The 56208-nt window shown below is 37.2% G+C and carries 70 protein-coding genes and 1 riboswitch (1 of these 71 only partly in view); of the genes, 16 read left to right on the top strand and 54 right to left on the bottom strand.

Annotation, left to right across the window (positions count from 1 at the left end; genetic code table 11):
• From ACFSY7_RS18030 to ACFSY7_RS17975, 12 genes are all read right to left on the bottom strand, one after another.
• Positions 1 to 745 carry the 5' portion of a hypothetical protein gene (locus ACFSY7_RS18030; RefSeq protein ID WP_380149020.1) on the bottom strand. It extends 4988 nt beyond the left edge of the window, so 745 of the gene's 5733 nt are visible here — the first part of the coding sequence; the start codon lies at positions 743 to 745; its stop codon lies beyond the left edge, outside the window.
• Between the two features lie 39 nt (positions 746 to 784).
• Positions 785 to 910, bottom strand: a complete 126-nt coding sequence (locus ACFSY7_RS18025; RefSeq protein WP_380149018.1) for a hypothetical protein — start codon at positions 908 to 910, stop codon at positions 785 to 787.
• A gap of 68 nt (positions 911 to 978) precedes the next feature.
• Entirely contained in the window at positions 979 to 1335 is a 357-nt protein-coding gene (locus ACFSY7_RS18020; RefSeq protein WP_380149016.1) for a hypothetical protein, read from the bottom strand.
• Between the two features lie 18 nt (positions 1336 to 1353).
• On the bottom strand, positions 1354 to 1926 hold the full coding sequence (locus ACFSY7_RS18015; protein ID WP_380149014.1) for a major tail protein: 573 nt from the start codon (positions 1924 to 1926) through the stop codon (positions 1354 to 1356).
• A gap of 11 nt (positions 1927 to 1937) precedes the next feature.
• On the bottom strand, positions 1938 to 2252 hold the full coding sequence (locus ACFSY7_RS18010; RefSeq protein ID WP_380149012.1) for a hypothetical protein: 315 nt from the start codon (positions 2250 to 2252) through the stop codon (positions 1938 to 1940).
• Positions 2249 to 2569 (bottom strand): HK97 gp10 family phage protein, encoded by a 321-nt coding sequence (locus ACFSY7_RS18005; protein ID WP_380149010.1) that lies wholly within the window; start codon positions 2567 to 2569, stop codon positions 2249 to 2251. Before ACFSY7_RS18005 ends, ACFSY7_RS18010 begins: the two co-directional genes overlap by 4 nt.
• Positions 2570 to 2576: 7 nt before the next feature.
• Positions 2577 to 2894, bottom strand: a complete 318-nt coding sequence (locus ACFSY7_RS18000) for a phage head closure protein (RefSeq protein WP_380149008.1) — start codon at positions 2892 to 2894, stop codon at positions 2577 to 2579.
• Positions 2881 to 3159 (bottom strand): head-tail connector protein, encoded by a 279-nt coding sequence (locus ACFSY7_RS17995; protein WP_126990574.1) that lies wholly within the window; start codon positions 3157 to 3159, stop codon positions 2881 to 2883. Before ACFSY7_RS17995 ends, ACFSY7_RS18000 begins: the two co-directional genes overlap by 14 nt.
• Positions 3134 to 3406 carry a Rho termination factor N-terminal domain-containing protein gene (locus ACFSY7_RS17990; protein WP_380149007.1) on the bottom strand — a complete coding sequence of 91 codons (273 nt, stop codon included), beginning with the start codon at positions 3404 to 3406 and terminating at the stop codon, positions 3134 to 3136. Before ACFSY7_RS17990 ends, ACFSY7_RS17995 begins: the two co-directional genes overlap by 26 nt.
• 12 nt (positions 3407 to 3418) lie before the next feature.
• Positions 3419 to 4594, bottom strand: a complete 1176-nt coding sequence (locus ACFSY7_RS17985) for a phage major capsid protein (RefSeq protein WP_380149006.1) — start codon at positions 4592 to 4594, stop codon at positions 3419 to 3421.
• Between the two features lie 10 nt (positions 4595 to 4604).
• Positions 4605 to 5189, bottom strand: a complete 585-nt coding sequence (locus tag ACFSY7_RS17980) for an HK97 family phage prohead protease (protein ID WP_380149005.1) — start codon at positions 5187 to 5189, stop codon at positions 4605 to 4607.
• Positions 5137 to 6360 carry a phage portal protein gene (locus tag ACFSY7_RS17975; protein WP_380149004.1) on the bottom strand — a complete coding sequence of 408 codons (1224 nt, stop codon included), beginning with the start codon at positions 6358 to 6360 and terminating at the stop codon, positions 5137 to 5139. Before ACFSY7_RS17975 ends, ACFSY7_RS17980 begins: the two co-directional genes overlap by 53 nt.
• Positions 6361 to 6425: 65 nt before the next feature.
• On the opposite strand from ACFSY7_RS17975, the gene ACFSY7_RS17970 reads away from it, so the two are divergent.
• Entirely contained in the window at positions 6426 to 7223 is a 798-nt protein-coding gene (locus ACFSY7_RS17970) for a hypothetical protein (RefSeq protein ID WP_380149003.1), read from the top strand.
• Positions 7220 to 7774, top strand: coding sequence for a hypothetical protein (locus ACFSY7_RS17965; protein WP_380149002.1), 555 nt, complete (start codon positions 7220 to 7222; stop codon positions 7772 to 7774). The genes ACFSY7_RS17970 and ACFSY7_RS17965 overlap by 4 nt, the downstream gene beginning before the upstream one ends.
• A gap of 38 nt (positions 7775 to 7812) precedes the next feature.
• Here the strand turns inward: ACFSY7_RS17965 and ACFSY7_RS17960 are convergent, their stop codons facing one another.
• The 17 genes from ACFSY7_RS17960 to ACFSY7_RS17880 form a co-directional block, all read right to left on the bottom strand.
• Positions 7813 to 9501, bottom strand: a complete 1689-nt coding sequence (locus ACFSY7_RS17960; RefSeq protein WP_380149001.1) for a terminase large subunit — start codon at positions 9499 to 9501, stop codon at positions 7813 to 7815.
• Positions 9494 to 9862: a hypothetical protein gene (locus ACFSY7_RS17955; protein ID WP_380149000.1), complete on the bottom strand. Its 369-nt coding sequence runs from the start codon at positions 9860 to 9862 to the stop codon at positions 9494 to 9496. The genes ACFSY7_RS17960 and ACFSY7_RS17955 overlap by 8 nt, the downstream gene beginning before the upstream one ends.
• Before the next feature lie 98 nt (positions 9863 to 9960).
• The gene (locus ACFSY7_RS17950) at positions 9961 to 10167 is read right to left on the bottom strand and encodes a hypothetical protein (RefSeq protein WP_380148999.1); all 207 of its coding nucleotides are present in this window, start codon (positions 10165 to 10167) and stop codon (positions 9961 to 9963) included.
• 16 nt (positions 10168 to 10183) lie between these two features.
• Positions 10184 to 10504, bottom strand: coding sequence for an HNH endonuclease (locus tag ACFSY7_RS17945; protein WP_380148998.1), 321 nt, complete (start codon positions 10502 to 10504; stop codon positions 10184 to 10186).
• Between the two features lie 335 nt (positions 10505 to 10839).
• Positions 10840 to 11403, bottom strand: a complete 564-nt coding sequence (locus tag ACFSY7_RS17940; RefSeq protein WP_380148996.1) for a site-specific integrase — start codon at positions 11401 to 11403, stop codon at positions 10840 to 10842.
• A complete protein-coding gene (locus tag ACFSY7_RS17935) occupies positions 11400 to 11924 on the bottom strand; it encodes a sigma factor-like helix-turn-helix DNA-binding protein (protein ID WP_380148995.1) in 525 nt (174 codons plus the stop codon). The genes ACFSY7_RS17940 and ACFSY7_RS17935 overlap by 4 nt, the downstream gene beginning before the upstream one ends.
• Positions 11925 to 12031: 107 nt before the next feature.
• The gene (locus ACFSY7_RS17930) at positions 12032 to 12823 is read right to left on the bottom strand and encodes a hypothetical protein (RefSeq protein ID WP_380148994.1); all 792 of its coding nucleotides are present in this window, start codon (positions 12821 to 12823) and stop codon (positions 12032 to 12034) included.
• Positions 12820 to 13017 (bottom strand): XtrA/YqaO family protein, encoded by a 198-nt coding sequence (locus ACFSY7_RS17925; RefSeq protein ID WP_380148993.1) that lies wholly within the window; start codon positions 13015 to 13017, stop codon positions 12820 to 12822. The genes ACFSY7_RS17930 and ACFSY7_RS17925 overlap by 4 nt, the downstream gene beginning before the upstream one ends.
• Before the next feature lie 66 nt (positions 13018 to 13083).
• Positions 13084 to 13365: a hypothetical protein gene (locus ACFSY7_RS17920; protein WP_380148992.1), complete on the bottom strand. Its 282-nt coding sequence runs from the start codon at positions 13363 to 13365 to the stop codon at positions 13084 to 13086.
• Positions 13366 to 13368: 3 nt separating this feature from the next.
• A complete protein-coding gene (locus ACFSY7_RS17915; protein WP_126990589.1) occupies positions 13369 to 13647 on the bottom strand; it encodes a hypothetical protein in 279 nt (92 codons plus the stop codon).
• Positions 13648 to 13650: 3 nt separating this feature from the next.
• A complete protein-coding gene (locus ACFSY7_RS17910; RefSeq protein ID WP_380148991.1) occupies positions 13651 to 14019 on the bottom strand; it encodes a hypothetical protein in 369 nt (122 codons plus the stop codon).
• A 156-nt stretch (positions 14020 to 14175) separates the two neighbouring features.
• Entirely contained in the window at positions 14176 to 15078 is a 903-nt protein-coding gene (locus ACFSY7_RS17905; RefSeq protein WP_380148990.1) for a DnaA ATPase domain-containing protein, read from the bottom strand.
• Positions 15002 to 15844, bottom strand: a complete 843-nt coding sequence (locus tag ACFSY7_RS17900) for a phage replisome organizer N-terminal domain-containing protein (RefSeq protein ID WP_380148989.1) — start codon at positions 15842 to 15844, stop codon at positions 15002 to 15004. The genes ACFSY7_RS17905 and ACFSY7_RS17900 overlap by 77 nt, the downstream gene beginning before the upstream one ends.
• Before the next feature lie 48 nt (positions 15845 to 15892).
• The gene (locus ACFSY7_RS17895) at positions 15893 to 16120 is read right to left on the bottom strand and encodes a hypothetical protein (protein ID WP_380148988.1); all 228 of its coding nucleotides are present in this window, start codon (positions 16118 to 16120) and stop codon (positions 15893 to 15895) included.
• Positions 16092 to 16373, bottom strand: a complete 282-nt coding sequence (locus ACFSY7_RS17890; RefSeq protein ID WP_380148987.1) for a hypothetical protein — start codon at positions 16371 to 16373, stop codon at positions 16092 to 16094. The genes ACFSY7_RS17895 and ACFSY7_RS17890 overlap by 29 nt, the downstream gene beginning before the upstream one ends.
• Before the next feature lie 4 nt (positions 16374 to 16377).
• On the bottom strand, positions 16378 to 16857 hold the full coding sequence (locus ACFSY7_RS17885; RefSeq protein WP_380148986.1) for a helix-turn-helix domain-containing protein: 480 nt from the start codon (positions 16855 to 16857) through the stop codon (positions 16378 to 16380).
• Positions 16858 to 16975: 118 nt separating this feature from the next.
• Positions 16976 to 17275, bottom strand: a complete 300-nt coding sequence (locus ACFSY7_RS17880; RefSeq protein WP_380148985.1) for a hypothetical protein — start codon at positions 17273 to 17275, stop codon at positions 16976 to 16978.
• Positions 17276 to 17364: 89 nt separating this feature from the next.
• On the opposite strand from ACFSY7_RS17880, the gene ACFSY7_RS17875 reads away from it, so the two are divergent.
• A complete protein-coding gene (locus tag ACFSY7_RS17875) occupies positions 17365 to 17571 on the top strand; it encodes a KTSC domain-containing protein (protein ID WP_380148984.1) in 207 nt (68 codons plus the stop codon).
• On the opposite strand, the gene ACFSY7_RS17870 is transcribed toward ACFSY7_RS17875, so the two are convergent.
• Positions 17540 to 18328 (bottom strand): phage antirepressor, encoded by a 789-nt coding sequence (locus ACFSY7_RS17870; protein WP_380148982.1) that lies wholly within the window; start codon positions 18326 to 18328, stop codon positions 17540 to 17542. The two genes, ACFSY7_RS17875 and ACFSY7_RS17870, sit on opposite strands and share 32 nt — an antisense overlap.
• A gap of 23 nt (positions 18329 to 18351) precedes the next feature.
• Entirely contained in the window at positions 18352 to 18564 is a 213-nt protein-coding gene (locus ACFSY7_RS17865; RefSeq protein WP_380148981.1) for a helix-turn-helix domain-containing protein, read from the bottom strand.
• A gap of 162 nt (positions 18565 to 18726) precedes the next feature.
• Here ACFSY7_RS17865 and ACFSY7_RS17860 point away from each other — a divergent pair, with 162 nt between their 5' ends.
• A complete protein-coding gene (locus ACFSY7_RS17860) occupies positions 18727 to 19080 on the top strand; it encodes a helix-turn-helix domain-containing protein (protein WP_380148980.1) in 354 nt (117 codons plus the stop codon).
• Between the two features lie 86 nt (positions 19081 to 19166).
• Positions 19167 to 20384 carry a type I restriction endonuclease gene (locus tag ACFSY7_RS17855; protein ID WP_380148979.1) on the top strand — a complete coding sequence of 406 codons (1218 nt, stop codon included), beginning with the start codon at positions 19167 to 19169 and terminating at the stop codon, positions 20382 to 20384.
• Between the two features lie 206 nt (positions 20385 to 20590).
• Here the strand turns inward: ACFSY7_RS17855 and ACFSY7_RS17850 are convergent, their stop codons facing one another.
• The gene (locus tag ACFSY7_RS17850) at positions 20591 to 21229 is read right to left on the bottom strand and encodes a hypothetical protein (protein WP_380148978.1); all 639 of its coding nucleotides are present in this window, start codon (positions 21227 to 21229) and stop codon (positions 20591 to 20593) included.
• 180 nt (positions 21230 to 21409) lie between these two features.
• Here ACFSY7_RS17850 and ACFSY7_RS17845 point away from each other — a divergent pair, with 180 nt between their 5' ends.
• Both ACFSY7_RS17845 and ACFSY7_RS17840 read left to right on the top strand, forming a co-directional pair.
• Entirely contained in the window at positions 21410 to 21916 is a 507-nt protein-coding gene (locus tag ACFSY7_RS17845; protein WP_380148977.1) for an ImmA/IrrE family metallo-endopeptidase, read from the top strand.
• Between the two features lie 45 nt (positions 21917 to 21961).
• Complete coding sequence (locus ACFSY7_RS17840) at positions 21962 to 23155, top strand: tyrosine-type recombinase/integrase (protein WP_380148975.1); 1194 nt, start codon at positions 21962 to 21964, stop codon at positions 23153 to 23155.
• 92 nt (positions 23156 to 23247) lie between these two features.
• On the opposite strand, the gene odhB is transcribed toward ACFSY7_RS17840, so the two are convergent.
• The 6 genes from odhB to dapF all read right to left on the bottom strand — a co-directional run bounded on the left by odhB (position 23248) and on the right by dapF (position 32691).
• On the bottom strand, positions 23248 to 24516 hold the full coding sequence (gene odhB / locus ACFSY7_RS17835) for a 2-oxoglutarate dehydrogenase complex dihydrolipoyllysine-residue succinyltransferase (protein ID WP_380148974.1): 1269 nt from the start codon (positions 24514 to 24516) through the stop codon (positions 23248 to 23250).
• A 31-nt stretch (positions 24517 to 24547) separates the two neighbouring features.
• A complete protein-coding gene (locus ACFSY7_RS17830; RefSeq protein WP_380148973.1) occupies positions 24548 to 27343 on the bottom strand; it encodes a 2-oxoglutarate dehydrogenase E1 component in 2796 nt (931 codons plus the stop codon).
• 219 nt (positions 27344 to 27562) lie between these two features.
• A complete protein-coding gene (locus ACFSY7_RS17825; RefSeq protein ID WP_380148971.1) occupies positions 27563 to 28987 on the bottom strand; it encodes a sensor histidine kinase in 1425 nt (474 codons plus the stop codon).
• Positions 28984 to 29646, bottom strand: coding sequence for a response regulator transcription factor (locus tag ACFSY7_RS17820; protein WP_126990610.1), 663 nt, complete (start codon positions 29644 to 29646; stop codon positions 28984 to 28986). The genes ACFSY7_RS17825 and ACFSY7_RS17820 overlap by 4 nt, the downstream gene beginning before the upstream one ends.
• Before the next feature lie 20 nt (positions 29647 to 29666).
• Positions 29667 to 31697, bottom strand: a complete 2031-nt coding sequence (locus ACFSY7_RS17815; protein WP_380148970.1) for a diguanylate cyclase domain-containing protein — start codon at positions 31695 to 31697, stop codon at positions 29667 to 29669.
• A 31-nt stretch (positions 31698 to 31728) separates the two neighbouring features.
• Positions 31729 to 32691 carry a diaminopimelate epimerase gene (gene dapF / locus ACFSY7_RS17810; protein ID WP_380148968.1) on the bottom strand — a complete coding sequence of 321 codons (963 nt, stop codon included), beginning with the start codon at positions 32689 to 32691 and terminating at the stop codon, positions 31729 to 31731.
• A gap of 563 nt (positions 32692 to 33254) precedes the next feature.
• Here dapF and ACFSY7_RS17805 point away from each other — a divergent pair.
• A complete protein-coding gene (locus tag ACFSY7_RS17805) occupies positions 33255 to 33800 on the top strand; it encodes a GNAT family N-acetyltransferase (RefSeq protein WP_020189755.1) in 546 nt (181 codons plus the stop codon).
• 123 nt (positions 33801 to 33923) lie between these two features.
• On the opposite strand, the gene ACFSY7_RS17800 is transcribed toward ACFSY7_RS17805, so the two are convergent.
• The 5 genes from ACFSY7_RS17800 to ACFSY7_RS17780 form a co-directional block, all read right to left on the bottom strand.
• Complete coding sequence (locus tag ACFSY7_RS17800; protein ID WP_044527218.1) at positions 33924 to 35006, bottom strand: undecaprenyldiphospho-muramoylpentapeptide beta-N-acetylglucosaminyltransferase; 1083 nt, start codon at positions 35004 to 35006, stop codon at positions 33924 to 33926.
• A gap of 167 nt (positions 35007 to 35173) precedes the next feature.
• Positions 35174 to 36076 carry a CobW family GTP-binding protein gene (locus tag ACFSY7_RS17795; RefSeq protein WP_380148966.1) on the bottom strand — a complete coding sequence of 301 codons (903 nt, stop codon included), beginning with the start codon at positions 36074 to 36076 and terminating at the stop codon, positions 35174 to 35176.
• A gap of 51 nt (positions 36077 to 36127) precedes the next feature.
• Positions 36128 to 37612 (bottom strand): lmo1851 family serine protease, encoded by a 1485-nt coding sequence (locus ACFSY7_RS17790; protein WP_380148965.1) that lies wholly within the window; start codon positions 37610 to 37612, stop codon positions 36128 to 36130.
• Between the two features lie 207 nt (positions 37613 to 37819).
• Complete coding sequence (gene deoD, locus ACFSY7_RS17785) at positions 37820 to 38524, bottom strand: purine-nucleoside phosphorylase (protein WP_020189751.1); 705 nt, start codon at positions 38522 to 38524, stop codon at positions 37820 to 37822.
• An 88-nt stretch (positions 38525 to 38612) separates the two neighbouring features.
• Complete coding sequence (locus ACFSY7_RS17780) at positions 38613 to 38858, bottom strand: YozE family protein (protein WP_380148964.1); 246 nt, start codon at positions 38856 to 38858, stop codon at positions 38613 to 38615.
• 75 nt (positions 38859 to 38933) lie between these two features.
• Between ACFSY7_RS17780 and ACFSY7_RS17775 the strand changes: the two genes are divergently transcribed.
• From ACFSY7_RS17775 to ACFSY7_RS17760, 4 genes are all read left to right on the top strand, one after another.
• The gene (locus ACFSY7_RS17775; RefSeq protein WP_380148963.1) at positions 38934 to 40712 is read left to right on the top strand and encodes a methyl-accepting chemotaxis protein; all 1779 of its coding nucleotides are present in this window, start codon (positions 38934 to 38936) and stop codon (positions 40710 to 40712) included.
• Positions 40713 to 40831: 119 nt separating this feature from the next.
• Positions 40832 to 41821, top strand: coding sequence for an SH3 domain-containing protein (locus ACFSY7_RS17770; RefSeq protein WP_380148962.1), 990 nt, complete (start codon positions 40832 to 40834; stop codon positions 41819 to 41821).
• 183 nt (positions 41822 to 42004) lie between these two features.
• Positions 42005 to 42103: riboswitch (SAM riboswitch) on the top strand.
• Positions 42104 to 42179: 76 nt separating this feature from the next.
• Positions 42180 to 43295, top strand: coding sequence for a methionine biosynthesis PLP-dependent protein (locus tag ACFSY7_RS17765; RefSeq protein ID WP_380148961.1), 1116 nt, complete (start codon positions 42180 to 42182; stop codon positions 43293 to 43295).
• On the top strand, positions 43288 to 44469 hold the full coding sequence (locus ACFSY7_RS17760) for a PLP-dependent transferase (protein ID WP_380148960.1): 1182 nt from the start codon (positions 43288 to 43290) through the stop codon (positions 44467 to 44469). The genes ACFSY7_RS17765 and ACFSY7_RS17760 overlap by 8 nt, the downstream gene beginning before the upstream one ends.
• Before the next feature lie 60 nt (positions 44470 to 44529).
• On the opposite strand, the gene msrB is transcribed toward ACFSY7_RS17760, so the two are convergent.
• The 5 genes from msrB to ACFSY7_RS17735 all read right to left on the bottom strand — a co-directional run bounded on the left by msrB (position 44530) and on the right by ACFSY7_RS17735 (position 47820).
• A complete protein-coding gene (msrB, locus tag ACFSY7_RS17755; RefSeq protein ID WP_380148959.1) occupies positions 44530 to 44955 on the bottom strand; it encodes a peptide-methionine (R)-S-oxide reductase MsrB in 426 nt (141 codons plus the stop codon).
• Positions 44945 to 45481 (bottom strand): peptide-methionine (S)-S-oxide reductase MsrA, encoded by a 537-nt coding sequence (msrA, locus tag ACFSY7_RS17750; protein ID WP_380148958.1) that lies wholly within the window; start codon positions 45479 to 45481, stop codon positions 44945 to 44947. Before msrA ends, msrB begins: the two co-directional genes overlap by 11 nt.
• A gap of 6 nt (positions 45482 to 45487) precedes the next feature.
• Complete coding sequence (locus ACFSY7_RS17745) at positions 45488 to 46081, bottom strand: YpmS family protein (RefSeq protein ID WP_380148957.1); 594 nt, start codon at positions 46079 to 46081, stop codon at positions 45488 to 45490.
• On the bottom strand, positions 46068 to 46892 hold the full coding sequence (locus tag ACFSY7_RS17740; RefSeq protein ID WP_380148956.1) for an SGNH/GDSL hydrolase family protein: 825 nt from the start codon (positions 46890 to 46892) through the stop codon (positions 46068 to 46070). Before ACFSY7_RS17740 ends, ACFSY7_RS17745 begins: the two co-directional genes overlap by 14 nt.
• A gap of 85 nt (positions 46893 to 46977) precedes the next feature.
• Positions 46978 to 47820: a DegV family protein gene (locus tag ACFSY7_RS17735; RefSeq protein WP_380148955.1), complete on the bottom strand. Its 843-nt coding sequence runs from the start codon at positions 47818 to 47820 to the stop codon at positions 46978 to 46980.
• 197 nt (positions 47821 to 48017) lie between these two features.
• Between ACFSY7_RS17735 and trhA the strand changes: the two genes are divergently transcribed.
• The 3 genes from trhA to ACFSY7_RS17720 all read left to right on the top strand — a co-directional run bounded on the left by trhA (position 48018) and on the right by ACFSY7_RS17720 (position 50204).
• Entirely contained in the window at positions 48018 to 48659 is a 642-nt protein-coding gene (gene trhA / locus ACFSY7_RS17730; RefSeq protein ID WP_380148954.1) for a PAQR family membrane homeostasis protein TrhA, read from the top strand.
• Positions 48660 to 48773: 114 nt separating this feature from the next.
• Positions 48774 to 49718, top strand: a complete 945-nt coding sequence (locus ACFSY7_RS17725; RefSeq protein WP_380148953.1) for a thymidylate synthase — start codon at positions 48774 to 48776, stop codon at positions 49716 to 49718.
• A gap of 15 nt (positions 49719 to 49733) precedes the next feature.
• A complete protein-coding gene (locus tag ACFSY7_RS17720; RefSeq protein WP_020189738.1) occupies positions 49734 to 50204 on the top strand; it encodes a dihydrofolate reductase in 471 nt (156 codons plus the stop codon).
• A 73-nt stretch (positions 50205 to 50277) separates the two neighbouring features.
• On the opposite strand, the gene ACFSY7_RS17715 is transcribed toward ACFSY7_RS17720, so the two are convergent.
• The 5 genes from ACFSY7_RS17715 to ACFSY7_RS17695 form a co-directional block, all read right to left on the bottom strand.
• A complete protein-coding gene (locus tag ACFSY7_RS17715; protein WP_380148952.1) occupies positions 50278 to 50727 on the bottom strand; it encodes an Asp23/Gls24 family envelope stress response protein in 450 nt (149 codons plus the stop codon).
• Positions 50728 to 50739: 12 nt separating this feature from the next.
• Complete coding sequence (locus ACFSY7_RS17710; protein ID WP_380148951.1) at positions 50740 to 50952, bottom strand: DUF2273 domain-containing protein; 213 nt, start codon at positions 50950 to 50952, stop codon at positions 50740 to 50742.
• Between the two features lie 15 nt (positions 50953 to 50967).
• Entirely contained in the window at positions 50968 to 51504 is a 537-nt protein-coding gene (amaP, locus tag ACFSY7_RS17705; RefSeq protein WP_126990625.1) for an alkaline shock response membrane anchor protein AmaP, read from the bottom strand.
• Between the two features lie 159 nt (positions 51505 to 51663).
• A complete protein-coding gene (locus tag ACFSY7_RS17700) occupies positions 51664 to 52539 on the bottom strand; it encodes an SMP-30/gluconolactonase/LRE family protein (protein WP_380148949.1) in 876 nt (291 codons plus the stop codon).
• 63 nt (positions 52540 to 52602) lie between these two features.
• Positions 52603 to 53994, bottom strand: a complete 1392-nt coding sequence (locus ACFSY7_RS17695; RefSeq protein WP_380148948.1) for a protein adenylyltransferase SelO — start codon at positions 53992 to 53994, stop codon at positions 52603 to 52605.
• 212 nt (positions 53995 to 54206) lie between these two features.
• Between ACFSY7_RS17695 and ACFSY7_RS17690 the strand changes: the two genes are divergently transcribed.
• Positions 54207 to 55346 carry a hypothetical protein gene (locus ACFSY7_RS17690; protein WP_380148946.1) on the top strand — a complete coding sequence of 380 codons (1140 nt, stop codon included), beginning with the start codon at positions 54207 to 54209 and terminating at the stop codon, positions 55344 to 55346.
• A 77-nt stretch (positions 55347 to 55423) separates the two neighbouring features.
• Here the strand turns inward: ACFSY7_RS17690 and ACFSY7_RS17685 are convergent, their stop codons facing one another.
• Positions 55424 to 55969: a hypothetical protein gene (locus ACFSY7_RS17685; protein ID WP_020189731.1), complete on the bottom strand. Its 546-nt coding sequence runs from the start codon at positions 55967 to 55969 to the stop codon at positions 55424 to 55426.
• Positions 55970 to 56208: the final 239 nt, after the last annotated feature.

The raw sequence follows: 56208 nt of genomic DNA, 5'->3' as shown, positions 1-56208 counted from the left end.
CTTGTTTTAATTCGGCGGTTAATCCACTTGAAGCCGCTTCGACACTTTGCAGCGATGCACGTACATTATCTACAACCGATGGCACAGGCGTAAGCTCATTGCGCATCTGTTGAATGTCATCCGCTACTTGGGCAATCGAGCCACCTTCTCCTACTTGCTGTAGTGCAGTACGAAAACGTTCGACATCAACATCGGCTCCTACAGCAGCTTGGCCAATTTTCGTAATCGCTTGGTCAATTTGTGCGGCAGAGGCCGTTCCATTTTGTATAGCTGTCGTTAATTTATTCCCTAATACATCCGCAAAGTCTGCTACAGTAGTGCCCGTTGCATTGAAATAAGTTTCTAAATCTTGCGTGTTACGAGCCAAGTCTTGCATAGTTTGTTGAGATTGTTGCAACTGTGTTCGTAGCCCATTTAATTGACCTTCTGTTGATTGTAATTCACGTTGGAATGCTCGATACTGTTCGACACCTAATTGGCCAGATTGAAACTGCTGCTCTACTTGTGACTGTACACTTTTTAATTGCTGTAGCTTTTGCGATGTTGCAGCAATACGTTCACCTAAAATTTGTTGTTGCTGTGCGATAAGCGTCGTATTACCAGGGTCAAACTTTAAAGCGCGCTGTACTTCCTTTAATTCATTTTGCAGACTTTTTGATTGTCTATTTACATCACTTAAAGCTGTTTCAAGACCTGTTGTGTCGCCGCCAATCTCTACCGTAATCCCTTTGATTCTGCCAGCCATTCTCCCACCATCCTTTCGACAAATAAAAAAAGAGCGTTATTAACGCCCTTTGAGTTTTTCAATATCAGCCTGTGTCGCCTTGCGTGACTGATTTTCTTTGTCTGATGGATGATGAAGATCTTGATATGCATCAATGTAATCGAGTGCCATTCCAACGGTCATCATCTCCATATCAGCATATTGCAGCTTAGCAGTTCGACACAAAGCTAAATAAACTTCGGTATTAAATTCAGTTATTTTTTGTTCTTCTTGCCCTGCTTCACCGGTTTGTTTTTTTTAGCGCCTGCATTTAATGAATCTACTAATAAATTAACGACTTGTGGCATCACTTCAAACACATCAAATTCATCAAATTGTAGCAGCCATTCATCGCGTTCTGGAATTGTACGGTCCGCAAACCAAGCGAGCACATACACAATGTCATATAAAATATCGATATTTAAATCCTCAAATGACTTAGCATGTTGCATATTTTCAACTACTTTTAAATCTTTAAAAATGTCGCGCTTTGTTAATTGTTTATATTTAACAGGAAAAAGAGCATTCGCTTCAAAGCGAACACTCTCCTTCCCAATTTTAATTTTTGTCATGTCAATAGCCTCCTAATGCTAGATTTCTGGAATTTCCACTGGCTCTGTTACTTTGGTATAGAATGCGTCATATACAGCTTGTGGGGTTTCTGGACCCGTTACCCACTTAATCGCACCATCAGCGCGTGGAGTCGCTTTAAACGGCAATTCAACCGTATTTACTTCTGTAGAATCTTCTTTTGTTTTAGAAGATGTACCAGGGCGATTTGCGCTCACGTTGTAGTAAACAAAACGGTCTGCTTGTTGGTCGCCATCAATTTCGAATAAAAGCGCAAATGGTTTAATTTTTGCATTCGCATTTTCGTATAAACCACCGTTTACAAGCGTGTAACCTAAAATATCTGTGTAAAATGAAATTGGTAATTTCGCAAAGTTAAAGTTACCTTCATAACCTTGATTGGCAATTGCTTCATAAAAGTTAATATCATCCGCAAAGAAGCTTGATGATTCACCTGCTGGATCTGTAGACATTTCTGTAGCACCCGGAATGCGTACCGGCGTACCATAAGTAACTTTATCTTCTACTGTTTCAGTGATTGGCGCATAGTGTACGTTTTTCAAGCCAAACGTGACTTTGTTTTCTTTTTTCATTATTGTTCCTCCTAAATTGTTAAATAGTACGTGCGTTTAAACACGCCTTCTTCCTCAATAAAAATTTCATCTGGGTCCTCATAAAAGATTTCATGATTATCCAGTAGTGTTTCTAGTTGAATTTCTAATGCTTCATCTTTTTCAGCCATATAAAGCTCAACATCTACATGCTTTTCTTTGTAGAATACTTTGTTGTCAGCACCTACCGTACTGTCGGAATCATTCAAGTAAACAATGAAAGGCAATGGTTGCCGACTTTCAAAATGATGATAAGCCACCGGTAAATTTAGCGTTTGAAGAATGTTATAAAGCTGTTGTAACGTCATCCTCCCAGCACCTCATTTAGACCATTTACAAACCGCTCAATAGCTGCCTGTTCAACAGGTCGGATATGTGGAATGGCTGCAACACGTCCACCATTAACTTTTGCATGACCTTTTTCAAGTAAATGTGTCAGCTGATATTTAGTGTTATAAATAACAAAACTTGTCCCTACTTTTTTCACACGCCAGCTCTTTGCATATTTACCGCTCCGCTGTGGGCTTGTACTTTTCAAAGTGGTAGCACCTTCATTAGCTGTTCTTTCCGCTAATTCTTCTACATTTTCTCTAGCAAGTTGAGCATAGCGATTGAGTTCTTGCATAATTGCATTATTTAGTTGACTGATTTGCACCGCTTCTCACCTCACAATAAAGTTCAATAAAATCACCATTTTCAAACGTCCGATAAATACTGTAAATCTTTTGATCATAACGGATATAGAGTTCTTCATCATAGTCCAATAAATGTACTTTAAACATTGCAGACGGACGCAAACCCGATTGACCAGCCGTAAAATATTCCGTTCGAGTAATACTTTTCTTCTTACAAAATACTTCATTAGCAACAAACGTCTTTCTTTCCTGTCCTAATGAAGTTTTAACGATTTGCTCTTGCAACAATTCCGCTACGTCATTAAGTGTATCCATTGTAATCACCTGCTAACGCTAGACTGACTTTCAACATGTCATACGAAGCTTGATATTTATCGCTTGCTTCTCCTGCCATACCATATGAAGCTTTACAATATAGCTGTATAGCTCGATAAATTAAAGCATCATCCACATCTAGTTTATGAATGCCTCCAAGCTTCAAATCGATTAATGCAGCTTCAATTGTTGCTAACAATTCATCGTCTAGCTTGTCATGTTTAATACGCAGACTCGTTTTAATTTTCTGAAGTAGTTGGTCCATGTCGCTGTACCGCTTCTAACAAAGCTTCTTTCTTCATTTTGTTATAACCTTCGATACCTAAGTCTTTAGCCATTTGTTTTAACTCGATATAATCCAATTCCTCAACAGATGGCTTTTCATCGACCAAGAAACCTTTTTCAATCAAAAAAGCAACACGTTCTGAATCACTTGATTCATACGTATTGCCTTCGTTATAGCCAATAAAAGTTTTCTTATCAATAAATGCTTTTAATACGCGATATTTCATCATTCACACCTCCTAAATAGCAGCTGCTTTACTTAATACAACTAATGAGCCATTATCAACCGATTTTCCGTCTGCAATCATAATTGCTTTTGTCACAAGATCGTCCGTTTCGTTATCCTCATACTTTTTAACGCCCATTTGGTAGTTCGTATTTAAAATATAGTCTTTGAAGTTGTATAAGAATGCAAATGGACTGCCTGTTTCAGCTGAATCGAATGAGTCTAAGTAATTGCATAGCACTACGCTACGACCAAGTAAAGAGCGCTCAATCGCTCCTGCAATACCATAGTTTACACGTCCAATTGGTTGGCCATTTTCATCTTTAATGCTTGCCATCTTCATGAACGTTTTCTTTGTCATCACATAGACTGCATTTGTTTCGTATTCTAATGGTAATGCTGCCTCTGCATCGACTAATGTTTGATATTCCATTTTGGCCACATCTAACGCCTGTCCTTCATTCGGTGTTTCAGCTAAAATGCCTTTCGGTTTGCCAATACCGTCGCCTGAAATAATAGCCTGTTCAAGTGCAATCGTCATCGCTTCAACGATATTGTTTACTAATACTTGTTCAAAAACAGCTAGTGCCATCGTTTCGACTTCTAATGTTACTGCTACAGCGCAACGTAATTTATGATAGTTAAATGTAATTGAGCCTGTTGTTTTCTTCTGCTTCGCCGAGCCGCTACCTTCTGCTACCCATGTTGCTACTGGCTTAACAGTGGATGTCGGAATTGTAAGGCCACCTTTAAACGCTGTATTCGTAATAAGCGGTAAGATCATACCTGATGCATCTAGCTTTTCAATAATGCGATTTAGCACCGTTTGCGGAATGACCGAGCCAATGTCACCAGTACTTGTTGTTTCACGTAATTCAGTTGGAATAGGTGCATCACGTAATACAAAATCCATGAATGCATTTCGATACGCTAATTCTGCTTCTTCTGGCGAACGTTTTTCTTGTTGCCCTGTCATGTTAAACGTACTGATCGTACGAGATTCTAACTCGCCGTTGTTAATTTGCTCTGCTTGATGCATTAACTTCTCACGTTTTTCAATCGTTTCGTATTCTTCATCTAGCTCACGTAATTCTTTTTCAAAAGCGTCTAAATCAACGTTATCATTGCTTTCTAATGCAGAACGAATTTCTGTCTTGCGCTGTAAAATTTCTTTTAATCGTTTATTCATGCCTTCACCTCTATAGGAATGTTTTTAATAATAATTTTTGTCGGCGCTCTTGTCGCTCCTTCAATTCCATATGCTCTTGATACGGATCATGTGAACGCGCCGCCACTTGTGAATCTGGATAAGCTGGGAATGCTACTGGCGAAATTTCGAGTAACTTTGCTTTCGTAACAGTCCGAACAACATTATCTGGGTCTGATTCGTCCCATTCTTGCTTTAACATACTAAACCCGAATGAAACCCCATCAACATCGCCACGCTTAATTGATTTATAAGCATCGTCACCTAATGTTGTATCCGGTAAATCAAGCTCAAAACGTAATCCTAAATCATCTTCAAACAAACGTAGCGTTCCGTTTTTAGTACGTCCTAACACTTTAGATGTATCATGGGACCACAACGCCTTTTGGTCATCATTCGTTAATGATTCCGTAAAAGCTCCACGTTTAAATTGCTCTTTAAATCGTTGAAAATAGCCCATTGGTACGGACTTCATTTCCCATTTAACCGCATAGCCTGTTAATACACGTTGACCACCTTCATCCTCACGAATCTCCACCTGATTCGTCGTCAAATTGCGTTTCTCCGTTGCTTCCATCCTTCTCACCTCCCTTCTTGGCATTAATTTCAGCTGTATCTAATCGGCGAATTGCTTTATCTCCACCTTCAATTGGTCCTAATGATAAAATTGAGCGCCATTCATTTGGTGTAAGCGCTCCTCTATCTACCATTTGTACAAGGTTCATTTTTGTACTCATAGAAGCATATTGTAGACTTGCTGCTTCAAAAATAATTCTGTTGCCAAATCCGCGCTCTTTTCTCGTAAAGAGTCGTCGTGTATACTCATTGGCAAATTGCATCGCATCAGGCTCAATTTGTGCCTCGTAGTAAGCGTTCCATTCATCTTCGGTATAATTCGACTGTACAATTTTCTCATTTGTGTTAAAAAATGAATAAATACGTTTTGTCGTATTATCCACTTGCTTTTCATTAGGCACATACGCGTCATTTTTCACTTGTTGAAGATCATAACGAGTATCTGCAGCTGCGGCCCCTCCACTATTTCTATCAATCGATAAATAGTTTTCAGTGAACCGCTTCACTTCGTTCTCCATATCTTTCGGCTGTAAAATCGTTTTAAACTTCATTAGCCATTTGATAGAAGCACTATTTTTAATTGCTTTTACAATCCCTTGATCAGCAGTTGAAACAATTTCTAATGAATCTTTCAACGCTTCTCCAGGATGTGTACCGAAAAAGTCATCTTCGTTAAAATCATTTCTTAAATGGATAATGTCAGCATAAGGAACTGTCATTCGCTGGCCATTTAAAAATAAAAAGCGTAGAAATATTTCTCCGCTCGGCCCTTCTTTCAATTCGATACTTGCAGCAGGAATCGGATAAATTTCAAGTGGCCATCCTCGCTCATCTCGCTTAATATATGCAAATGCATTATTGTTAAGCGCTAACTGAGTAGCCATCTTTTCTTGAAATACTTGTCCTGTCATTAATGGGTTAGGTTCCTCCAATAGGAATCGAATATTTACATTTGGATTTACTTTAAATTCCTTGTCGTTTTGCCTAATATGTTTCGCCGTAAGCTTCCCAATTGCTTTTACTTTTGGTCGAATAGCTGAACGAATAATATCAGACCTATAAAGCTTTCCATCCCATTGAAAAAAGCCATCACCAGCATCCTGAATCAATTTAAATTGATTGCTCAAATGCGATTCTGACTTTTTACCAAACATTTTTTCAAATAGCCCCATGATTCACCTCCTGAAAAGGTATAATATTTATGGTAATAATTAGTATGAAAGGAGTATTTTTATCTATGCTTATTGGCGAATTAAAAAGAAAAATACCTTCTAAATTGACTCATTCAGAAGATTTCTTAACATCATCTATATTTGGTACATTACAGTATCTTTCTTCCCCTTTCTTCATTCAACAAATATTAAGCGAAGCCATCAATATTCAAAATGAGCCATTCGTGTTGCCTCCGCTCATTAGGAAATGTGAATATACATTTTGGCCTCGTCTTGAAAAAAGTGAACCCGATTTACTTCTAAAGCTAACAGATGATGACAATTTTATTTATCTAGTCTGTATTGAAGCCAAGTATCACTCTGGTAAGTCTAGTTCAGAAGATACTAGTGTAGAAATATCAGAGCGTATGAACCATCAAAGAGACCAACTTGCTAAAGAGGTAGAAGATTTAACAAGTGACTATTGTTTAAATTTACTAGGAGTAAATCGTAATTCATTAAAAAGCGCCAAGTTATTTTACTTAACAAAAGATACTCACTTTCCTACAGACAGTATTGAAACTAGCGCAAAATTTGTGAATTCCCCGTCATACGGATTAAATGATTTTTATTGGCTATCTTGGAGTACTATTTATCACGCACTCGCTCAAATTAATCTAACGGACAGCATTTGCACATATCAAGATCAATTATTAATAACCGACTTGAAAGCCTTGCTAGTTCATAAAAATCTGCAATGCTTTAATGGATTTCTAAAGCAAATTACTTTTGTTGAGAAAAGTTTGTATCCAAGCAACCTACTTTTAAACAAATTTAAATCAGTTTCAAAATCTAATTGGAGATATGGAGACTCATTAACATGAATGAAAATGATATTTTAGCAATCTCAATTGAAAATGTGATTAATTTAATTAACAATTCTATTTTATTAATTAGAGAATTCGATAAAGAGCTTAAAAAGCTAGGATACTCACCTTATGACGAAAACAATTTAGGGAATATGACATCAAATTTTATTCATCAAAATCCATCAGATGAAGTAACCATATTTCCAAAATATATTTCTCGCACTTATACAGAAAATTATAGAAAAAAAAGCAAAAAAATAATTCAAATTAGTATCCAATTTTACCATGAAAAACAGCATAATCTGGCCCCTCAAATAATTAGTTCTGTCATCGTTATACCACTATCTCATTCTTCAAAATACGAATCTTATTGGATAGCAGACATTGCTTTTAAATTCAATAATTATGATGATTTATTAAAGAATGGAGAAATTAATCGTTTTAAAGATTCCAGTAATTTCTTAAACATTTTTTGGTTCAATGATCTTATTAAATTTAACAATCCTACAGACGTTAAAAATGAATGTCTTAAGATCCAAAAAGAATTTGAAAACGCATCTATTTAATTTCTTTAAGCCGTACAGATTATTGCTGTACGGCTTTTTTAAATCATCTGCAAATACTCAGCGTTTTTATCTTGCAAAATCGTATAAGCATTTAATAGCGCTGCGGTACCGTCAATACGTCGACGTTGATTCTTTGTCTTCGTCGGTTGGATATTTAAATTCTTATCCATTTCGATAGCTGTATTCGACAAACACCATTTATCTATCGGATTGTTGTTGTAAACGATCGTATTGGCTTTTAAATCGGCTTTCAGGTTGTACATCGGTCCTGATAAGGTCTTTTTCCCTTGGTGAACAGGAATCATTGCCTCAGAGCCAAAATGACCTTTCATATCTTCCACCCAATATTCTGCTGACCATGCATCATAGCCAATCCAAGGTAAATAAATGCCATGCTCATTACGTTGCTCTAAATACCATTGCGTCACAAACTTTGGATGTACTTTATTGCCAGGTGTAACGCGCAACAAACCGCGCTCATGCCATAAATCATATGGAATACGGTCTTCTTTTGCTCTCGCCTCAAGCAATTCCTCTGGTAACCAATACATTTGATTCACATAAATGTGCGGATCACCTTTCACCATAAAAATAACTTTAGCGGCAGTTAAATCTGTCGTCTTCGATAAGTCTGTACCGCCGATGCCGTATTTAGGCTTCAACTGCTGTACATCAAACATAGCTGTATTATTGAGTTCCTCAAATGTTAGCCACGCTTCGCTTGTCGTTTCAGGTACGTTAAAGTCTTTCGTGACAAGATTCTTTACTAGCATTGGATTAGACTTTGCTTTATTGACTTTAGTACGCAGCGTATCGCGACGTTTAATCGTATCAAGGCCGGGATTCGCTTTTTGCCAGGCGTTCTCGTCCATCCATTCTTCACGCTTATCCAATTCATAAATGATTGGTAAGAAACGTTCATCCTTATAACCGTCTGGATCTGCTAAACCATTCAACAGCATAACTGCTTCATCGTATTTCATATCATAAACAGATTCTCGAATGGTGCCAGCCGTTGTAATCATAAAAATAAGTGGCTGCTCTCTCGCTGAAGTACCATCGACGATAACGTCATACAAATTTTTATCTTTCCAAGCGTGAATTTCATCCATCAACGCGCCATGAACGTTCAAGCCATCAAGTGTTTCACTATCGGAGCCAAGCGGTTTAAAAGTGGAATCATTAAAATCTGCTCTCAATTCTGAAACTAACGGCTTAATTCGTTTTCTAAGCGCTGGAGATTTATTTACCATTCGTTTAGCATCAGCCCAAACTAACTTTGCTTGGTCCTTCTTAGTAGCCACAGCATAAACTTCTGCGCCCGGTTCACCATCAGCTGTTTGTAAATACAACCCTAACCCAGATGCAATAGTTGACTTGCCATTTTTACGAGCAACGACTAACAATACTTCTCGGTACTGCCTCGTTCCATCGATTTTATGAACAAACCCAAAAGAAGCCGCAATAAAAGCTTGTTGCCATAGTTCAAGTTCAATTGGCCGACCTCCCCATTTACCTTTACTGTGCTTACAGAAGTTTTCAATAAACTCAATGGCATGGTTTGCTCGTTCAGCTCGGTACTCAAACTCACCAATTGGCTCATAAATTTTTTGTACTAAGTGTTTATAAATTTGCTTAACCTTTGTCCCTGCAACAATCTCGCCCGTTTCGATTTTGTTGTAGTAATCAATAATAGGGTTATAAGCAACTGGATAACGTTTAAGCACGTCGATTCACAAAATCATCAAAGCCATCACTTTCAGCTTTCTTCGCCACTTCTTTTGGAAGCAAGTCTGTGAGCTGCTTAATGATAGATTGATAGTTTTTGTTCATTTGCTGATACTGGCGAGCAACGGGACGCTCTCTTTCATATGGCTCTTGATCACCTTGCCTAAACATTTCTACAAAACCATTGGCATCCAAATCTACTTCCATATCTTCAAGGCTCGCTCTCATAAAAGCAGCACGTCGAATAAGACCATCCGCTACTGCTAATTTATCTTTTTGAATATCCTTATAATTCCGCTTCAATCGACGTTCCTCTTTGATAATTCGTTCTGCTTTTGTTAATTCTTTTTTCTTCGGCACAAAATCACCTTCTTTCTTGGGGAGGGGGGTCACGCGCGAAACCTATGTATCACGTGAGCCTCCCCTCTCGGTCCCATGTTTACGGGCTTTTTAATCATTTATAGGGGGGCTTCCTCGTTAGAAAAATCCTCAATAAATTTAGTAAATACTTTTTTAGATAAAGAAATTGTCGCTTCACGCATTTGTTTCGGTGAAAATTCATCTTGGATCTTGTCAAAACAATTATGCAGATAGCACACCTGCTGCTGCGTCAATCCCCATTGCTTCTCCAACTCTGGCAACGATGCGACTAATAAGCTGGCCATTATTGCGCTTTGTAGACTATCGAGTTCCATCAGACTCACCTACCCTAATCAAGTTTCCTAGCTCATCAAATGCCACGCCCTGACGCACCGGACTATATTTCTCATGGTGCTCTTGGTTGTGACACGTTTGGCATAAATACTCTAAGTTCATATGGTTCAACGTAATCTCTGGGTCATGTATGTTGCTGCTGTTGATGTGTACCTTGTGATGCACAATCTTTCCCGGCTCTTTGCAGCGTTCGCATAAGCCATGCACCTGTACGATGTATGCTGCACGACACTTACGCCATGCCGCACTCTTATATAGCTTCTTAGCTTCATGTGTATGCTCTAGCATACGCACCATCCTTTATATGTTTGTTCATTATTCATCAATACAAAACAGCTACTAAGCCTTGCTAACATACTTAATAGCCGTTTAATTAGGGAGAAAATTCTAGTCGAAAGGATTGCTCCTTTCACTATATACGTGTTCTTGCATACCTATACCGCGTGAATGTAACATATCTAGCAGAGTGTTGTATTCACTAACATGGCTACAAACCTTGATGTATCAACATTCCTAAAAAAAGTTTTATTTGAATGTAACAAGCACCCTCGTTATGTTGTATTAGAATAAGCACAAAAGATAACGGTTGCTGTTATATCAACAACGAACCGCACTCAATACTTTTATTTATGTAGATGCATAATGATATTATCTACTTGCTCTTGTTCAATCCCTATATATCGTAATGTAATCGTCTGGTCATCATGGTTAAAGATACGCATCAGTGCACCCACATCTTGATTAGACTTTTGATAAAAGCGATAGCCGAATGTCTTGCGTAATGAATGCGTTCCAATGTCGCCTGTATAACCAATTGCTTTCGCTGCTTGCTTCAATATACGATATGCTTGCACACGATCTATTGGCTGCTGCTTACCAGTCTTAGTACGCTTTCGACTCTTTATCAAATACTCATTGTCTTTCATCCCTTTAATATAATGCTCCAATGCTTTTTTTAATTCATAATTAATGACTACTTGATTAAACTTACCGGTCTTTTCCTCAAATACTTTCACACTATCTTTATTACGCACATCTCTTACTCTCAATGGCAGAATATCTGAAACACGTAATCCAAGGTTCACACCAAGCATAAACATAATATAGTCGCGCTCATTCTTAGCGTATAAATAATCCGCGAACTCTTGTAACTGCTCTTTATCTTTAATTGGCTGTACAAATCTCATAGCATTACCCAACCTTCTGCTTGTATTTTTTCCTTACAGCGCGCCAAAGCTTTCTGTACAGTTGAACGATTCATATTTAATGTTTGCGCAATTTCTCGATGTGTATATTGATTGGCTGCCAATACAAATACAGCACGTTCCTTTTTGTTGAGTACCTTCAATATCATTTTCACAATGCGTTCCTTATGCTGCTCTCGTTCCACTTCTTGCTCTGTTGATTCATGCTCAAACACTAAAGTGCCATCTTCAATTACTTGCTGAAGAATCGACGGATCTACACTAACCTCTCGCTCATACCCTGCACGATTCTCTACACCACGCGTTGTACCCGGTTGTCGACATGTTGTCATCCACTCAATCGCATACTTCAAATTGCTAATCCAACTACGAATTGTAACCATTTCACCTTTTAAAAGATTTTGTTGCTCTTCATTTTCTGTATTCCCTAACTTAATCTGCGTTTGTTGCAGTAGCTGCTGCGTTTCTTTTAACGTCATTTTGTATTCGATTAACAAATTCATTCTGTCATCTCCTTTTGGACAAATAAAAAAGAGGACAACAAATGAAAGCAGCGTTTTGCTACTAACATTTGTTATCCTCCAGAGGGCTGGTGGGATATTCCGTACTATTATTTCTCTTGAATCTGTTTAACTTCTAGTATAGGTCTTATACTTAAGGATTCTTCACCATCTAAATCTTTGCCTACCTGCCAACTTTTCATTGTGACTGTATACTTATAACTATATTCTTTATTATTAATGTCATTGCACTTAATATTAACATCCAATATAGGTGCAACAAAATTTTCATTTCCTCTAAACATCCCTACGCAATGAAGATATAAAAAATAAAGATAGCTACTTGGTAAAGAAACTACATGTTTTTTATTATTAAAATCCATAAATAAAATTTCTTCTTTTTTTGTAATATCTAAGTAATTTTCGTGTTTTTCATCATCATATTCAAATGTGTATAGTAAAAAATCATCACCATTTTCATTTTTAATCTTCTTGATTGATGATTCATCATACTCTACATAGGCAAAGCCGTTAATTTCCACGCCAATATAGTTTTCAACATTTCTTGTTGTTGCAATTACTTCGATATCTTTCGCTATACCTTTATGAATATTAATTATAGGGAAAGATAATTCTTGAAAAGATGCTAATGCTCCTTCATAAAAATCAAGTTCTTGGTTATTCACTACAATTTCTTTATGAGGCTCACTAATTTCATCCTCAATTAGAGAAAATTCTATCGGTGTAGTATCTAATAATAGATAAGGTTTTCTTTCCATTTCCCACTCAGCTTTTTGTAAATCCAAATTTTTCTTAACTAATTTCACATTTCTAAAAGTTACTATTGCTGTACCTATAGTTGCAACTGCACCTACAACTGCAATCCATTCTTCTACATTCAAAATTCTTCTCCCTCATTCCATCTGATTCTTTTCACCTTTCCTCCATGTGTCACAATATTGGTCTCCGCAAAAGCTGGCAATTCACTTAACTTTGCTTTGCCATCACTGATGACAATCACACATGTTGGTGGTAGCTCCATTATATCCAACTTTAGGTTATTTGCACTATCTAATTGTACTTCTTTTAGTCTCACATTTTCTTCCCCTATGCTATAATAGTTGTGGGTATATAGCATAGTAACGCACAAAAGAAGTGGCGGCTACCACTTCTTAGACCTGGCATCAGACTTTATTGTTTGATGCCTTTTTATATATTCTGGTCCATTTTCGAAATAATTTTTGATATACATTAACGCTGCTGCTCCCGTTTTAAATGTTTCCTCAAATTCTTTGGCGCGAACTGTAAGCATTTTTTCATTTCGTTCAATATCACAAGTGACTGTAATGATTGAATCACCAATTTGTAATTTCTCAATGTTACGCATAATCAGCTCAATATCTGTAATTTGTTGTAGCACCGAAAATATGGATAGCTGCTGCATTTATTATTCCTCCACAAATTCAGCTTTTTCAGCCCACTTTAAAAACTCTGGAATATTCAAAGCTGTTACTTTTCTTTTTGAACGCTTGGTCATGTATGCGATGAACATATGATCTGCACCATATAAAATACGTTCCGTTTTACCTTTACGTAAAATTTGGCCACGCTTGCATTTATAAATCTTTACCAGTAACTCTTTTTGTTGTTCATTCAGCTCTTCTCGTGCATTCGCAAATTCGATAAGCACTTCTAGCATCGTTTTTTGTTCCTGTAATTCATCCATTCCCTATCCCTCCAATCGAACCGCCACTTGATAATTTTTCTTGCGAATCTTCGGCGGCTCTCCGTAAAATAAATTTTTTAGCTTCTCAACATCAATTCCTGTCTGCTGTACGAGCTGTTTGAGGTTTCCCTCACCAATTAGCCTATTATCGTCAAAAACCTTGTATACGCCCCGTTTTACACGTTTAGCATGCAATTTATGCGATACTGACGCTTTCTGTTCCTCCATACGCGCAATATGCCCTGGCATAGAGTAGTTGTAAATGGTGCGCGGCTTTACACCTCTTTCAGCAGCGATTTCCTCTAGCGTACCGATGGCCAATAACGCCTCGCCCTTATACAATGCGTATTCACCTGTCTCCACAAAAATCACCTGCCCCGTTGAAATTCCATTAACACCGCAAAGGCTCCGTAATAAAAGCCTTCACACTTCATTTCGCCTATTTGGAGCCAACCTCGCTGCTCTCTGTCTTTCACTTTCAGCTGTAGCGCATAACGTGTACTGGCTCTAACAATTTGTCTTAATGGCTTATGCATGATACACCTTACGCAAACGATGATTTAAAAATGGATCTTCTGCTATCGTCACTAAGTAGCTGCTACACATTTCAAATAAGCGTGAGCCAATCGCATCGTTAATTTGTAGCAACATTTCAAAGTCCAATTCGCAAGATAATAAAATCGACTTTTTGTTGAGGTAGCGATAGTTAATGATTTCGTACATTCGTTCTTGCGCCCACTCACTGGCACGCGGAACTTTTGTCGTTTTACCATTTACCATTTTTGTTACTGGCTTGAATAGATCATCTAAAAACCATACATCTGCTTGCTGCGCCTGATGAATAATCTTATCTTTTAACGCAAATTCATTTTCGCGCATCTTTTCCATCACTTCTGCGAACGGAAAGTACATTACCGAAATATTTTGTTGTAAGAGACCATTTGCAATAGCAGAAAGTAAATGCGTTTTACCAGAGCCAACTTGACCTACAAGTGCAATGCTGTTTTCCATTTCATTACGAATTTCAGCAAAGTTGTTATAGTATTTCAGCGCTTCATTTCGCATTTTGCTAATAATTGGTGCATGGCCTTCTATATCAAAGTTTTTAAAGCCTTTCTTTTGAAATTCACTTGTAATTTGTGAATTAGCGATAAGACGTTCAATTTGCTTTTGCTGCTGGCAACTACATGAAACCCAATTTTCATTTTTCATTGGCTGACGTTTATAAACTGGCTTGTTAAATTCATCTAGGACAGCTTTGCCATCTGCATCTTTTTCGATTGTTGAATAAAACGTAACTGGCTCACATTCTTCAATCCAGCCACCTTCGTCTTTGCAAACGTTGCACTTATACTCAATTTGAGCAGAATCCTCGGAGACTTGGTGCGCTTTCTCCTGTAGCGCTACCATTACTTCCTCGAATGTTTTCATTGCCTTTCACCCTTTCGTTTAAATAGCCTTCGAATTTTGTACCGAATAAAGTTTGTGGTCGTAAATATTTAGCAAACTCATTGTTTAACCACGTAGACACTTTGTTATCGATGACTTTATAAAAATCCTGTTCTGTAAAGCCTTCGTTAAAACGAGCTTTGATTAATTGCTGTGTGGCTTTTGAAGTGGCTCGATAAGATGTTTGAGCCTGTTGATTTAAATACGCGAGAATAGATTGATAAGGTATCGTGTCGGACTTGTCCGGCACAATATCTTTCTTTTCTTTATATCTTTCTTTTTCTTTATCTTTATCTATATCTAATTCTTTATCTATATCTGTTGCGTGACTGTCACGTGACGGAACGGGACCCAATTTAATTAGTTTTTCTTTCTCACGTTGCCTTCTTTTCCGCTCACGATTTTGTAATCTTACTCGGTCCATTCCATCAATATTCTGATGGATTTCCCAATTTTTAATGCGCATTGCATCGCCGTCCAACTCAATCATTCCGTAGCGTTGGAACGTTTGTAGCGCTAGGCGGACCGTATTAATATCGCGGTTGAAAATGGTCGCCATTTCTTCGGCGTTCATTGGTATATTTTCTGTTAGCATGATAAATCCATTTTGATTGGCCTTACCTGCAGCAGCGATTAACTTCACCCAAATAACGATGATTGTATCGGCTGCCGGCAAAGCTTCAATAAGCTTAATTTTGTCATTCTCAAACATATCTGTTTTGAGTTTGACCCATGTTATCTCTGACATTTTTAAATCTCCCTACTTCGTGCTATAATGAGTGTGTGTGTTAGACATTTAACTTTTTTTAAGTTGAGTGTCTTCTTTTTTTGCCTTTTTTCCAATGACCCATACGGCGATGAACAATAATACGAGACAGATGAGCGTTAATTTCATCATGTCCGGTGACACAATAGACAATGTGCCAAGCCCGACTGCAGCCATTAAAACAACCTCGCCATAAAACTGCACCATTTCCCCTACCGTTGATTCTTCATCAAAGAATAGCGCGTGTACGTGTTTCACGAATTATCACCTCCATTTCAATGCCTAGCTCACTCATACGCTTCACAATCGCGATTAAGCGTTTATGTTGCTGATATACTTTTTGAAGGCGTACAAGCTCTGCAATCGCTTCATTTTGCTGTACCATAATTTCTTGCGATGTTGCCATATCACTTCGATGTACAGCGACAAGTAACTTTTCTTGCAATTGTTCAATGTGCTGCATCAGTTCTAAAGCTTCTGGCGCATCTTCTGTGCGATAATATTGAGTCATATGCTTAAACCTCCACGTAGCCGGAGCTTTGCAGAGAGCGATAATGCTGCGCCCATACATCGGTATAGCTAATGCCTGTTTCCATACATATAACCGCTACCAAATGTGCCATCGCGGTTTGCGCCTCCACCAGTTCTTCCAAGGCTTCTCGCACCGACTGTAGTTCATACGGTGTTAAGTTGACTAATGGCTTCGCTAGGCTTGTATTGCGCAGCTTATGAATCGCTTCTTCCAATTCCTCTAACGTTTTTTCCTTCACGCTAGATCGATGCAAGTCCACATTTGGACCATCCAACCAAATAGGTCCGGTCCCCGTATATTCGTGACCTAATGTAATAGCAAATTCCGGATTATTGAATTTTTGCATGAACCCATTGCTTACATCTACTGGCAACTTCGTTCGGTCATTTTCATATTTTGAAATACTTTCTCGTGATACATTCAATTCTTCTGCTAAATTCTGTTGATGTGTGGTGCCACGCATTTCGCGTATCAATTTATTTACTTTTTTCACAATAAACTCCCCTTTCAAATTAAAAATTCCCATAAAACTATATTTTCACCAGTAGGTGTACCATCACTAGCACACCTAGCAGTTATACTTAACGTAATGCATCAATAATGACTGTATTTTCTTCAATCCATTTAAATACAGCTTCACGTGGATAACGCGCCTGCACATCCTTTAAACGAGGAAATGAGGTGTTACTTGTTAAGCGATCTACTGTAGGTAAACTAATTGATAAAATTTCCGCTAAGTGTTCGCGACGTAATACCATTGGATAACCTAGCGTTTTTTGACCATCCTCTACTCCTTTTTCATAAGCTTCTTTAATAAGAAGCTGAAATTTTTGAAGTACGAATTGCTCATTTAACACTTGTAATTCTTTTGTAGCATCCATAAAATCACTTCTTTCTTATATTTAATAAAAATTTATCAAAGGATTCCTTACTCTAATGTTGAATATAGCTAAAGGAAGGAGGTGTTAATATGACTATGACTCCATTAACATCTAGTAATTTAGTTGCTGCCGGATATGAAGCTAGTTCACAAATCTTAAGAATCCAATTTAAAAATGCAACTTATGATTACTTTGGTGTTCCAGAATTTATTTTTCAAAATCTTTTAACTGCTGACTCGCATGGTAAATATCATGCTGCACACATTAAGAATTCCTATCATTATCAACGTGTTTAACTTTTGTTAAAAGTTTGTTAAGAAAATAAATTTGCCCTTTGCCAGTAATTTTAGTCGTGCGTGTAATACGCACACTGCCATCTGGCTTTGGTATGGTGCGCTCTACAACCTCAAACCAACCTCTTTCGACTGCGTATTGAGTTGGTTCGTTGTAGTGCGCGCCTTTTTTGCCTAAATAACCATGATCACGCAACCATTTAAATAAATTATTTTGCCCGATGTGTAAGCCATTCTGTGTAATTACTTTTGCAAGCTGACCAATCAAAATCGACGAATTACTTGCTTCGACTGCATCTGCAAAGAAAATTTTTGGCTTTTGCTGCTCAATAACGACCTCTGCTTGCATACGCTTCGCACGTTCCTCTTTCAACTGCGTAGCAATTTGAATGATTGTGTCTGGATCAGTGAGTACTTTTTCGATTGTGTCAGGAGTTAGATGTGCTCCCGTTTTACGAATATTAGGTAAGACTTCACTTGTCACCCAGCGTTTAAATACTTTGGCTGTTGGAAGTTTGGAACCAAATATTAACGCATATATTCCTGATTCATTGATAACTGTGAATGTTTGCTTACCGCCAAGGGTGTCACATTTCGTTACTCCCTTATCTTCTTCATCTACATGGTCTTGCACTGCTTTACGTGAATTTGTATAACCCAGTGTTTCAGCAACATCTTTTGCCACAAAAAATGGTTCATCATTAATCAATACAGTTCTTACTTGATTATTTTCAAATTCATAAATTTCTAATTGATTCATAAAATACCTCCAAAATTTCTATTTTAGCAATCTTTTTCTGAAAAAAAGTCCATAATTGAACAGTTTAAAACGAACGCTAACATAGGCAGTTGATTTGCTTTAAAAGCATGATCACCTTTTTCATGCTTCATATATGTTGATGCGCTCTTATAATCTAACGCATCCGCAAGGTCCTGTAATGTTTTTTTCTGTTCGATTCTTTGTTTTTTTATAGATTTCAAATTTAATTCTAACAATCTTCCCACCTCTCTACGTTGCTGTTTTAGCAACTCATTAGATTCATATTATCATTGCTAAAATAGAAATTCAAGCATTATTTTTTCTATTTTAGCAATTTACATATTTCCAAAATAGAAAAATGGTAAACTAAAACTAATGAAATAAGGAGTGATGATCACATGAATATTGGTGACAACATCATTTACTTACGCGAGCGCAAAGGCTGGACACAACGCGAACTAGCTAAAAGAGTCGGCTTAAATACTAGTGTAATGAATCGTATAGAATCTGGAGAACGTCCTGCAAAGGATGAAGAAATTGTAAAACTAGCTAACGTTCTCGACACCACCACAGATTTTCTACTAGGTCGTTCGGCAAAACTAGATTCACAAAATAAACAAAAAGAATTTGAAGCTTTTGCTAATGATCCAACTTTAGAAAAATGGTATAAAGAACTTCCAGAATCTAAAGAAGAAGATTTGCGTAAGCTGCGTAAGATGTGGGAAATTTTGAAAGATAATGAGGAAATTTAAAGCAGCACAATTAAGTGCTTCTTTTTTCAAATAAGATATAGGTAAAAATAATTATTAAATTTATATTGTTTTAGGGGGATTTGAATATGAACTTAAAAGAAACTTTGGAAGTGCTAAATAAAGTAGTATCAGAAAACAGTGAGCTTATTAAAAATGAAGAATCAACAAAACAATTTTTAATCTTACCTTTCCTTAATGGTCTAGGTTTTGATACATATAGCCCAAAAGAAGTAACACCTGAATTCACAGCAGACTTCCATAAGAAAAACGAAAAAGTAGATTATGCAATTACACTAAATGGCCAACCACGAATTTTTGTAGAAGCCAAATCAATCCACACTAAAATCGTTAAAAATGCGCCTCAATTAAGTCGCTATTTCAGTACATTCCCTAGCGTTAAATTAGGGATTTTAACGAATGGTATTGAGTATCATTTCTTCACTGACTTAAACAACGCCAATATTATGGACAACAAACCGTTCTTTATTTTTAATATTACGAGCTATACCGAGGAAGATTTCGAGCACCTTATTAAATTCTCGAAAAACTTATATGACGAAGAAACAATTAAAACATTGGCAGAATCACTGATTTACTTCCACTCGTTCAAATCGGTTATTAAAGAAATTTTTGATACGCCAAGCGATGATTTTATTAAATTTGTCATTAAAGAGCGCTTTAAATTTAAAGTGACGCAGCAGTTCATTAATACGTCACGCCCTATCATCCAAAAGAGTATTCATGAGGCGATTTCCGAGGTTATCAGTGAGAAGTTCAATATTGATGTGACACAACCTACTGCGGAGCCTGTTGCAGCTGGAGTAGCTACTGCTGTTGTAGAAGAAAAGAAAATTTACTACACACAAGAAGAAATTAATTCACTTAATACATTTGAAGATTTTGAAGGTGTAACAGTAGTGTTCCCACAAGCAGCAGCTTACAAGACCTTAATGAAAACATCAGAAGAAAACTATTCGGTGGAAAAAGGAAACCCATTAAGTGATTTCTTCATTTCATCAGTCGTGGCACAAGGATCTACAACATTCGGTTATTTAGTTGGACAGTACGTCAATCAAAGCGAGGACATTAAATTGTACACTGTAAAATCAAATGAAATCGCTAAATTCTTAGACGAAAACCCTGTCGTAAAAGAAACAGGATTTATCAATGCGCGCCTAAGTTCACGTGCAAACCGCACTAGCAATGAGCCAACTTACTTCTTAAAGAGCAGCTTGTACAACCTGTCATTCAAGGATGTGCCAAACTTGATGTCAACATTTGAGGAAGCTGGGAAGTTCTTTTAAGTTTTAAATCTAGGAAATAAAAAAAGGACATATATTATGCCCATTTTTATTTTGATAAATATTAAATTTTAAAATTAGTAGAAAGGAGAATTGGAAATGTCTAAACAGCCAACTTCAAAGACTTCAACGAGCAGCAATAATGAAACTCGTAGTACGACAACTAGCGTTCCTAACAGAAGTGAAGCAAAACCACCTATTCGAAAATCTTAATTATGTCTGAAAATAAAAATTTTTATTTTTTTATCTACATCTAATAATAATTCATTCGCTTCAGGTATTGGGTCAGTATTGAACTTATTAAGAATTTCGTTAAAAGTTGGCTTTTCATCATTGTAAAATGTTTCTGTAGCTAATGATATTTGAAAACCTGTTGTCTCTTCACCAGAGTATCTTTTCAAATAACCGCTTTCTATAAAATTATTATCAAAATCAAATATGTAAACAGCTTTAAACTTATACTCTGTACTATCTATGATTTTTTCAATAACTGTTTGATTAGATTTTATACTGATATTATTTTTTCCTTGATATGTTTCAATTGTCTTTTTCATTTTTTTTAACACATATGGATATAAAGTTAATGTGAGTATGGCACTTATAATTAGAGTAACTATAAACAATTTAATTACTGCTGAAAATGGCATATTCTTAGAAGGTTCTATGCTGGTTAGCCAATAGAATACACAGAAAGACAAACCTATATTTAAAAATGAGAAAATAGACAATACAATAACCTTATCATCTTTTTCATTTTTACTAAAAATAATAATACCCAATTGACTAAGATACGCGTATGACAGGAACCCTGGTATACCTGTCGCAACAACTACCAATAATAAATTCAATTTTTCATCACCTACTTTTAGGATTTATATAAAATTTCATTATATACTAAATTGTGAAATTTTAACATAATATAAATAAATTATTAAGATAAATTCTAGCTCCTACAAACCCTACTTCACATTAGTGGGGTTTTCTTATATACTCATAAAGAACATACGTTTGCTTAGGAGATGTAACAATTGAATCATTTAGAAGACTACATTAGTAATTTATATCAAACTATAGGTATACGCATACCAGAGGAATTAGTGTGTGAAAATCTTTCTTCAAAACTTAATATCGGCCTTTATTACTGGGATGAAAAAAGCCAGGCGGCCACAATACATAACAAATCATTCATTTTTTTAAATCTACATATGCTACCAAATTTTAGATGGCAAATTTTCTGTCACGAGCTTTGCCACATTCTTTTTCATGCTGGTGATCAGATGCAGCTGCCTTCCAGTTTCGTTGAATATCAGGAACGGAAGGCCAATAATTTTGCGCTCCATGCAGCTGTACCCACATTCATGCTAAAAGAAATGGACTTACCTAATGATTATTTTGCCGCTGTAAGAGTGCTGCAAGATACATTTAGTATTAGCCTGACATTCGCTTGTAAGCGATTAGACCACTACATAAACAATCACATCATTCCTCTTCACAAAACCGCACTAGACGAGCCTAAATTGGCACATCACGACTGATTCTAGTTGGTACGATATACGTAATAACAAAAAGGAGGACCTTTTATGGCATCATTTTCAAAATATAAAACGACTAAAGGTGAGTTTTGGATGATTCGTCTTTATTTAACGGATCCCGTCACTTTTGAAAAAAAGCTCACAACTAGACGTGGCTTTCATAAACTAAGTGAGGCAAAATTAGCAGCGAAAGAATTAGAGGCAGAGGATTCAAAAGTGAAATTGAATTCAAAAGCGCACTATACGTACCGACAAATGTTTAAAGAGTATGAAGCAGAATATTCTACGCATCTAAAATCATCTACTGTTTATCGTAAATCCGTTGATTTCAACAAATGGATATTGCCGACTTTTGGCGACAAACGATTAAAGGACATTACGAAAAAAGAATGCCAAAACTATATACATCATATGTCTACACAATTAAAATCGTATAAACCGATTGTCATTCAAGCGAGAAATGTATTCGATTTCGCCGTTCGAAACAATTATATTGAGGCTTCCCCTTTTGATAATACAGTCTATCCTAAAAATACTTTTTTCGAGGAAGAAGAAGCTTTAGAGAAATTTTGGACGAAAGAACAATCATTGTATTTTTTAGAGCAAGTCAAAGCACACGAAAGCTTAAAGCGTTATGCGATGTTCCGTACATTGTTGCTTACCGGAATGCGTAAAGGTGAGTTGTTGGCGCTTCAAGATAAGGATATTGATGATGCTACTCAAAATATCACGATCAATAAAACACTCTTTTATAACAAAGATGGCTCGTATCAATTGCTGAAGCCTAAAACGAAAACATCGATACGGGAGCTACATTTAGACGATGAAACATATGCGGTATTGAAAGATTTAATCCGACAAAATAAAAAACTGCGGCTCCAATTTGGTGAGCGAACCGAGCACTCATTCATTTTTATTAAAGAAACATCGTTTGATCCGTTTCGCAATTCATATGTCAATGAAGTGTTAACGAAGCTTTGTAAAAAATATAAGCTGCCACGTATCACTGTACATGGTCTTCGTCACTCTTGCGCTTCCCTACTATTTGCTGCAGGTGTAGATGTTAAAGTAGTCCAAAAACTGCTCGGCCATGCGCATATTGAAACGACGATGAACATCTATACACACGTGACTACAGAACAAGTCGAAAAAACGACAGATTTGCTTATAAACTTCTTAAATGAACCGAAAAATATAAGCTCATATAGTCAAAATATAGTCACGAGCAAAAAAAAGCCTTAAAACAGCACAAAAAAAGCCCCCGATTTCTCGGAGGCTTTCTTTATATCTTCATTTTCAGAAGTGCTTCAAACGCTTGCTACGCAAGGGTTTGATTAAGCTTCTAATAATAAATCTTCTGGGTTTTCGATTAATTCTTTAACCATTTTTAAGAAACCAACAGATTCTTTACCGTTGATGATACGGTGGTCGTAAGAAAGAGCCACGTACATCATTGGACGAACTTCAACTTCACCGTTTACAGCGATTGGACGTTGTACGATGTTGTGCATACCAAGAATTGCAGCTTGGTCACCGTTGATGATTGGTGTAGACATTAATGAACCGAATACACCACCGTTAGTGATTGTGAATGAACCACCTTCAAGGTCAGATAAAGCTAATTTTTTGTTACGTGCTTTAACAGCTAAATCAGCAATGTCGCCTTCGATTTCAGCGAAGTTTTTACGATCTGTGTCGCGTACGTTTGGTACTACTAAACCATCTGGAGTTGATACAGCGATACCAACATCAAAGAATTTATTGTAGTGAATTTCTTCGCCAACGATTTTAGCATTTACAGCTGGGTATGCTTTAAGAGCAGCAGTTACAGCTTTTGTGAAGAATGACATGAAGCCTAGTTTAGTACCATCATGTTTTTCCATGAATGCATCTTTTTTGCGTTTACGAAGTGCCATAACGTTTGTCATGTCAATTTCATTGAATGTTGTTAACATTGCAGTACCTTGAGATACTTCAAGTAAACGGTTAGCAGCTGTTTTTTGACGACGAGTCATTTTAACAACTTCTACACGAGATTCATCTGCAGCTGGTGTAGCTTTTGGTGTTGGTGCTGCAGCTTGTGTTTGAGCTGGAGCTTGTTGTGCAGCTGGGTTATGAGCAGCTACGTCTTGTACGCGTACGCGGCCTTGAGGATCAACTGGGTTGATTGCGCCAAGATCGATACCTTTTTCACGAGCTAATTTACGAGCAGCTGGAGAAGCGATTACGCGACCGTTAGCAGTAGTTTCTTCTACTACTGGTGCAGCTGGTGCAGCTTTTGGCGCTTCTTCTTTTGCTGGTGCTGGTGTTGCTTCTTTAACAGGAGCTTCCTCTTTTGCTGGTGCTGCAGCTGGTGCTGAAGCTGTACCGTTTGGATCTACTTTCGCGATTACAGCGCCTACTTCTACAACGTCGCCTTCTTGCGCAAGGATTTCAACTAATACGCCTGCTTCTTCTGAGATGATTTCAGCGTTTACTTTATCTGTTTCTAGTTCAACGATGAATTCACCTTTCTCAACTGTGTCACCTACGTTTTTAACCCAACGTACGATTTCACCTTCTGTGATAGATTCTGCTAATTCTGGTACGATAATGTCTGCCACTTTAATTTCCTCCTATTCGGTATATCCGAAATTATTTAGATAATGAATCTTCAATTACGATTGCTTGTGCTTCTTTATATGCATCTGCATCGCCTTCTGCTGGAGAAGATAATGCTGGACGACCAATATATTTCACTTCTTGAGCATCTGTAGCTAACTCGCGTAGGTACGGATCTGCAAGGAACCATGAACCCATGTTTTTCGGTTCTTCTTGAGCCCATTTGATTGTTTTTGCATTCGGGAATTTCGCGAATACATCTGCAATTTCTTTTTCTGGGAATGGGTAAAGTTGTTCAACACGTACAAGATGTAAGTGATCGAATCCTTCGCCTTCACCGATTTTTTCTGCAAGATCGATTGCCATTTTACCAGAAGCAAGTACGATATTTTCTACTGCATCAACGTTTTTACCTGTAGTTGGGTGTTCGATGATTGTTTGGAATTTACCAGAAGTTAATTCTTCTACATCAGCAGCTACGATTTGGTTACGTAGAAGTGATTTAGGAGACATCATAACTAATGGACGAACTTCGTCTGTGCCTAAGATAGCAGCTTGTTGACGTAATAAGTGGAAGTAGTTGGCAGCGCTTGAAAGCATAACAACTGTCCAGTTATTTTCAGCTGATAATTGTAAGAAACGTTCTAAACGTGCAGATGTATGTTCTGAACCTTGACCCTCTGCAGAGTGTGGTAATGATAATACTAGGCCTGAGCGTACGCCCCATTTAGAGCGAGTAGCTGACACGAAGTTATCAAACATCATTTGCGCCATGTTTGCGAAGTCACCATATTGTGCTTCCCAAATTGTAAGAGCGTCTTCATTTTGTAAGTTGTAACCATATTCGTAACCTACGATTGATGCTTCAGATAATGGGCTGTTAATCGCTGTGAATGAAGCATTTGAGCCTGAAATACCGTGAAGTGGTGTGTACTCGTTACCGTTTTGTTCGTCATGTAGAACAAGGTGACGTTGTGAGAATGTACCACGTTGCGCATCTTGACCAGTAATACGGATTGGGTTGCCATCTTGTAAAATTGTACCGAATGCTAATGTTTCAGCGTGGCCCCAGTCGATTTTACCTTTACCTTGGAATGGATCGCGACGACGGTTTAAGATTTTGTTTAATTTTTTGAATACGTGGAAGTCTTCTGGGAAAGTAAGAAGTTCTTCATTCATTTTTTCAAGACGAGCTTTTTCAACACCTGTTTCAACAAGTTCGTAGCCGTTTGCAACAGCTTCTGGCATTGTTAATTCTGAATGTTTACCTGCGCCTTGTTCTTTAATGAAATCAAGGTCAGCTTGTAATTCAGCTTTGATGTCTTTTTGTAATTGTTCAACTTCTGCTTCCGTTACAACGCCTTCTGCAGCTAATTGTTTACCGTATAGCGCACGAACTGTGTCATGTTTATGAACAAGATTGTACATTGCAGGGTTTGTAATCATTGGTTCATCCATTTCATTGTGACCATAACGGCGGTAACCGATTAAGTCTACTAAAATGTCTTTACCGAATTTTTCACGGTATTCAACTGCGAAACGTGCAACTTGTACAACAGCTTCTGGTTCGTCAGCGTTTACGTGGATTACTGGCACTTCGTAACCTTTTGCAGGATCTGAAGAGTAAACAGTAGAACGAGAGTCGAAACGTTCAGTTGTGAAACCAATCATGTTGTTTGCGATGATGTGTACTGAACCGCCTGTACCAAAGCCTTTTGTACGAGAGTAGTTCATTGTTTCTGTTACAACACCTTGACCAGCGAATGCTGCGTCACCATGCACTAAAATAGCTAATGCTTTAGAAGCGTCTTGTACTGGCGCACCAGCTTTAGAAGTATCATCTTGAGCTGCACGAGTTTGACCAGTAACAACTGGGCTAACTACTTCTAAGTGTGATGGATTGTATGCAAGACCGATTGTCGTACCATTCGGCGCTTTGTAAGTAGCACCTAAGTGATATTTCGCATCGTTTGACCAACCTTTTGTCACTTTAAGAGAACCATCTTCAGGAACGAATAATTCTGATGGTACATGAGCAAAGTCAGCAAGCATCATTTTATATGGTTTGTGAACGTTGTGGGTTAACACGTTTAAGCGACCACGGTGAGCCATACCAATTTGGATGTTTTTAACGCCACTCGCTTCAGAACCTTTAATAATTTCTTCGATTAAAACAACTAATGCATCAACGCCTTCAATAGAGAAACGTTTTACACCAACGAATGTTTTGTGAAGGAATTGTTCGAAACCTTCAACTTTGTTTAACATGTTTAAAACAGCTTTTTTATCATCATTTGATAGTGGAGCATTTAATGCACCGCTTTCAATTTTAGATTGAATCCATTCACGTTCGTCTTTACCAACAACTTGATTGAATTCGTAAGCGATTTTGTTTGTGTAAATTTCTTTTAAGTAGTTGATTGCATCTAGACCATTGTTAACGTTTGCAGGAACGTTGTTTAATAGTACTGATGCAGGTACTTCACGTAAGTCAGCGTCTGTTAAGTTGTATGCGCTTGTTTCAATACGCGTTGTATCAAGATTTTGGTTGTGTAGAGGGTAAATGTCAGCTGCTAAATGACCGTGTTGACGGATTGCATCTGCTAATTGTACCGCTGCTAATACTTTTTGAATATCGCCTGTATTTGCTGCGCCTGTAGTTGCTACTGCTGCTTGAGCTGTTGTATCAACTGGTGCACCGTATTGTTCAAATAAAGCGACAAGTTCTGCGTCTACTTCTTCTGGGGAAGTTAAGTAAAGATCGTACATATCCATTACATAACCTAGGTTAGGACCTGAAAAAGCAGCCCATGGATTACTGTTTGTCATGAGATTACCTCCAACTATTTTGCCTAAGTGGCACTTCGATTAACAATTTTAAAAATCAAAAAATCCACTATATATTATTACTATTTGTGAACATAGACATAATTTGTCCTATGTTTTACAAACGCTTTCACCATTCAATCTTACTACTCTTCACAAAAAATTCAATAATTTAATTCAAAACTAGCATATTTCATCTTTAACGACTTATTTCGCTAAGAATTAAATGGATTCTTGCACTAAAAAAAGTGGTAGATGAATCGTAAAAGTTGTTCCTTCATTTAATGCGCTCGATACTTCAAGTGTTCCATCGTATTTATCAATAAGCATTTTGACGATACTTAGGCCAAGACCTGTCCCACCATGCTCTCTCGAACGCGCTTTATCAACACGATAAAAGCGTTCAAATATATGCTCTAAAGATTCTGGCGACATCCCTATCCCATTGTCTTCGATTACGATTGTGCAATTGTTCAAATCAAATGTCAAGTAAATGTTAATGCTAGGTATAGAAGAAGTGTATCGAACAGCATTTTGCAATATATTATGCAAAATTTGGCGATATGCATTTTCTGAAATCATAACGCGAACATTATGAAAATCTTCATTATAATGAAGATTTATTTCAGCATTTGGTGCAATTGTTTTCATTTCTTTCATAACTATCTCTGTTTGTTCAGCAACAATGGCTCCCTGCGAAATATCCTTTGCCTCATGCCGTGCTAGTTCTAATAATTCTTCTATTAATTGTTTCATCCGTCTTACTTCATCAATCGATGTCATAAGTGATTCATTTAATACTTCCAGGTCGTCTTTTCCCCAGCGTTGAATCATTGACAAATGCCCTTCTAATACTTGAATCGGTGTACGCAATTCATGACTAGCGTCTGAAATAAACCGTTGCTGCTGTAAAAAAGCACTTTCTAATTCTGTCATCATTTGTTTATAAACTTTTACTAAGTCCCCAATCTCATCCTGACTATCGACAGTGACTTGAATAGGCGCTTCAAAACGATGTGCTGCTACACGCTTCATATCTGAAGACAATCGTTTTAATGGTTGTAATAAAAGCGTTGCGAGCGCCGAACTAATAAACCACGAAGCAATTAATGCAATCAGGCCCATCAACAACATCGACGTCAAAATATACTTCATTAGCGAAGCAAGTGATGTTAATGGGTGTGTTAATTGTAAATAGCCATCAAAATTTCCTAGTCGTAAATATCCTATCGCCACAAAGCTGTCTGCGCCATCAACTTTCACTTGTTGTATCGTATACCCTTTTAGCGGGATATTTTGCGGTAAATCTGGAATTTCCTCACTTGTATTATTTAAACGAAGGATTTCAATTCCGTCAGTATTTAAAATACGGACCGTTTGATCCTTATCTACAATCGAATTCATCAAGCCCGTATTATGTTGCATCTCATTAATCGTCAGATGACTTCCTCTCGTTTCAAAAAATGCTGTTAAATCATCCATAGAGCGTGTCACAGAAGTTTTTTCTTCATTTAGAAGCCAACTATTAATCGCGATGTATAAAATGACACACACGAGCGCAAAACTAATAAATAGTACGCTCGCAGATGTAAGTGCCCATTTGTGTTTTAATGTCAGTCGATGCCAATATGCGGTTAGTTTTTTCATTCGCGCATCACATATCCTACACCACGTACAGTTTCAATCGTATTAGCGGGTAATTTCGCACGTAAATGCCGAATATAAACATCAACTACATTTGTTTCTACATCTGTATCGTAGCCCCAAACATTTTCTAAAATAATTTCTCGTGTACATACTTTATTTTTTGAACGCATTAATAAATGTAATAAATCAAATTCTGTTTTCGTTAAACGAATTGGCTCTCCATTAACAGTTGCCGTATAGGCGGTTTCATCTAAAATAATATTTTTAAGCGCTAATGTATCATGCTCGGTACTAGTCGTTGTACGACGTAGTGCAGAACGAATACGTGCTAATAACTCCTCTATCGCAAATGGTTTAACCAAATAATCATCTGCTCCTGCGTCAAGCCCTGCTACTCGGTCCATTACAGCATCTCTCGCTGTAATCAAAAGAATAGGGACTGAAGACTGCGCTCGCACACGGCGGCACACTTCAATCCCATTCAGTTCGGGTAGCATAACATCTAGTAAAAGCACATCAAATTCTTTCTCTAATGCCGCTTCTAAGCCACTTCGTCCATCATAGCAAACCGTTACATCATATCCCTCATGTTTCAGCTCTAACTCGACAAAGCGCGCGATGCTCTTCTCATCTTCGACTAATAAAATCGACTTTTCCATTACGCTACCTCCCTATTCAATTAATTCGATGCAAAACGGTAGGAATCTTTTCCACTCACATTTTTCGCCAAATACAATGCACTATCTGCTTTTTCTAATAATAACTCAACCGATGTTCCGTGCTGTGGATAAACGGCAATGCCAATTGATGATGTCGGCGCAAAATGGTTTCCCGCAATATCCCAACCTTTTCGTAACACCTGTTGAATGCGTTCAATTGTTGCTAAAATCTGTTGCTCACATACCGCTTCCTCTAACGACATATGCGTTAATAGGACGACAAACTCATCTCCGCCAATGCGACAAACAAAATCTGAATCTCGTAAACTTCGCTTCAGTGCGCGTCCAAATTCGCGGATAAATTCATCCCCAACATCATGACCGTACACATCATTTATCGCCTTAAAATTGTCGCCATCAATATACATTGCGACAATCGACTGTTGTCTTTCCTTCGCTTCTTGTTCAAGCTTTTCACATTGCAAGGATAAATAGCGTCTATTAGGTAAAAGCGTCAGCGTATCATGGTATGCTAAAAAGCGTAATTCTTCTTCTTTTTGTTTACGCTGTGTGATTTCACGAGCGATTGTCACGTATTGATACACTTCCTCACGAACCGGGTCTTGTACGCCTGTAATGTAAGCTTCGGTCCATAGTGTCTCCCCAGATTTAGAAACCATTTCTAATTCCACATTTGCCTCTTCTTCATTATTCAACGTTTGGACAATTTCGCGTTTTAATACTTCTGAACTTTCAGCCGTTAAAATATCTGAATAAAATTTACCGATGAGCTTTTCTTTGTCATACCCTAGACGCTCTTTATGATTCGGTGAGGCATATAGAATAATACCGTCTTCATTTGTTATTGTAATAAAATCATTTGTATTCTCAGTAATTAAATTAAATGTTTTTTCGATATTTTGTAAGCTCGACATTAAAGCTCTCCGCTCGGTCACATCAATGCAAACCGACACAAAGTTTTTAATCTCTGCATTTTTATCAAATACTGGCACAATCGTTGTATGTGCCCAGTAATATGTTCCTCGTTTTGTACGATTACAGATTTCTCCTTGCCAAATTGCACCACGTTTAATGGTTGTCCACATATCTTCATAAAATTCGCTTGTATGTCGACGCGAATTTAATATAGCATTTGTTTGGCCAAGAAGTTCTTCACAGCTATATCCTGATAATTGTTGATAGCCTTCACTAACATATTCAATAATGCCTTCTGTATCTGTAATACAAAAATTTGAGGCTGCAGCTAATGCTTGTTTATAACCTTCTAATAAAAAATTTGTCTCTTTTAACGTAGCTTCTAAATGTTGCGCATCATTTTGTTCAATCCATTCTAAAGATACTGCTACTATCTCATCTTCCATTACAATAGGTGTCATTAAAATCGTGTAATTGATACGGGTATTATAAAGCCAATTCATTGACACCGCTTCTTGGTGACTTCCTTCAAAAAGCGGTTGAAGGTGTTCTTTACACAATTTAATCAACTGACGTTCTTCCTCATTACGTGGCTTTAAATGCGTTCCTATAACAGTTTCTGGGACTGAAAAAACTTCTGAAAAAACACGATTTATTTTTAAAACTTGGCCGGTACGTGATGCTACAATCATTGGATTATGCTGTTTTAAAAACAATGTAGATAAGAAATGTTGCTCCTCCTCTAACACTTTATGAGAAGACATTTCTTTTGAAACGGCCAATACATATTGATCTTGCTCAATAAAAACTGGCCATACAGTTGTTTCATTCGTATGCTTTGTATCTGCAAATAAATAAAAATCTCGATAGATAATTTGGCGATTCTCTTTAATTGCTTTCTCATAATTTTCTACAATAACGTCACTTTTATTATGGTTCAACCCAGACATTTCTAGCTCACAACCGATTGGTGACTGTTTAAAAATTGCCACCCCTGCTGGATTCACATATCTATATTCATATATGAATGGTGCTGTTCGTTTCATAAAGAAAACGAGTTGTGTACAATGCTCATAAAGTGCCGCCATTTGCTGTTCAATCGACAGAACACCCATTTTCAATGTCTCCCTTTTTCTTTTGCCATCTTTAAGCGAGTGCTGACAACTTACTTGCCGTAAAATCTATTAATGCTTGATAAGCATGCTGCTCATTCGTTTCACGGTCTTTATTTAATGTCCATTTATCATTTACGTGTTCAAACGAATAATGTGCTATAAAGGTTGCATTCCCTATTAAACGCAAATGATATTCCCCGTTGTTATTTTTCACTTCACATTTAACAAACCCACCAGGATTAAAGACGGTAATCGTGCCTTCTTCAACAAGATGTAATAATGTAGCGACAAGTGCAGAGGCTGTCATTGCTGTTCCACAAGCATTTGTAAATCCAACACCACGTTCAAATGTACGAACATAAATTTCTTGTTGACCGATTGGATACATATAGCTAACATTCACGCCATCTGGTGTATAATCATTTTCGCCATTTAACATCGATGCAAGTTGTTGTTGGTGGGCAGCAGATAAAATTTCTTCTTTTGATACAAGTCCGATTAAATGCGGATTAGGCACCGATACGGCTGTAAAACGGATATCCATTGAGAATGGTGGAATGCATTCATCAATTAATGTGTGCTGCGCATTATAATTCATCGGTAATGTAGCCAACTCAAATGAAACTGGTGCAATCTGCACTGCATATGTAGGTATTTCATTCATTAATGAAGGTTCCTCTGTTACGAGTAAATTTGCTTTCATCGTTTCAATGATACATGACGTTTTATTTTCGCGCTCTAAAACATAGCGTGCTACACAGCGTAAGCCGTTGCCACACATTGACGCCTCCGAACCATCGGCATTAATCACACGCATCTTCGCTGTTGCAACATTTGAAGGGGCAACTAATAGTAAACCATCCGCACCGCCATCATTACTTTTTCGGCATAACCATTCTCCGAATTTAAACCAATCCATTGCCGTTTCATCTGCTGTTTCATATAAATAAAATGTATTGCCTGAACCGTGTACTTTTAATAAATTTTCTACCATTGTTTACCCCCTACTTTCCTTATGTCTAATGATAATAGGAAATGTAGTTTCATACAACTAACTTCTTTTTCATTAATGCCAGAAAAATACAATTTCCATATAATTGAATAGGTGTATTTAGGCGAAAAAACGAACATTTCTATGTTTGTAGTCCTATTTATTGTCTATTTAACGCCTTTTTTTATTTTTTTCAGTGAATTGGTATACTTTTTGCCTGTTACGGGTATATAACTATGTGGGTGTTTACTGTAACACCTCACATCTACTACAGGATTCTTCATCGTATAACAAATACACTTTCCTGTCACAAAAGAGCATTTTTTGCTAATTTAATCTATTTTTTTATATTCAAATCTATATTTTTTTATTATAATCTAAATAGAAACATCGCATAGCAAAATATGCTAGCTATGTTTGAGATTTTCACTATAATTAAATAGAATTTTAGAAGGCAAATGGTGCGCCACTAACATTCGTTAGTTTTAGCGGGTTCGATTCCCGTCCTGAAATTTTTTGTTTTAAAATTTTCTGATGACTAGATCATCTTAAAGGAGGCGTTCTTCATGTTAAAAAAACGTGAACTGCACGAGTCTGCAGAACTATTTGAGCTTATGACACATCCTGAGGTATTCCCGTATGTACGGCAAAAAGCACATTCTGCTGAGGAATTTGCTTTTATGACTCGACAATTAATGGTAGAAGAGCACTTTGGTAAAACAGTCTCTCGTACAATTACAGATGATTGGGGCAAACCAATTGGTGTAATTGCTTTATTCGACGTTGCAGATGGTGCAGGATTCCTAGGAACTTGGATTGGTAAGCCTTATCAAGGTAAGGGCTACAACCAAAAAGCAAAAGTAGAATTTTTCAAAGAGTTATTCTTCGAATTAGGATTCCAAACAGTGTTTATGAAAGTTCGAAAAGTGAACAAGCAGTCACAGCGTGCTGTTGAAAAACTGGGATACGCAATTGACGCAAAAGAGTTACACCCAGCGCTATATGCACAAGTAAATAGCGGTGACATCCCATTTGAATTATTCAAAGTAGACAAAGATAACTTCTATCTATATCTTGCTACACAAACAAACGAGGAGGAACAAGCAATCTAATGGATACCACAAGCGAAATTACCCCGACCTAAAGGCAGCTCCCTAGCAATTATGCGACGCGAGCTGCCTTTTATAATGCAAAAAAGAGGTTAGGATTTCCCTAACCTCTCACGTCATGCTAGATTATTTCTTTTTAGCATATTGCAAAATTAATTGCATCATATCATCTGGTAATTTTGGTTTTTCCGCCTCTTGCATCGCTTTCATTAACGCAGGCTCTTTATCGCGTAGCTCATGCACGGCTGTTAAGAACGTTTCTTTGTTAACAGATTCTTCTTCTAAAACTAAAGCCAAGCCTTGTGATTTAAATAATCGTGCATTTAAAATTTGGTCTCCGCGTGATTGTGCAGCTGATAATGGAATTAATAACATTGGTTTTTCTAATGCTAAAAATTCAAAGATTGAGTTAGAACCAGCACGTGAAATAATATAATCTGATGCATACAATAAGTTTGGTAACTCTGTTGTGACATAATCAAATTGTTTATAGCCTGCTAAAATGTCTAATTTCGGCTCTACATTTCCTTTACCACATAAATGAATAATGTTATACGTTTTAAGTAATTCTTCTAAATTTGCGCGTACAGCATCGTTAATAAATTTAGAACCTAGTGAACCACCCATAATCATAATCGTTGGTTTATTATTTGAGAAACCACAATATTGTAACCCTGATTCACGATTCCCTGAAAATAGAGCTGGTCGAATAACCGAACCCGTACATGTTGATTTTTCAGCTGGGACATATTTTAACGTTTCTTTAAACACCGTAAAAATATGTGATGCAAATGGTAATGCTAATTTATTCGCTAAGCCTGGCGTCACATCTGATTCATGCGCCACAACAGGAATACCTGCCATTTTCGCAGCCATTACGACCGGTACCGATACGAAACCACCTTTTGAAAAAATAATTTGCGGTTTCACCTTGCGTAAAATAGCAGATGCTTGTGCAATACCGGCTAATACGCGGAACGGATCTGAAAAGTTTTTCGTTGAAAAATAACGACGTAATTTACCACTTGAAATCGCATGATATGCAATTTGTGGAAATGCCTGTGGAATAATTTCTTTTTCTATGCCTTCTTTTGAACCGATATAATGTACTTCATATCCTGCTTCTAAAAAGGATGGAATAATCGCTTGGTTAAGCGATACGTGGCCCGCTGTTCCGCCACCTGTAAAAACGATGGTTTTCTTCATAATCTATATAAACGCTCCTATCACTGTTAACGAATCAATTTAATAACCTCGTCATTATACACCTCTGACAACAAAATGCACTTATTCTGACAAAATTATTATCACAGCTTTCATTGTAGCATAGTAAAAGCACGAAAAAAAAGAGTCGCATGGTTCGCGACTCTTTTTAGTTACATTGTTCGCCCTAATAACGGGATTCGATCAACGCCATCCCCAATAATGACTAAATTCGGATCCATTTTCATATATTCAGGAAGCCATTGTGTTAGTCCATATGCATATTGGAAGAGCATCGGATGACTATTGCCTTCAATCGGCACATAGCCTTTCATACGATAAATTGTTTCTGGCAGTGAACGTACCCAGTCCTCTACTTCTTCCATTGTATAGCTTTCTCCTTCGCCAAAGTGAAGTAAGCGCGAGCTTAAATGTAAATGATGACCAAGATCCGCTTTTTGCACATCACCAGTTGCTGTTGCACGCATTCTTTCAATATACGTAAATGGAACATTAGCATTCACTGTTTGTAAAATCGGTGCATGACTATTTAAGTTTTGCATTTCAAATGTTACTTGCGCTAATTCTTCTGGTGTTAATAAATCAGATTTATTGGCTAAAATTAAATGTGCATGGCGAATTTGTTCAAGGAATAATGAGCGCGTTTGAGGCGTCATGTCATTGCGATGTAACCAGCGCTTGCTATCGGCTACTGTAATAATCCCTTTAATATTTAAGTCATTGGCAAAAAGAGGTGAATAGACAGCATCTAGTGCTTCTACTGGATGAGCTGCACCTGTTGTTTCAATTAATAATACATCCCAGTCCGATTCTGCTAATAGCGATTGCACTTGCGCTTCTGTTTTTTCAGCACCCGAGCAACAAATACAGCCATTTAACATTTCTTTTAATGGAACTCCTTCTTCAACAGCTTGCGAATCAAAGTTCAGTTCCCCTAGTTCGTTCATAATTACAGCTGGTTTTAATCCGTGTGCTTTCAATTCCTCAATAAAATTCGCTAATAGCGTTGTTTTACCGCTTCCTAAAAAGCCACTCAATAAATAAACATCTTTCATTTGAATATCCTCCAATTAGAAAAAGAGCTGCCGAAGCAGCCCTTTTTACGATTATTTTGCTTCTTTCACAACGATACTATGTGCTTTTTTCAACTGTGGATCATCTTTTTTAATTTTCTTACGGAGTTGATTCATTAGTTCTGTTGTTGTTTCACCCGTTAATGTACCCGTCACGTTTAAATCATGCTCTTGTTGGAAAGCCTGAACAGCTAATAATGTATTATAGTCATATAAGCCATCTACTGTTCCAACCGTATAACCAAGTGCTTCAAACATTTTTTCTGCTACCTTCACCGTATCTGACACATCACCTTGTTTTAATGTTTTTGTCGTATCAATATACGGTAAATTTGCGTAAGAAGGATACTTCACTTTTACATTTGGCTTAATACCTTTTTCATGAATCCAATTACCATCTGGCGTTAACCATTTAGCTGTTGTATATTTCAATGTGGCACCATCTGATAAATCTTCTACCGTCTGAACAGTTCCTTTACCAAATGTTTTCTCACCAATGATTTTAACATTTGCAGACTCATTTACTGCACCCGCTAAAATTTCCGATGCAGAGGCACTACCACCATCAACTAAAATCGTCATCGGCACCGTTACTTTACGACCATCTTGTGCTGAAGCAACATTTTTCTCTCCATCACGATTCTCTACTTGAACTACTGGTTTTCCAGTCGCTACAAACAGACTAGCAATATTAATCGCGACATCAAGACGACCACCTGGATTTTGACGTACGTCTAATACTAACCCTTTCATCCCTTTCGCTTCCAGCTCATCTAATTTTTCTAATAATTCTTTGTACGTATCTTCAGAAAAACTTGTAATTTGGATATGTGCTACTTTATTTTTCATCATTGAAGCGTAAACTGTCTCAACTGGAATTTCATCGCGAACGAGTGTAATCTTATGTAGATTTTTCGAATCGCCCCTTTGGAATTCTATTTTCACTTTTGTTCCTTTTTCACCACGAATTAATTTAACTGCTTGATCCGCTGTTTTTCCAACAATGGATTTTCCATCTACTGTTTTAATAATATCATTGGGTTTAATGCCCGCTTTTTCAGCTGGAGAGTTTTTGATTGGTGACACGACAACAATTTGACCGTCCTTTTCTTGAATCTCTGCACCAATCCCTTCAAAACTAGAAGAAATTTGTTCACTAAATTGCTTTGCTTCTTCTTTAGGCATATAAGTAGAATATGGATCGCCTAATGCGTTAATCATACCTTCCATTGCACCCTCAGCCAATTTTTCTTCATCTACTTCTTTAAAGTATTTTTTATCGAGTTCATCATACACATCTAATACTTTTTGAAATTGTGGATGTGTACTTGAATTTGTTCGCACCTCAACCATTTTTCCTTCACCAAAAGTTAACGCCAAAATTGTAATTCCTGATGTACTAATAATCAGTACAATAATTAGCATAATAAGTGTAAATGGCTTCATGCGAACATATTTTTTTGCAGGTTTTACTTCGTTTTCATGCTGTTCTTCGTTTTGCGATTTTTTTTCGTCCAATTTCTTTCACCACTTTCACTATTCAAACGTTTGCACACTACGTCTATTTTAGCAGTATTCGACGTATCCGAAAAGAAAAGTTATATGAAAAGTTTATACTCTTTCTATTCAAGATCCGTTCTCTTTTTATTTTATGCTTTTTAGATAGCAAAAGGTCAGCGCCGCCTAATAGACGTTGCTGACCTTTTATAAAAATGATTTACTTTATTATTCAGCGATTGCTGCTTCTAGTGCAACAACCATCATTTCTTTAAACGTTGATTGGCGTTCTTCTGAAGAAGTCGCTTCACCAGTAATTAAATGATCTGAAATAGTTAATACAGATAATGCTTGTGCATCATATTTCGCTGCTAATGTATAAAGAGCAGCTGTTTCCATTTCTACTGCTAATACGCCATAATCAGCTAATAATTCATTAGGATTTTTCTCACCATAGAATAAATCTGCTGTATAAACGTTACCAACACGTAGGTTTAAGCCTGCTTCTTTACCTGCATTATATGCTTTTAATAATAAATCAAAATCAGCAATTGGTGCGTAATCTAATCCACCAAACTGGATTTCATTCATTTTTGAGTCTGTTGTTGCACCTTGCGCTAATACTACGTCACGTACTTTTACGTCACGTTTTAAAGCACCTGCTGTCCCAACACGAATTAATTTTTTACAACCATAATCTTTTAGTAATTCAGTTGCATAAATACTAATAGATGGTACACCCATACCTGTGCCTTGTACCGACACTCGGTGGCCTTTATATGTACCTGTGTAACCAAACATATTTCGAACGTCATTGTATTGAACAGGATTTTCTAAAAATGTTTCTGCGATAAATTTAGCGCGTAAAGGATCTCCTGGTAATAGAACAATATCAGCGATTTCGCCGTCTTTTGCGTTAATATGAATACTCATATAAATTCCCTCATTTCATTTAATTATCGAAAGCCTTTTCATAACTATTTTGATTGTACTAAAAAGTCTGACCTCTGACAAACAATAATCAGTATTCCACTATATATTTCTCTTCATACATTGCCCATAAGTGATCAAATGTCGCTGCATTTAAGTCATCGTCGGCTAATTCTTCAATATACAAAGAAATTTTTTCAAAGTCCATTTCTTGTTTTGGAAAAGCATGATCGTTAAATGCAGCTTCTGCAAAAACGCCGTATTCATCGCTCGCGCCACGAAAAGTTAACACATATAAATAAAAACTTGGTTGCATGATTTCTCCTTCTTTCTTCATTTATTTGAAAATACAGATTTTACACTAATTCGACTGTACTATATAATTGTACCTAGCTAACAAGGGGGTACGATTATGATAATAGACACAAAAGAAAATAAATCATCGGTTAAAAAAGGACTATTTAATACTACTTTTAAAAAAATGTGGCCTTTATTTCTTCTTCGCTGGAGAATTGTGATGACATTCGCAGCTTTATCTTTATTACTCGTTGCGATGCTTGTATTGAGTTACAATAATTTAGAAAAACTTAAGGATGAATTAAAACTATTTAATGGCGACACATTAAAAACACAGCTCGAGGTTAATAGCCTGTCTGGCAAATTAGCGGCAATTACTGCACTCGAAAAAACATATATCATTACTGGCAATACTAATGAACGTGCATTATACGATGAGCAAGCCGCCTCGTTTACCACACAAGTCGAAAAGCTACAGGAAAAGTTTAGCCGTTCTAACAATGAATTAAAACATCTCGAAACGATTTTAGCATATTACACAACATATACGAACACTGCAAACAGCGCAATGGCTATACGTGAAACAGAAGGCCTTTCAGCTGCTAAGGAATATGTATCGCGTGGTGCTGGACAAAAAGCGATGACAAATGTTAATACACAAATCAATTATATGAAAAATGCATTAAATGAAAAAAGCTCAAAAAAATTAGTCACACTCGAAAACTCCACAACGTTGTCAGAATTAATTTTCTTTATCTTAACGCTACTCGCAATCATTGTCTTATCAATTACTGGCTTTTTATTATTCCGTTCGATTAAGCGAAATACCGCTCGTATTCAAGCAGCAATTGATGACATGGCAAATAATGGTGGTGATTTGACACAGCGTATCCACATTTCTACACGAGATGAATTTGCGCAGATTGGTCAGAGCACTAATTCATTAATTGAGTCCATCGCAGACCTTGTTGGAAATATTGATACACTGGCACATGATGTCGCAGCAAATGGTGCACAATTAAAAACATCCGCTGCTCAAAGCGCTGACATTATTCAATCTATCGCACAATCTTCAAACGTCATTTCAGAAAGTAGTGAAAATACCATTATAAATATGAATGCTGCTGCGCAAAAAATGGAAATGCTCCATAGCGCCGCAACACATTTATCGAATGATACGAATGATATGAAGATTTCTGCAGATGCGATGATTCAAGCCGCCAATGAAGGCTACGCTTCTGTACAAAATGCGGCAAATATGATGATGGAAATTGAAGAAACAATCGCGAACACAACTGGCACCGTTCAAAAGCTTGGGGACCGTTCTTCACAAATCACATCGATTATTCAAACAATTACAGAAATCGCAGATCAAACGAATTTATTAGCGCTTAATGCTTCAATTGAAGCAGCACGTGCAGGCGAAGCTGGCAAAGGCTTTTCAGTAGTAGCAGATGAAGTGCGAAATCTCGCTGAATCTTCACAGCAAGCAGCAAATGAAGTTGCTACGATGATTCATGCTATTCAGCGCGAGATCCATACCATTATTGAACAAAATGAAACCGGTGTTACGAAAGTCATTCAAGGTGTTAATTTAACAAATACAACGACGTCCTCTCTTGATATTATCGTGGCACAAACAAATGAAACACTTATGATTATTGATGATATGGCTCAAAAAATTGAAACATTTGAAAATCATAGTGAACATGTAACCCAAGCGTTTATTGAGGTAAATATAATCGCTGAGGAAAATGCGATGCAAGCTGAGGAGAATGCACAATCTGCTGAAGAAGGCGCCCGCTCTGTAGATGCAATTTATGATGCTGTTGAAAATTTATCTACGCAATCTAATGCACTTCAAAAAAAAATTGCAGCATTTAAAATTTCTTAGTTTTTTGAAACCTTCTCTTTCGAATCTCGTCCTGTTACAAGATTGCTCCACTAATGATAGGAAAGTATACACTTTCGCATATTTTAGTGGTATTATTGCCTAACAGGAGATGATTTAACATGAAATTAACAAAATACGTATTATCTTTAGGAGTACTAACTGCTTCTACATTAACAGTTGCAACACCATCTTTTGCTGCAACGACTACTGCAACAACAATGACGGGTACAGTTTTAAATCCTGTCACTGTTCGTGAAGCTGCTGATTTAAAAAGCGATTCACTTGGCGCACTTAAAAAAGGTGACAAAGTAATCGTTTATTCAACTGACAAAAATGGTTGGGTTCAAATCAAATTTAATGATAAAAAAGCATATATTTATAAAGAATACGTTAAAGTATCAACAACTACAGATGATAAAACACCAGCTACGACAACAAAATCATCAACGAAATATATTCAACAACCTGGTGCAAACGTTCGCCAAAAAGGCAATGTGTCATCGAAAATTCTTGGTAAATTAACACCTGGAACAAAAGTAACTGCTTATGGTACAACAAAAGATGGTTGGGTAAAAATCAAATATAATAACAGCACAGCTTATGTGTATAAAGATTATATTGGTGCAAAAAAACCTGCTACGACAACAAAGCCATCAACACCTGCAAACACAACGAAAAAAGGCTACAACTTACAAACAGCTAAAACGTATAAATACGCTCATAATGGCTCTAATGTAACCCTTTCTAGCAAAGGTAAAAAAACATCTTCAGGCTATACGGTATGGACAATGCACGATAGCAAAACAAACAAAACATCAACAGTTTATTTAAAAGAAGTAGCTAATAAAGGTCTTTACTATAAAAAAGCTGGCGAAAAAGCAGTGAAATTATTAAACTATCCTTTCGCAGTTGGTGACACGTATAAGAACGGCTCAATGACTTATAAAGTAACAGGCGTGAACAAAACAGTGACAACAAAAGCTGGTAAATTCACTAACACAATTACAGTTAAAGTTGGCAATGAAACGTATTATATTGCGCCAACAACAGGCGTTGTGAAAATCACAAAAGGCACAAAAACAGTATTCCAATTAAAAAGCGTTAAGTAATCTGCGCTACGCTATTTAAAAGAATCGCTTTTGCGGTTCTTTTTTTATGTAATTTTTAAACTAATAATCATATAATCGTTTTCTTTTTCTGATTTTTGTAATTTTTCAGATTTTATATTGTCACAATTGTCAATTAGTGTTAGAATTCCATTAATTGATTATATCTTATTAACTTAATAGATTTTCTTATCGAGAGAGATTGAGGGACGTGGCCCATTGACATCTCAGCAACCCCCATTGGAAGGTGCTACATCCGCGAAGACATAGTCTTACAGATAAGAAAGGACGTATTTTCAAGTGCCCCTTTCTACTGTGTAGATCGGGGTGTTTTTATTTTATTCATAAAGGATGATGACATATGACAACAATCGAAACAAAATTAGCACAGCTTGGTAATAATTCAGATGAACGCACCGGTGCAATTAATACACCCATTTATTTATCAACGGCCTATCGTCACCCAGGCCTTGGTCAATCAACAGGTTATGACTATACACGTACGAAAAACCCTACACGCGATGTTTTAGAAAGTGGCATTGCTGATTTAGAAGGTGGGACAGCTGGATTTGCCTGTAGTAGCGGTATGGCTGCTGTAGGACTTGTCTTCTCTTTATTTAAAGCGGGAGATGAAATAATCTATCCCGATGACTTATATGGAGGTACATATCGTTTAGCTAAGCAATATGAACAACAATACGATATAAAAGCGCATTTTAATCCATTCAAAGATATCAATGAAGTCGCAGCACTAATCAATGATAAAACAAAAGCAATTTTTATTGAAACACCTACAAACCCATTAATGCAAGAAATTTCAATTGAAGATTATGCAGTGCTTGCACATGAACATAATCTGTTGTTGATTGTCGATAATACATTTTTAACACCCTACTATCAACGTCCTATCGAGCTTGGTGCTGACATCGTTTTACATAGTGCCACGAAGTATATTGGCGGACACAATGATGTTCTAGCGGGCCTTGTTGTTGCAAAAGGTGAAGAATTAAGTGAACAACTATTTTTACAACATAATGCAAGTGGCGCAACACTTGGTGCCTTTGACTGTTGGTTATTAATTCGCGGTTTAAAAACACTTCATTTACGTATGAAACAGCATACGAAAAATGCCACTGCACTCGTAGAATTTTTAACTGCACAGCCAGAAGTGAAAGATGTCCTTTATGCTGGTCTTGGTGGCATGATTTCATTCCGCCTACAAAAAGCTGAGTGGGTACCAACATTTTTAGAAGGAATTGACCTCATTGCGTTCGCTGAGAGCCTTGGCGGCGTTGAAAGTTTTATCACCTACCCAACAACACAAACACACGCAGATATCCCTGAAGAAGAGCGTAATGCGCGAGGTGTAGATGCTTCACTCTTACGCTTCTCTGTTGGCTTAGAAGATGTCGACGATTTAACAGCAGACCTACAACGCGTTTTCGCAACATTAGAAGGAGTGACAACACATGACTAATCATAATGAAAACTTTGAAACAACTTTAATTACCGCTTCTACACGTGGTGATTACGAGACTAAGACAGGTGCAGTCAACATACCGATTTATGTATCTTCTACATTCGACCAAGAGCACTTTGATAGCTTTGGGCCATTTGACTATAGCCGTTCAGGCAACCCTACTCGTCAAGCACTTGAAAATACAATTGCTGAATTAGAACATGGTACACGCGGCTTCGCGTTTTCATCAGGCATCGCCGCAATCGCTTCTGCCCTGTTAACACTAAATGCAGGCGATCATATTGTCATTACTTCAGAGGTATATGGTGGAACATATCGCTTCGTCACGAAAGTATTACCAAAATACAATATTACACACACATTTGCAGACTTCTCTAACTTAACTGAAGTGGAAGCAGCCATTCAGGACAACACAAAAGTATTATACGCAGAAACACCTGCTAATCCTTTATTAGGCATTACAGATTTATCAGGGGTTATCGCCCTTGCTAAAAAATATCAGTTAAAAACATTTGTTGATAATACATTTATGACCCCACTTTATCAAAAGCCGCTTGATTTAGGTGCAGATGTTGTTCTTCATAGCGCCACAAAATTCCTTGGTGGACATAGTGATATCATCGCAGGTCTTGCTGTGACAAAAGATGAAGAAATCGGCAATGATATTTATTTCATGCAAAATTCAATGGGTGCCATTTTAGGTGCACAGGATTCCTTTTCGCTTATTCAAGGCATCAAGACATTGAATGCTCGCCTAACGCTAGAAAGCGCCTCTGCTGAGAAAATTGCGCATTTCCTTGAGGAAAGTGACTATGTTACAGCGGTTCACTACCCTGGTCTTACGTCACATCCAGGGCATACTACACACTTCAAGCAAGCCACAAGTGCAGGTGCAGTTCTTTCTTTTGAATTACCCTCAAAAGAATTTACAAAAGTATTTGTTGAAAATGTACAAATCCCTATTTTCGCTGTAAGTTTAGGTGGCGTAGAATCCATTCTTTCTTATCCTGTCACAATGAGTCATGCAGCAATACCAAAAGAAGAGCGCGATAAGCGTGGTATTACAGAAGGCTTATTACGCCTCTCTGTCGGCTTAGAAAATGTGGATGATTTAATCCAAGACTTTGAACAAGCATTTGCAAAAGCGGTAGAAGCAACAGCCGTAAAATAAAAATTCATACAAAAAACAGGAACCGCCAAAGCGATTCCTGTTTTTTTATAGAGACAATAGTTATTCAAAATGAGACAAATATTCGCCATATCCTTGTTGTTCTAATTCTGCTTTCGGCACAAAACGTAGTGCTGCTGAATTAATACAATAACGTAAGCCGCCTGATTCTACAGGACCATCCGGAAACACATGTCCTAAATGTGAATCGGCTTCTTTACTACGTACTTCCGTGCGCAGCATACCAAAGCGTGTATCTGTATTTTCAGTTAATGCATTGATTGGTTTTGTAAATGCCGGCCAACCACAACCCGAGTTGAATTTCTCTTTTGATGTAAATAAAGGTTCTCCTGATACAATATCAACATACAAACCTTCCTCAAAATGCTCATCAAATTCATTGCTGTACGGTGGCTCTGTACCTTCTTCTTGTGTTACATGATATTGCATATCTGTCAGCTCTTTTAAACGTTGTTCTTTATTTTTCATAAATATTCCCCCAATGTTGTTGTTGAAATGCGACACGTCCTGAGCCATGTGAATAACGCTCGTAATGCATCGGATTTTTTTTATAATACTGTTGATGATACGCTTCTGCCACATAAAAAGGCTTTGCAGGTAAAATCTTTACAACAATTGGCTGCTGAAATTTTCCAGAAGCTTGTAATGCATCTCTTGAGGCTTCTGCAATTTCTTTTTGTTTATCATCGTGGTAAAAAATAGACGTTTGATAACTGCCGCCGCGGTCATAAAACTGTCCTCCTGCATCCGTTGGGTCTATTAGCTTCCAATAAAGTTCTACTAATTTTTCATATGGATAAATAGCATCATCAAAAATTATTTGAACTGCTTCATAATGCCCTGTTGTCTCCGAACAAACTTGTTCATACGTTGGATTTTCAACTGTGCCACCTGTATACCCTGAAATAACAGCTTCAATTCCTGGTTGTTCATCAAATGGCTTCACCATACACCAAAAACAACCGCCAGCAAATGTTGCAACTTGTTTTGTCATCGCTCTCTACTCCTTCGATGGAATAATTACTTTTAACTCAATCTCATCATTATTTAAATCAAATTTTGTGGCACGAACATAGGCATCCGTCCCTTTTGAAACAGGCACTTCAATAGCATTCAAATTAATATATGCTTGATTCTCGCTCGGTTGAATCGTAATAAAATCCGGTAGTTTCCCTGAGTCTTTTACTAGTTTCAATGCCGTCTGTGTAGGAATATCTAGACGCCCGATAGCAATACTTGTCTGCTTTAAAATTAAATTACCTTTGTCATCAATTGACGGGTCAAAATCCATTGTCACTGGTAAGGTTGCCCCAAGAACACTCACCTTGCTCGTCAATGTAATATCTTTGTCTACAAACATTTTCATCAGCATTTGTGTATCTGCCGTTGCATCACTAATAAAATGATTCGCTAAGGTTTCAAAATCATCTGCTGTCGCTTTGACTGTCACTTCACTACCATTAATTTGGTTTAAATTCGTTGGAATAGCTTGGTCTTCACTTGAAGATGTCACCATGACAAATAATACAACAAGCGCAATAATAATAAGTGCTAGTAGTGTAAAGAAAGCCAATTTCCATTTATTTTTTATCATCGCTATTTCCCCCCATGTCCAAGTTTCCACTTGATAAACTATATAAATCTTCCTGTTCGAGTGTCGTTAAAATACGATGTTCCATTAAACGATATCCTTTTGCATTCGGATGGAAGTAATCATTATGATAAACACTATCATCATCCGAGACAAATAAATCATTAATTGGTACAAAAATCGCATAATGATTTTCCTGTTCGATAATCGTACGCATGACATCGTTATATTCCTTCATAATGATATCTGTTTGCCCTACATCATTTGTGTAAACCGTAAATGGATTATACACACCTATTGCAATAATGGGCACTTTCTTATTTTGTTCACGAATTGCTTGGAATATTTTCTCATAGCGCTTTTCGTACGAAGGTAACTCACGGTCAAAGTCTCCTTTATCAAGATTGCTCATATGAGACTTTACAATTTTCATAATATCATTGCCGCCAATTGTAAATGTAATAATATCAGCATTCTTTAATGTATCATCTAATTCGCCACTCTCAAGTTGCGCTAATAATTGATCGCTACGACGCCCTTTCTTTGCAGCATTCGTTACAGTAACACTTTTTACTCCATCCCATGTTTGCATTTCTTTTGCAAGACGTCCTACATACCCACCTTGATTTTTCTCATCGCCAACACCCTCAGTCAAGGAATCTCCTAAGGACACATAATGAATTGGCTTATCTTTGATATTCTTTTTATCGCTAAACGGCACCCAGCCACTGTCTTCTAATTGTGATGTAATATCACATGCACTAAGCACGCTAATTGATAGCACCATCACACATACTGCCCAAACCTTTCTCATACCCATCTCCCACTAAAAAAGTTGCCCCTATGGACAACTTTAATGTTACTACTAATTGCAGTGTTTTTAAACTAATGTGATGTGATTATTCTGCATAATAGCTTAAACCAATCGCACCGACACCTGTATGCGTACTAATGATTGGAGACGTCATATTAAATCGAACATCCTCAAACCCAATTTCATTTTTAAAGAACTCTAATAAGGGCTCTGTTAACGCTGGACTATCTGCGTGTTCTAAACCAATTCCTTTAATTGTTTTACCCGCTGTATCTTCTAAAAATTGCTTTTTCAACAACTTTAATACTTGTTTATGGCTGCGCACTTTTGCGAAGTTTTTTAATGCACCATCTTCTACTATTGCAACCGGCTTAATGTTTAGCAACGCACCAACCATACCCATTCCCTTACCGATACGGCCACCTTTAATTAAATTTTCGAGCGTATCAACGACAAGGTAGAGTTTCGTATTGTCACGAACCGTTTCAACACGAGCAACAATTTCATCTAATGATTTACCTTGTTGAGCCATTTTAGCAGCTTCTAACACTTGGAAACCTAAACCCCAAGATGTAAATTGCGAATCGATTACTTTCACATTAGCGATAGACGATTCACCAGCTGATTCAGCTGAACGTACGGTACCGCTTAATGTATGTGTAAGCGTTAATACCAGAACGTCATCTCCATCTTTTCCTAGTTCATTAAATAATTCTTCAAACACACCCATTGGTGGCTGTGAGCTTTTTGGCAATGCTTTTGCTTGCGACATTTTATCTAAAAATTGTGTAGGTGTTAAGTTTTCACCGTCTTGAAATGATTCTCCATCGATAAAAACTGTTAAAGGTACGACATGAATATCGTATTTTGCAATGTCTTGTTGTGTGATTCCACTTGTGGAATCCGTTACGACATGTACACGTTTCATAATTATTGACACATCCATTTCTACTGCTTGTGAAGCATTTCTGCTCGTCTTCTTTCTGTTATATCGTATTTTACTCGTTTTTGTCATGTGATACATGTGACAAACGTCAATATTTGGATAACAAAATTAGCGTCATAATAGATTTATAAAGAAAAAACAAAAGTAAATTTAACTTTTATAGATAGGAGTGTCATTTAATGGCAACAATTACAACGTTAGATAACCGCAAGAACAATGAGGAAACATGGAATGTCATCACCCACGGTTTAGGATTCATTCTTGCAATACCTGCGCTTATCTTCTTAATTATGCGCTCCGCTTCTACCGGTTCTGCATTATATGTCACAAGCTTCACTATTTTTGGTATTTCAACAATAATCCTCTTTTTAGCTTCAACCGTTTATCATGCATCACCATTGTCGAAAAGACGTCAATTCCGCATCATCGATCACTGCTCTATTTACATTCTAATCGCTGGCACGTACACACCGTTCGCATTAATTGCGATTGGCGGTGGACTAGGCTGGACAATTTTCGGTATTGAATGGGGCCTTGCACTATGTGGTATCGTCTTTAAATTTTTCTTTATCGAACGTTTTAAAGCCGTATCACTTATTTGTTACTTAGGAATGGGCTGGCTTATCATTATCGCCTTTAAAACCGTTGTTACACATATTACAATGACCGGATTTTCATACTTATTAGCAGGTGGTTTAATGTATACCATCGGTGCTTTCTTCTTCGCCAATCATAAAATCCCTTATAATCATGCGATCTGGCATGTATTCGTATTAGCAGGCAGTGCCTTTATGCTTGTGACGGTTTTATTTTATGTCTAATCATTAACCGAGCTTGAAATTTCAAGCTCGGTTTTTCTATTTAAGACAATTTTAGTAGCTAGTGCCTTCTATTTCCGTTATCATTAAACACAGAATTTCAGGAGGGATGTTGAGATGAAACAATATTTAGATCTTTGCCGTCATATTTTAGCGGAAGGTCATGATAAAGGTGACCGAACAGGCACAGGTACATACAGTGTTTTCGGTTATCAAATGCGCTTTAACTTACAGGAGGGCTTTCCTCTATTAACAACTAAAAAAACAGCATTTCGTCTGATCGCAACCGAGCTTTTATGGTTTTTAAAAGGCGATACAAATGTCCGTACCTTAATCGCGCAAAACAATCATATTTGGGATGAATGGGCTTTTGAAAAGTGGGTCACTTCTACCGAATATACGGGTCCTGATATGACAGATTTTGGCCATCGTTCTTTAATAGATAACGAATTTAAAGCAGCTTACGATGAACAAATGGCTTTGTTCCAACAACGTATCTTAAACGATGATGCCTTCGCAAAAGCCTATGGAGATTTAGGTCCCGTTTACGGAAAACAATGGCGCTCATGGCCTGATGCAACGGGTGGAACAATTGACCAATTGCATAATGTCATCGAATCGATTAAACATAATCCAAATTCACGCCGCCATATTGTTAGTGCTTGGAATCCTGCAGAAGTGGAAGATATGGCTCTACCACCTTGTCACACGCTATTCCAATTTTATGTAGCGGACGGCAAGTTATCTTGTCAGCTCTATCAGCGCTCAGCAGATGTGTTTTTAGGTGTCCCATTTAATATCGCAAGCTATGCCCTATTAACTCATTTAATCGCGAAAGAATGTGGCCTTGAAGTAGGCGATTTTGTACACACACTGGGCGATGCTCACTTATATAAAAACCATTTAAATCAAGTAAATGAACAGTTAGTTCGTGAACCTCGTACATTACCACAGCTACGAATCATTACAGATAAACAATCGATTTTTGATTATGAAATGAGTGATTTAGTCATCGATGGCTATGATCCTTATCCACGAATAAAAGCACCTATTTCTGTTTAAAAAGGAGCCTTAAAAATGATTTCATTAATTGTTGCACACGATGAAAATCGCGTCATCGGATACAAAAACGACATGCCTTGGCATTTACCTGGTGATTTAGCTTATTTCAAACGCACAACTATGGGAAAACCAATTATCATGGGCCGTAAAACATTTGAATCAATCGGTCGTGCACTTCCTGGTCGTCTTAATATTGTTATTACTAGAAATGAGCACTATACTGCAGATGGTATTACGACCGTTAGTAGCTTACAACAAGCATTAGAACTTGCAGCAACGCAGCATGAAGAAGTAATGGTCATTGGTGGCGGTAAAATTTTTGCTGATGCCTTACCACTTGCAGATCGCCTCTATATTACAGAAATCCACCATCAGTTCCCAGGTGATACGTACTTCCCTGCTTATCCAGGTTGGAATGAAGTTTCTACTTCTGAACCTCAACAAGCAGATGGCTATACTTTTGAATATAAAGTATTTGAAAAATAAACTTTGTTAGCTGACACTAAAAAAGACCTGTTTAAGATATAATCTTTGAACAGGTCTTTTTTTTAGTTAATCGTTATTGTAGTTCACTATTAGATTCATTCGCTGAAGATTTAGACTGCATATATTCTTTTTGTGTCATCACATCATCCACATGCATATTAACTTCTACAACTTCTAGTCCCGTCATATGATAAATTTGTGATTTCACACTCTCTGCTGCTTGTTTGAAAATAACAGGTGCACTTTGACCATATTCTAAAATAACCTTCAAATCAACGGCTGCTTGCTTTTCTCCTACTTCCACACTAACACCATTCGTAAGACCATCTTTTGCGCCTAGTCGATTTGTTAAGCCAGCAGCAAAGCCACCTTTCATATCTAAAATGCCTTGCACTTCACGAGCTGAAATAGCTGCAATTTTTTCAACAACACTGTTATCAAATGTAAGTGAGTGGTGAAATGTACGTTCATTTTCTGTAGCTTGACGATTAATTTCTACTTGCTTATTATATGAATTTGTCATCCGATTGTCCCCCTAACGTAATTTATCAAAAAATGTTAAAAACTGTGCCGTACGGTCTTTCGCGTATCCTATACCAACACCAATTGCACATAACAAAATAATTAATAATGTTTTCCAGAAACCAATTGTCAAAAATAAAATACCTACTAGTAACATTGTGATAAATCCAATAATGCGCCACTTATATTCTTTTAAAAATTGCGCAAAGGAATGCTCTTCGTTCATGATACGCCCTCCTTACTAAATAACTCGTTTATTTAATAGCTTTTGATCTAATACATTCACCTTTACATCTCGTACTGGCAATTCTGAAAAATGTTCCGTTGTATCTTTCACATCTTGACGCATTGTTTTTACAAGCGTTTGGATGCTATTCGTTTGTGCGATAAAAACGTCTAATACAATGTCGATATAAGCTGCTTTTTTCTTTTCGTACAAATAAACAGCAATGCTTGGTTGACGAACATCTTGATATTTTCCAACTGTATGTTGAATGTTTTTCTCAATAGCTCGCTTATTAAACGACATATTCCCGTCTGCGTATTTTGATGTCAAATTACGTTTTTTATGCGAGGGTGACAAACCTAAAATAATCATTACAATCGCAACCACAAGTACAACTCCCACTAAACTATATAATGTGAGCTGAAACCAATTATACGAGCGTAATTCTTGTTGATACAACATCCAAGAAGGTATATCAACATATAAAAATAGTAAAATGGCTGTTGTAACAAGCAACACAAGTGCAAATAAAAAACTTAAAAGTCGCTTCATACACAATCCCTCCTAATAATTGTCAACATTAAACTTTTCCCGCCTAATGCGTGTTATAATCATTTTTTAATAAAAATCAACTATCCTATGCGTAAAATATAAAAAAGCTAGTGTTGTGTAAATACACAGCACTAGCTTTTTACTAAAAAATACTCGATTTTATTTTCTTTGAAACAAATAAATTGGAGCAGAAGTTACGTCTATATCTGCTACAAATAGGCTTCCTGCATTTGGCTGTTCTGTACGTTGTTGCTCACTTAGCCCTTCAGAAGCTGTTGTAATATACAATCGAGTACTTCCTGGTTCAAAGGCACAGCTCGTAACATTCGCAGCTGGCACATCAATTGCATCGATAATTTGTTGTGTTTCAGGGTCAATACAAACGACACGCGAACCGCCCCATAAAGCTACCCACAATTGATTGGTTGCATCAATCGTCATACCGTCTGGATTCCCGATTTCATTACTAAAATCATAAATAACACGACCATTTGAAAGTGTTGTTGTTTGTTCATCAAATGGATACGCCATAATTTTTTGCGTCGGTGTATCGATTGCATACATCGTATCCCCCGCATTATTCCAAGCAAGTCCATTTGAAATCGTCAAGCCCGTTAGCGCAACATTTATATCGCCGCTCTTATCAACAACATATAATTTTGCATTAGGTGTCTCCTCATCTTCATTCATTGTTCCAATCCATAGTCGCCCATAAGGATCAATGCCACCATCATTAAAACGCATCGTTTCACTTAAATCCTCAAACTGAACAAACATTTCTTTTTCACCTGTTTTTGTATCAACAAACCAAATCGTATCTCGGGTTGTAACAAGTAGTGACGATGTATCCGTATTCGCGACAAAGGTCACATCCTCTTTAAATGGCAATTTCGAACTTTCCTGTGTTGCAGGTGTATAACGGTACAAATAATTATTTTTAATATCAACAAAACGTAAACACATCTCTGACGCATCCCAAACAGGGCCTTCTAATAATCGTCCTTTATATGGTTCAACAAGTCGTGCATTCATCATATACAGTCCCTCCAACATCCATTTTTTGTTATTATAGCGGATTTCATACAGTGAAAGAAATTGTTATGTGCCACAATATGTTACATATGGGTTTTGCATAGTAGGAGGTGTACGGAAATGTTGATGCGTTTCTTTGACTTCATAGGGATTTTGCAATGCCTCAACTAGCATTTCAACGGCATCCATATTGCCAGCTTCAGCGTCTTGAATGGCCGCTTCCACATAATAATTACGTGCAATAATCGCTGGATTAACACATCGCATGCATTGCTGCGCCGCTTCTACTGTTGTTCCTTCTATTTCTAATCGTTTCTCCCATTGCTTTTGCCACTCTGCTAATCCTGTAATGGCTTTTCCTTCCGATAAAGCGCGGAATGTCTCTGTAAAATCCGCTTGGTTCGCTTCCATCCAACTTAATAATTGTTCTGCTAAATTACGATCTTCCATGCGAGCAGTAGCCAAGCCCAACTTGTCACGCATACCTGCTAGCCAGGCATCTCCAAATACTTGTGGGTACGTCATTAATACTTCTTCTAACGCTGCAATTGCTACCTCTTCATTGTCATTAATCAACGGTAATAACGTCTCAGCAAAACGTGTTAAATTCCATCCACCAATTGCCGGTTGCTGACTGTAACGATAACGCCCCTGTTGATCAATTGAACTGAAAAATTGATCCGCATGAAACACATCTAAAAATGCACATGGTCCATAATCAATTGTCTCACCACTAATCGTCATATTATCTGTATTCATAACGCCATGTACAAATCCGACAAGTTGCCACTGCGCAATTAATTGTGCTTGTCGACGCATCACTGCACGAAAGAACCCAATATAGTCTCCTTTTTCAAGAGAAGCATAATGACGTGCCATCGCATAATCTGCTAACTCACGTACAGCATGCTCATCAACCATATGACGTGCATATTGAAAAGTCCCAACACGTAAATGGCTCGCAGCGATACGCGTTAACACCGCACCTTGCTGTACTTCTTCACGATAAACCGGTAATCCCGTCGTCGTCACGGCTAAACTACGCGTTGTAGGAATGCGCAATCCATTCATGGCTTCTGAAATAATATATTCTCGTACCATAGGACCAATCCCTGCACGGCCGTCACCGCCACGAGAATAGGGCGTACGACCGCTTCCTTTTAATTGCACATCAACACGTTTATTTTGATGAACATGCTCCCCTATTAACATGGCACGCCCATCACCAAGCATTGTAAAATTACCAAACTGATGTCCTGCATATGCTTGAGTAATATAATCACGTGGCTGTGCACCTGCAAATAGCGCTGTATTCGCATATTCATCTTCTACATCCAATTCCTCTGCTAAGCGTTTATTCCATAATATAATCTGTGACTCTTTTACTCGATTTTCACTTACCTCACGAAAAAAAGTCGGCGGTAATGCCGTATATGTTGTTTTAAAGTTGAATGACATCTTATCATTCCTTTCTACCTGATTACTCCTACCATAGCATAAAAAAGCAATATAACCTCTTAGAAGGCATTACAAAGATATTCACTATCTATTGAATTGCTTGAATACACGCTACATTTGAATGTTAAATTATATTTATTGATAAAAATCCAATAAAGCATCAAATTTCTAGTTAGTATATAATTAAATAAATAACAAAAAGAGGTGATGAAATGTTCTATTTTTTCATTGGTATTGTCATTTTTATTATGCTACTTAGTATAATCGTCCATTCATCAAAAACGGCATCGCAAAAACGGAAAAATGAGCGTTTTGAAAAAATTATCACAACAACACACTATACATCTGACCTCGATTTACTTACACATGCTACGGCTCAAAATACATTTTTCATCGAAAGAATGATGCAAGTCCAACACGCTTACGCTCAACAACTTCATCAGCCCTCCAAAGCTCGATTTATAAGCGAAGATAGCGCGCGTTTACCTAGCCAGAAACTTCTTAAATCAAATGATAAAAATCAAGAATTCTCACTATTAGAAGCTGAATTTCAGCGTTTCCTCTTTTTAAGTACTTTATTTAAAAATGTGCCTATGTTCAGTCAACACGTAGACGAACTATGGCATACAACAATTATGTTCACCAATCAATACCAAACATTTAGCGAAACATTATTAGGGCCACATCAATTAATTCATCACGCACCTAATATAGAGCCAACAAATAATCCAAAAGAACGCGCTTTTTTTGACCTCATTTACAGTTCTTTTTTTGCCATTAATGATTACAGTTATCTAACATGGGGCAGTTTCTTCAGCTATACAATCGACAAACAAGTATTAATCGACTTTGGACAGCAGCGCGCATTTTCTACTGAAGAATTACTTCGTCTACAACAACAGTATTTACGTGATGAATTATCATTAGAACAAGTACGTTATGTAGCAGAACGTTTACAACAAATTATTTATCCTGCTTGGAATGAAGCTTCTTCTGACATAAAAAATCACCAAAAAATCGTTGATACAGCTTTTTCATATAATCCTCTAACTGCCAAAAATAGTAATAGTTACAATATGAATGGTGTGTTATTTTTCGTATTACTCGCATCATTGCTAACAGAAGAAGAGCTTGTGCAAACTGCCTTGCAATCACTTGGCTTAATGAAAGTAACTGCAACAGCTAGCGGAACCGATAGTTCTTATATTGCACCTACTGATTATTACGATAATGATACTAATCACCATGATACAATTCACCATTCAAATCACGACAGTAATCATCATTCATGTGGTTCTAGTTGTGGTAGTGACGGTGGCTCTAGCTGTGGGTCGGGCTGTAGCTCTTCATAATGTTTACGAAAAAACGCCTCCAAATAAAACATCTTATTTGGAGGCGTTTTTCTATACTATTCTAGTATTAATAAATATTAAAATATCCATAACCTCTTTTTCTTTGCATGAAGCCGATATACACGCTTGTATGTACGCATAAGCTCATCTTTTCGTTCATCTACTTTATAATAGCTACCTTTAAAATCTGCAAGCTTTTTTACGATTGAGTCCATCGCTGGTGCAAGGTCTGGATTACTTATGCAAATTGCTCGCACACCAGCATCCCAATTTGTAACATTTCGACCAACCATATTTTCAATCAATGCTAAACGTTGATCTTCTTGAAGATCAGAAGGTAATTGCTCCATTACGGCAACAAGTCGCTCCGCATTTTCTTTTTGTGGTGCTGTACTTTCTAACATTTTCCGAATAATATCTCGATGATTTTTCCAAATAAGCAAGTCATCATCAAAAAAATGATTAAATCGTTCTTCAATTAATTGTTGTCGCCATTCTTCAATAATTGTTGAACTAATTGCGAGACGTTGAAAAGCTGCGTAATCAAGAACTGCTTCTCGTCCCATTACTAATTCATCGCCACCATAAGCCATATAAAATTTTTTTGCTTCTTCTATTGTCATGAAAATACCTCCCCTTACAGTAACTATTTACAACAATTCCCCTTCTAAAACCTTTCTACTCGTAAATAGTTAACAAGTTAGCGTGACAAACTGAACTTTATACCTAGAAATAGAAAAAAATGAAACGCAAGTCCAAAAAGAGGCTGGGACATAAGTAGAAATTCCAGTCTTTAATAGAGAAGGTGATGTCGAATTTGACATCACCTTCTCTATTTTTATGCGCAAATTGGGAATTACCA

This window comes from Kurthia populi (genome assembly GCF_042686175.1).
Lineage (GTDB): Bacteria > Bacillota > Bacilli > Bacillales_A > Planococcaceae > Kurthia > Kurthia populi.
Note: the sequence above shows the minus strand (reverse complement) of the source record. Positions and strands in the feature narration are given on the sequence as shown.

What these genes read in the sequence shown, in the direction of transcription:
- ACFSY7_RS18025 (WP_380149018.1), bottom strand. Translation starts at nt 910, where the DNA reads ATGATGACCGTTGGAATGGCACTCGATTACATTGATGCATATCAAGAT.
- ACFSY7_RS18020 (WP_380149016.1), bottom strand. Translation starts at nt 1,335, where the DNA reads ATGACAAAAATTAAAATTGGGAAGGAGAGTGTTCGCTTTGAAGCGAAT.
- ACFSY7_RS18015 (WP_380149014.1), bottom strand. Translation starts at nt 1,926, where the DNA reads ATGAAAAAAGAAAACAAAGTCACGTTTGGCTTGAAAAACGTACACTAT.
- ACFSY7_RS18010 (WP_380149012.1), bottom strand. Translation starts at nt 2,252, where the DNA reads ATGACGTTACAACAGCTTTATAACATTCTTCAAACGCTAAATTTACCG.
- ACFSY7_RS18005 (WP_380149010.1), bottom strand. Translation starts at nt 2,569, where the DNA reads ATGCAAGAACTCAATCGCTATGCTCAACTTGCTAGAGAAAATGTAGAA.
- ACFSY7_RS18000 (WP_380149008.1), bottom strand. Translation starts at nt 2,894, where the DNA reads ATGGATACACTTAATGACGTAGCGGAATTGTTGCAAGAGCAAATCGTT.
- ACFSY7_RS17995 (WP_126990574.1), bottom strand. Translation starts at nt 3,159, where the DNA reads ATGGACCAACTACTTCAGAAAATTAAAACGAGTCTGCGTATTAAACAT.
- ACFSY7_RS17990 (WP_380149007.1), bottom strand. Translation starts at nt 3,406, where the DNA reads ATGAAATATCGCGTATTAAAAGCATTTATTGATAAGAAAACTTTTATT.
- ACFSY7_RS17985 (WP_380149006.1), bottom strand. Translation starts at nt 4,594, where the DNA reads ATGAATAAACGATTAAAAGAAATTTTACAGCGCAAGACAGAAATTCGT.
- ACFSY7_RS17980 (WP_380149005.1), bottom strand. Translation starts at nt 5,189, where the DNA reads ATGGAAGCAACGGAGAAACGCAATTTGACGACGAATCAGGTGGAGATT.
- ACFSY7_RS17975 (WP_380149004.1), bottom strand. Translation starts at nt 6,360, where the DNA reads ATGGGGCTATTTGAAAAAATGTTTGGTAAAAAGTCAGAATCGCATTTG.
- ACFSY7_RS17970 (WP_380149003.1), top strand. Translation starts at nt 6,426, where the DNA reads ATGCTTATTGGCGAATTAAAAAGAAAAATACCTTCTAAATTGACTCAT.
- ACFSY7_RS17965 (WP_380149002.1), top strand. Translation starts at nt 7,220, where the DNA reads ATGAATGAAAATGATATTTTAGCAATCTCAATTGAAAATGTGATTAAT.
- ACFSY7_RS17950 (WP_380148999.1), bottom strand. Translation starts at nt 10,167, where the DNA reads ATGGCCAGCTTATTAGTCGCATCGTTGCCAGAGTTGGAGAAGCAATGG.
- ACFSY7_RS17945 (WP_380148998.1), bottom strand. Translation starts at nt 10,504, where the DNA reads ATGCTAGAGCATACACATGAAGCTAAGAAGCTATATAAGAGTGCGGCA.
- ACFSY7_RS17940 (WP_380148996.1), bottom strand. Translation starts at nt 11,403, where the DNA reads ATGAGATTTGTACAGCCAATTAAAGATAAAGAGCAGTTACAAGAGTTC.
- ACFSY7_RS17935 (WP_380148995.1), bottom strand. Translation starts at nt 11,924, where the DNA reads ATGAATTTGTTAATCGAATACAAAATGACGTTAAAAGAAACGCAGCAG.
- ACFSY7_RS17920 (WP_380148992.1), bottom strand. Translation starts at nt 13,365, where the DNA reads ATGCAGCAGCTATCCATATTTTCGGTGCTACAACAAATTACAGATATT.
- ACFSY7_RS17915 (WP_126990589.1), bottom strand. Translation starts at nt 13,647, where the DNA reads ATGGATGAATTACAGGAACAAAAAACGATGCTAGAAGTGCTTATCGAA.
- ACFSY7_RS17905 (WP_380148990.1), bottom strand. Translation starts at nt 15,078, where the DNA reads ATGAAAACATTCGAGGAAGTAATGGTAGCGCTACAGGAGAAAGCGCAC.
- ACFSY7_RS17900 (WP_380148989.1), bottom strand. Translation starts at nt 15,844, where the DNA reads ATGTCAGAGATAACATGGGTCAAACTCAAAACAGATATGTTTGAGAAT.
- ACFSY7_RS17890 (WP_380148987.1), bottom strand. Translation starts at nt 16,373, where the DNA reads ATGACTCAATATTATCGCACAGAAGATGCGCCAGAAGCTTTAGAACTG.
- ACFSY7_RS17885 (WP_380148986.1), bottom strand. Translation starts at nt 16,857, where the DNA reads ATGCGTGGCACCACACATCAACAGAATTTAGCAGAAGAATTGAATGTA.
- ACFSY7_RS17880 (WP_380148985.1), bottom strand. Translation starts at nt 17,275, where the DNA reads ATGGATGCTACAAAAGAATTACAAGTGTTAAATGAGCAATTCGTACTT.
- ACFSY7_RS17875 (WP_380148984.1), top strand. Translation starts at nt 17,365, where the DNA reads ATGACTATGACTCCATTAACATCTAGTAATTTAGTTGCTGCCGGATAT.
- ACFSY7_RS17870 (WP_380148982.1), bottom strand. Translation starts at nt 18,328, where the DNA reads ATGAATCAATTAGAAATTTATGAATTTGAAAATAATCAAGTAAGAACT.
- ACFSY7_RS17860 (WP_380148980.1), top strand. Translation starts at nt 18,727, where the DNA reads ATGAATATTGGTGACAACATCATTTACTTACGCGAGCGCAAAGGCTGG.
- ACFSY7_RS17855 (WP_380148979.1), top strand. Translation starts at nt 19,167, where the DNA reads ATGAACTTAAAAGAAACTTTGGAAGTGCTAAATAAAGTAGTATCAGAA.
- ACFSY7_RS17840 (WP_380148975.1), top strand. Translation starts at nt 21,962, where the DNA reads ATGGCATCATTTTCAAAATATAAAACGACTAAAGGTGAGTTTTGGATG.
- ACFSY7_RS17830 (WP_380148973.1), bottom strand. Translation starts at nt 27,343, where the DNA reads ATGACAAACAGTAATCCATGGGCTGCTTTTTCAGGTCCTAACCTAGGT.
- ACFSY7_RS17825 (WP_380148971.1), bottom strand. Translation starts at nt 28,987, where the DNA reads ATGAAAAAACTAACCGCATATTGGCATCGACTGACATTAAAACACAAA.
- ACFSY7_RS17820 (WP_126990610.1), bottom strand. Translation starts at nt 29,646, where the DNA reads ATGGAAAAGTCGATTTTATTAGTCGAAGATGAGAAGAGCATCGCGCGC.
- ACFSY7_RS17815 (WP_380148970.1), bottom strand. Translation starts at nt 31,697, where the DNA reads ATGGGTGTTCTGTCGATTGAACAGCAAATGGCGGCACTTTATGAGCAT.
- dapF (WP_380148968.1), bottom strand. Translation starts at nt 32,691, where the DNA reads ATGGTAGAAAATTTATTAAAAGTACACGGTTCAGGCAATACATTTTAT.
- ACFSY7_RS17805 (WP_020189755.1), top strand. Translation starts at nt 33,255, where the DNA reads ATGTTAAAAAAACGTGAACTGCACGAGTCTGCAGAACTATTTGAGCTT.
- ACFSY7_RS17795 (WP_380148966.1), bottom strand. Translation starts at nt 36,076, where the DNA reads ATGAAAGATGTTTATTTATTGAGTGGCTTTTTAGGAAGCGGTAAAACA.
- deoD (WP_020189751.1), bottom strand. Translation starts at nt 38,524, where the DNA reads ATGAGTATTCATATTAACGCAAAAGACGGCGAAATCGCTGATATTGTT.
- ACFSY7_RS17780 (WP_380148964.1), bottom strand. Translation starts at nt 38,858, where the DNA reads ATGAAGAAAGAAGGAGAAATCATGCAACCAAGTTTTTATTTATATGTG.
- ACFSY7_RS17775 (WP_380148963.1), top strand. Translation starts at nt 38,934, where the DNA reads ATGATAATAGACACAAAAGAAAATAAATCATCGGTTAAAAAAGGACTA.
- ACFSY7_RS17770 (WP_380148962.1), top strand. Translation starts at nt 40,832, where the DNA reads ATGAAATTAACAAAATACGTATTATCTTTAGGAGTACTAACTGCTTCT.
- ACFSY7_RS17765 (WP_380148961.1), top strand. Translation starts at nt 42,180, where the DNA reads ATGACAACAATCGAAACAAAATTAGCACAGCTTGGTAATAATTCAGAT.
- ACFSY7_RS17760 (WP_380148960.1), top strand. Translation starts at nt 43,288, where the DNA reads ATGACTAATCATAATGAAAACTTTGAAACAACTTTAATTACCGCTTCT.
- msrB (WP_380148959.1), bottom strand. Translation starts at nt 44,955, where the DNA reads ATGAAAAATAAAGAACAACGTTTAAAAGAGCTGACAGATATGCAATAT.
- msrA (WP_380148958.1), bottom strand. Translation starts at nt 45,481, where the DNA reads ATGACAAAACAAGTTGCAACATTTGCTGGCGGTTGTTTTTGGTGTATG.
- ACFSY7_RS17745 (WP_380148957.1), bottom strand. Translation starts at nt 46,081, where the DNA reads ATGATAAAAAATAAATGGAAATTGGCTTTCTTTACACTACTAGCACTT.
- ACFSY7_RS17740 (WP_380148956.1), bottom strand. Translation starts at nt 46,892, where the DNA reads ATGAGAAAGGTTTGGGCAGTATGTGTGATGGTGCTATCAATTAGCGTG.
- ACFSY7_RS17735 (WP_380148955.1), bottom strand. Translation starts at nt 47,820, where the DNA reads ATGAAACGTGTACATGTCGTAACGGATTCCACAAGTGGAATCACACAA.
- trhA (WP_380148954.1), top strand. Translation starts at nt 48,018, where the DNA reads ATGGCAACAATTACAACGTTAGATAACCGCAAGAACAATGAGGAAACA.
- ACFSY7_RS17725 (WP_380148953.1), top strand. Translation starts at nt 48,774, where the DNA reads ATGAAACAATATTTAGATCTTTGCCGTCATATTTTAGCGGAAGGTCAT.
- ACFSY7_RS17720 (WP_020189738.1), top strand. Translation starts at nt 49,734, where the DNA reads ATGATTTCATTAATTGTTGCACACGATGAAAATCGCGTCATCGGATAC.
- ACFSY7_RS17715 (WP_380148952.1), bottom strand. Translation starts at nt 50,727, where the DNA reads ATGACAAATTCATATAATAAGCAAGTAGAAATTAATCGTCAAGCTACA.
- ACFSY7_RS17710 (WP_380148951.1), bottom strand. Translation starts at nt 50,952, where the DNA reads ATGAACGAAGAGCATTCCTTTGCGCAATTTTTAAAAGAATATAAGTGG.
- amaP (WP_126990625.1), bottom strand. Translation starts at nt 51,504, where the DNA reads ATGAAGCGACTTTTAAGTTTTTTATTTGCACTTGTGTTGCTTGTTACA.
- ACFSY7_RS17700 (WP_380148949.1), bottom strand. Translation starts at nt 52,539, where the DNA reads ATGATGAATGCACGACTTGTTGAACCATATAAAGGACGATTATTAGAA.
- ACFSY7_RS17695 (WP_380148948.1), bottom strand. Translation starts at nt 53,994, where the DNA reads ATGTCATTCAACTTTAAAACAACATATACGGCATTACCGCCGACTTTT.
- ACFSY7_RS17690 (WP_380148946.1), top strand. Translation starts at nt 54,207, where the DNA reads ATGTTCTATTTTTTCATTGGTATTGTCATTTTTATTATGCTACTTAGT.
- ACFSY7_RS17685 (WP_020189731.1), bottom strand. Translation starts at nt 55,969, where the DNA reads ATGACAATAGAAGAAGCAAAAAAATTTTATATGGCTTATGGTGGCGAT.